The organism is Mycolicibacterium pulveris, assembly GCF_010725725.1.
In the GTDB taxonomy this organism is placed as follows: domain Bacteria; phylum Actinomycetota; class Actinomycetes; order Mycobacteriales; family Mycobacteriaceae; genus Mycobacterium; species Mycobacterium pulveris.
Map to the genome: position 1 here is coordinate 2,099,467 of NZ_AP022599.1, position 57,671 is coordinate 2,157,137.

At 68.8% G+C, this 57,671-nt stretch carries 49 protein-coding genes and 1 pseudogene (2 of these 50 only partly in view); 23 read left to right on the forward strand and 27 right to left on the reverse strand.

The window, feature by feature from the left end:
• Positions 1–437, reverse strand: partial view of a TetR/AcrR family transcriptional regulator gene (locus G6N28_RS10135; protein ID WP_163899911.1) — the 5' portion only. The gene continues 220 nt to the left of window position 1, outside the view; the window shows 437 of its 657 coding nt (coding positions 1–437); its start codon is at positions 435–437; the stop codon falls past the left edge of the window.
• A 28-nt stretch (positions 438–465) separates the two neighbouring features.
• On the reverse strand, positions 466–1,644 hold the full coding sequence (locus G6N28_RS10140) for a glycoside hydrolase family 3 N-terminal domain-containing protein (protein WP_163899913.1): 1,179 nt from the start codon (positions 1,642–1,644) through the stop codon (positions 466–468).
• A gap of 81 nt (positions 1,645–1,725) precedes the next feature.
• Between G6N28_RS10140 and G6N28_RS10145 the strand changes: the two genes are divergently transcribed.
• From G6N28_RS10145 to G6N28_RS10160, 4 genes are read left to right on the forward strand one after another with little or no spacing between them, the layout of a single operon-like run.
• Complete coding sequence (locus tag G6N28_RS10145) at positions 1,726–1,899, forward strand: DUF2613 domain-containing protein (RefSeq protein WP_064890250.1); 174 nt, start codon at positions 1,726–1,728, stop codon at positions 1,897–1,899.
• Complete coding sequence (locus G6N28_RS10150; RefSeq protein WP_179962053.1) at positions 1,877–6,157, forward strand: alpha-(1->3)-arabinofuranosyltransferase; 4,281 nt, start codon at positions 1,877–1,879, stop codon at positions 6,155–6,157. The genes G6N28_RS10145 and G6N28_RS10150 overlap by 23 nt, the downstream gene beginning before the upstream one ends.
• Before the next feature lie 37 nt (positions 6,158–6,194).
• A complete protein-coding gene (locus G6N28_RS10155; protein ID WP_163899915.1) occupies positions 6,195–7,172 on the forward strand; it encodes a phosphotriesterase family protein in 978 nt (325 codons plus the stop codon).
• A gap of 1 nt (position 7,173) precedes the next feature.
• Positions 7,174–8,646, forward strand: a complete 1,473-nt coding sequence (locus tag G6N28_RS10160) for an AMP-binding protein (protein ID WP_163899918.1) — start codon at positions 7,174–7,176, stop codon at positions 8,644–8,646.
• Positions 8,647–8,731: 85 nt separating this feature from the next.
• On the opposite strand, the gene G6N28_RS10165 is transcribed toward G6N28_RS10160, so the two are convergent.
• Positions 8,732–9,844, reverse strand: a complete 1,113-nt coding sequence (locus tag G6N28_RS10165) for an acyltransferase family protein (RefSeq protein WP_276001083.1) — start codon at positions 9,842–9,844, stop codon at positions 8,732–8,734.
• 204 nt (positions 9,845–10,048) lie between these two features.
• On the opposite strand from G6N28_RS10165, the gene G6N28_RS10170 reads away from it, so the two are divergent.
• Positions 10,049–11,251: a cell envelope lipid trafficking protein PgfA gene (locus G6N28_RS10170; RefSeq protein WP_163899923.1), complete on the forward strand. Its 1,203-nt coding sequence runs from the start codon at positions 10,049–10,051 to the stop codon at positions 11,249–11,251.
• Positions 11,252–11,283: 32 nt separating this feature from the next.
• On the forward strand, positions 11,284–12,939 hold the full coding sequence (locus tag G6N28_RS10175) for an MmpA family trehalose lipid delivery protein (RefSeq protein WP_179962184.1): 1,656 nt from the start codon (positions 11,284–11,286) through the stop codon (positions 12,937–12,939).
• Here the strand turns inward: G6N28_RS10175 and G6N28_RS10180 are convergent.
• The gene (locus G6N28_RS10180) at positions 12,923–14,083 is read right to left on the reverse strand and encodes a glycosyltransferase family 4 protein (protein ID WP_163899925.1); all 1,161 of its coding nucleotides are present in this window, start codon (positions 14,081–14,083) and stop codon (positions 12,923–12,925) included. The two genes, G6N28_RS10175 and G6N28_RS10180, sit on opposite strands and share 17 nt — an antisense overlap.
• A gap of 35 nt (positions 14,084–14,118) precedes the next feature.
• On the opposite strand from G6N28_RS10180, the gene G6N28_RS10185 reads away from it, so the two are divergent.
• Together G6N28_RS10185 and G6N28_RS10190 are read left to right on the forward strand one after the other, a co-directional pair.
• Positions 14,119–14,913, forward strand: a complete 795-nt coding sequence (locus G6N28_RS10185; protein WP_163899927.1) for a class I SAM-dependent methyltransferase — start codon at positions 14,119–14,121, stop codon at positions 14,911–14,913.
• A gap of 14 nt (positions 14,914–14,927) precedes the next feature.
• Entirely contained in the window at positions 14,928–16,430 is a 1,503-nt protein-coding gene (locus tag G6N28_RS10190; RefSeq protein ID WP_163899929.1) for an aldehyde dehydrogenase, read from the forward strand.
• 73 nt (positions 16,431–16,503) lie between these two features.
• Here G6N28_RS10190 and G6N28_RS10195 read toward each other — a convergent pair whose 3' ends face one another.
• Positions 16,504–18,291 (reverse strand): acyl-CoA dehydrogenase, encoded by a 1,788-nt coding sequence (locus G6N28_RS10195; RefSeq protein ID WP_163899931.1) that lies wholly within the window; start codon positions 18,289–18,291, stop codon positions 16,504–16,506.
• 199 nt (positions 18,292–18,490) lie between these two features.
• Between G6N28_RS10195 and G6N28_RS26730 the strand changes: the two genes are divergently transcribed.
• Both G6N28_RS26730 and G6N28_RS10200 read left to right on the forward strand, forming a co-directional pair.
• Positions 18,491–18,628 carry a hypothetical protein gene (locus G6N28_RS26730; protein ID WP_170307892.1) on the forward strand — a complete coding sequence of 46 codons (138 nt, stop codon included), beginning with the start codon at positions 18,491–18,493 and terminating at the stop codon, positions 18,626–18,628.
• A 71-nt stretch (positions 18,629–18,699) separates the two neighbouring features.
• A complete protein-coding gene (locus G6N28_RS10200) occupies positions 18,700–19,272 on the forward strand; it encodes a TetR/AcrR family transcriptional regulator (protein ID WP_163899933.1) in 573 nt (190 codons plus the stop codon).
• On the opposite strand, the gene G6N28_RS10205 is transcribed toward G6N28_RS10200, so the two are convergent.
• The 6 genes and pseudogenes from G6N28_RS10205 to G6N28_RS10230 all read right to left on the reverse strand — a co-directional run bounded on the left by G6N28_RS10205 (position 19,269) and on the right by G6N28_RS10230 (position 23,805).
• Positions 19,269–19,790: a dihydrofolate reductase family protein gene (locus G6N28_RS10205; protein ID WP_163899935.1), complete on the reverse strand. Its 522-nt coding sequence runs from the start codon at positions 19,788–19,790 to the stop codon at positions 19,269–19,271. The genes G6N28_RS10200 and G6N28_RS10205 overlap by 4 nt on opposite strands.
• Before the next feature lies 1 nt (position 19,791).
• Positions 19,792–20,709, reverse strand: a pseudogene (locus G6N28_RS10210) (helix-turn-helix domain-containing protein).
• Positions 20,710–20,843: 134 nt separating this feature from the next.
• A complete protein-coding gene (locus G6N28_RS10215) occupies positions 20,844–21,689 on the reverse strand; it encodes an arylamine N-acetyltransferase family protein (RefSeq protein ID WP_163899937.1) in 846 nt (281 codons plus the stop codon).
• A gap of 109 nt (positions 21,690–21,798) precedes the next feature.
• Positions 21,799–22,635, reverse strand: coding sequence for a crotonase/enoyl-CoA hydratase family protein (locus G6N28_RS10220; protein ID WP_163899939.1), 837 nt, complete (start codon positions 22,633–22,635; stop codon positions 21,799–21,801).
• 26 nt (positions 22,636–22,661) lie between these two features.
• The gene (locus tag G6N28_RS10225; RefSeq protein WP_064927613.1) at positions 22,662–22,985 is read right to left on the reverse strand and encodes a DUF8129 domain-containing protein; all 324 of its coding nucleotides are present in this window, start codon (positions 22,983–22,985) and stop codon (positions 22,662–22,664) included.
• A gap of 37 nt (positions 22,986–23,022) precedes the next feature.
• Entirely contained in the window at positions 23,023–23,805 is a 783-nt protein-coding gene (locus G6N28_RS10230; RefSeq protein ID WP_163899941.1) for a crotonase/enoyl-CoA hydratase family protein, read from the reverse strand.
• 97 nt (positions 23,806–23,902) lie between these two features.
• Here G6N28_RS10230 and G6N28_RS10235 point away from each other — a divergent pair, with 97 nt between their 5' ends.
• Genes G6N28_RS10235 through G6N28_RS10245 form a run of 3 tightly spaced genes read left to right on the forward strand, consistent with a single transcriptional unit; the run spans position 23,903 to position 27,606 of the window.
• Positions 23,903–24,718 carry a lysophospholipid acyltransferase family protein gene (locus G6N28_RS10235; RefSeq protein WP_163899943.1) on the forward strand — a complete coding sequence of 272 codons (816 nt, stop codon included), beginning with the start codon at positions 23,903–23,905 and terminating at the stop codon, positions 24,716–24,718.
• A 7-nt stretch (positions 24,719–24,725) separates the two neighbouring features.
• Positions 24,726–26,345 (forward strand): acyl-CoA ligase FadD12, encoded by a 1,620-nt coding sequence (fadD12, locus tag G6N28_RS10240; RefSeq protein WP_163899945.1) that lies wholly within the window; start codon positions 24,726–24,728, stop codon positions 26,343–26,345.
• Positions 26,338–27,606, forward strand: coding sequence for an alpha/beta hydrolase (locus G6N28_RS10245; protein WP_163899947.1), 1,269 nt, complete (start codon positions 26,338–26,340; stop codon positions 27,604–27,606). The genes fadD12 and G6N28_RS10245 overlap by 8 nt, the downstream gene beginning before the upstream one ends.
• Before the next feature lie 47 nt (positions 27,607–27,653).
• On the opposite strand, the gene G6N28_RS10250 is transcribed toward G6N28_RS10245, so the two are convergent.
• Together G6N28_RS10250 and G6N28_RS10255 are read right to left on the reverse strand one after the other, a co-directional pair.
• Positions 27,654–29,063, reverse strand: coding sequence for a WS/DGAT/MGAT family O-acyltransferase (locus G6N28_RS10250; protein ID WP_163899948.1), 1,410 nt, complete (start codon positions 29,061–29,063; stop codon positions 27,654–27,656).
• Positions 29,064–29,093: 30 nt separating this feature from the next.
• A complete protein-coding gene (locus G6N28_RS10255) occupies positions 29,094–30,317 on the reverse strand; it encodes an alpha/beta hydrolase (protein ID WP_163899949.1) in 1,224 nt (407 codons plus the stop codon).
• A gap of 177 nt (positions 30,318–30,494) precedes the next feature.
• On the opposite strand from G6N28_RS10255, the gene G6N28_RS10260 reads away from it, so the two are divergent.
• A complete protein-coding gene (locus G6N28_RS10260; protein ID WP_163899950.1) occupies positions 30,495–32,663 on the forward strand; it encodes an acyl-CoA dehydrogenase family protein in 2,169 nt (722 codons plus the stop codon).
• A 163-nt stretch (positions 32,664–32,826) separates the two neighbouring features.
• Positions 32,827–33,705, forward strand: coding sequence for an alpha/beta hydrolase (locus tag G6N28_RS10265; protein WP_235674534.1), 879 nt, complete (start codon positions 32,827–32,829; stop codon positions 33,703–33,705).
• On the opposite strand, the gene G6N28_RS10270 is transcribed toward G6N28_RS10265, so the two are convergent.
• From G6N28_RS10270 to G6N28_RS10295, 6 genes are read right to left on the reverse strand one after another with little or no spacing between them, the layout of a single operon-like run.
• Entirely contained in the window at positions 33,659–34,672 is a 1,014-nt protein-coding gene (locus G6N28_RS10270) for a zinc-binding dehydrogenase (RefSeq protein ID WP_163899952.1), read from the reverse strand. The two genes, G6N28_RS10265 and G6N28_RS10270, sit on opposite strands and share 47 nt — an antisense overlap.
• Entirely contained in the window at positions 34,648–36,246 is a 1,599-nt protein-coding gene (phnE, locus tag G6N28_RS10275; protein WP_163899953.1) for a phosphonate ABC transporter, permease protein PhnE, read from the reverse strand. Before phnE ends, G6N28_RS10270 begins: the two co-directional genes overlap by 25 nt.
• A complete protein-coding gene (gene phnC, locus G6N28_RS10280) occupies positions 36,243–37,067 on the reverse strand; it encodes a phosphonate ABC transporter ATP-binding protein (RefSeq protein ID WP_163899954.1) in 825 nt (274 codons plus the stop codon). Before phnC ends, phnE begins: the two co-directional genes overlap by 4 nt.
• A 2-nt stretch (positions 37,068–37,069) precedes the next feature.
• Positions 37,070–38,038, reverse strand: coding sequence for a phosphate/phosphite/phosphonate ABC transporter substrate-binding protein (locus tag G6N28_RS10285; RefSeq protein ID WP_163899955.1), 969 nt, complete (start codon positions 38,036–38,038; stop codon positions 37,070–37,072).
• A gap of 33 nt (positions 38,039–38,071) precedes the next feature.
• Positions 38,072–38,752 carry a phosphonatase-like hydrolase gene (locus G6N28_RS10290; RefSeq protein ID WP_163899956.1) on the reverse strand — a complete coding sequence of 227 codons (681 nt, stop codon included), beginning with the start codon at positions 38,750–38,752 and terminating at the stop codon, positions 38,072–38,074.
• 22 nt (positions 38,753–38,774) lie between these two features.
• A complete protein-coding gene (locus tag G6N28_RS10295; RefSeq protein WP_163906077.1) occupies positions 38,775–39,890 on the reverse strand; it encodes a TIGR03364 family FAD-dependent oxidoreductase in 1,116 nt (371 codons plus the stop codon).
• A 109-nt stretch (positions 39,891–39,999) separates the two neighbouring features.
• On the opposite strand from G6N28_RS10295, the gene G6N28_RS10300 reads away from it, so the two are divergent.
• The gene (locus G6N28_RS10300; RefSeq protein WP_163899957.1) at positions 40,000–40,527 is read left to right on the forward strand and encodes an HD domain-containing protein; all 528 of its coding nucleotides are present in this window, start codon (positions 40,000–40,002) and stop codon (positions 40,525–40,527) included.
• Positions 40,524–41,228, forward strand: coding sequence for a GntR family transcriptional regulator (locus tag G6N28_RS10305; RefSeq protein ID WP_163899958.1), 705 nt, complete (start codon positions 40,524–40,526; stop codon positions 41,226–41,228). Before G6N28_RS10300 ends, G6N28_RS10305 begins: the two co-directional genes overlap by 4 nt.
• Positions 41,229–41,235: 7 nt before the next feature.
• Here the strand turns inward: G6N28_RS10305 and G6N28_RS10310 are convergent, their stop codons facing one another.
• Genes G6N28_RS10310 through G6N28_RS10320 form a run of 3 tightly spaced genes read right to left on the reverse strand, consistent with a single transcriptional unit; the run spans position 41,236 to position 44,695 of the window.
• Positions 41,236–42,540, reverse strand: a complete 1,305-nt coding sequence (locus G6N28_RS10310; RefSeq protein ID WP_163899959.1) for an amidohydrolase family protein — start codon at positions 42,538–42,540, stop codon at positions 41,236–41,238.
• Positions 42,534–43,649 (reverse strand): CoA transferase, encoded by a 1,116-nt coding sequence (locus G6N28_RS10315; protein WP_163899960.1) that lies wholly within the window; start codon positions 43,647–43,649, stop codon positions 42,534–42,536. The genes G6N28_RS10310 and G6N28_RS10315 overlap by 7 nt, the downstream gene beginning before the upstream one ends.
• 53 nt (positions 43,650–43,702) lie before the next feature.
• The gene (locus G6N28_RS10320) at positions 43,703–44,695 is read right to left on the reverse strand and encodes a MaoC family dehydratase (RefSeq protein ID WP_179962054.1); all 993 of its coding nucleotides are present in this window, start codon (positions 44,693–44,695) and stop codon (positions 43,703–43,705) included.
• A 31-nt stretch (positions 44,696–44,726) separates the two neighbouring features.
• Here G6N28_RS10320 and G6N28_RS10325 point away from each other — a divergent pair, with 31 nt between their 5' ends.
• Complete coding sequence (locus G6N28_RS10325; RefSeq protein WP_163899962.1) at positions 44,727–45,875, forward strand: acyl-CoA dehydrogenase family protein; 1,149 nt, start codon at positions 44,727–44,729, stop codon at positions 45,873–45,875.
• Positions 45,876–46,613: a GntR family transcriptional regulator gene (locus G6N28_RS10330; RefSeq protein WP_163899963.1), complete on the forward strand. Its 738-nt coding sequence runs from the start codon at positions 45,876–45,878 to the stop codon at positions 46,611–46,613.
• Positions 46,614–46,662: 49 nt separating this feature from the next.
• On the opposite strand, the gene G6N28_RS10335 is transcribed toward G6N28_RS10330, so the two are convergent.
• Both G6N28_RS10335 and fadD4 read right to left on the reverse strand, forming a co-directional pair.
• Positions 46,663–47,547, reverse strand: a complete 885-nt coding sequence (locus G6N28_RS10335) for an enoyl-CoA hydratase/isomerase family protein (RefSeq protein ID WP_163899964.1) — start codon at positions 47,545–47,547, stop codon at positions 46,663–46,665.
• Positions 47,544–49,070 carry a fatty-acid--CoA ligase FadD4 gene (gene fadD4, locus G6N28_RS10340; protein ID WP_163899965.1) on the reverse strand — a complete coding sequence of 509 codons (1,527 nt, stop codon included), beginning with the start codon at positions 49,068–49,070 and terminating at the stop codon, positions 47,544–47,546. Before fadD4 ends, G6N28_RS10335 begins: the two co-directional genes overlap by 4 nt.
• Before the next feature lie 118 nt (positions 49,071–49,188).
• Here fadD4 and G6N28_RS10345 point away from each other — a divergent pair, with 118 nt between their 5' ends.
• Positions 49,189–50,790 (forward strand): GMC family oxidoreductase, encoded by a 1,602-nt coding sequence (locus G6N28_RS10345; RefSeq protein ID WP_163899967.1) that lies wholly within the window; start codon positions 49,189–49,191, stop codon positions 50,788–50,790.
• Positions 50,791–50,889: 99 nt separating this feature from the next.
• On the opposite strand, the gene G6N28_RS10350 is transcribed toward G6N28_RS10345, so the two are convergent.
• The 3 genes from G6N28_RS10350 to G6N28_RS10360 all read right to left on the reverse strand — a co-directional run bounded on the left by G6N28_RS10350 (position 50,890) and on the right by G6N28_RS10360 (position 55,435).
• Positions 50,890–52,716, reverse strand: a complete 1,827-nt coding sequence (locus G6N28_RS10350; protein WP_163899969.1) for a phosphoenolpyruvate carboxykinase (GTP) — start codon at positions 52,714–52,716, stop codon at positions 50,890–50,892.
• A 188-nt stretch (positions 52,717–52,904) separates the two neighbouring features.
• Positions 52,905–54,341, reverse strand: a complete 1,437-nt coding sequence (locus G6N28_RS10355) for a hypothetical protein (protein WP_163899971.1) — start codon at positions 54,339–54,341, stop codon at positions 52,905–52,907.
• A complete protein-coding gene (locus tag G6N28_RS10360; protein WP_235674535.1) occupies positions 54,338–55,435 on the reverse strand; it encodes a hypothetical protein in 1,098 nt (365 codons plus the stop codon). The genes G6N28_RS10355 and G6N28_RS10360 overlap by 4 nt, the downstream gene beginning before the upstream one ends.
• 60 nt (positions 55,436–55,495) lie before the next feature.
• Between G6N28_RS10360 and trmB the strand changes: the two genes are divergently transcribed.
• The 3 genes in view from trmB to G6N28_RS10375 are tightly spaced (at most 46 nt apart) and all read left to right on the forward strand, a layout consistent with a single transcriptional unit that may run on beyond the window.
• The gene (gene trmB / locus G6N28_RS10365; protein WP_235674536.1) at positions 55,496–56,356 is read left to right on the forward strand and encodes a tRNA (guanosine(46)-N7)-methyltransferase TrmB; all 861 of its coding nucleotides are present in this window, start codon (positions 55,496–55,498) and stop codon (positions 56,354–56,356) included.
• Positions 56,353–57,051, forward strand: a complete 699-nt coding sequence (locus G6N28_RS10370; RefSeq protein ID WP_163899973.1) for an NYN domain-containing protein — start codon at positions 56,353–56,355, stop codon at positions 57,049–57,051. Before trmB ends, G6N28_RS10370 begins: the two co-directional genes overlap by 4 nt.
• A 46-nt stretch (positions 57,052–57,097) precedes the next feature.
• Positions 57,098–57,671, forward strand: the 5' portion of a protein-coding gene (locus G6N28_RS10375) for a trehalose monomycolate exporter MmpL3 (protein WP_163899975.1). It continues 2,435 nt past the right edge of the window; only the first 574 of its 3,009 coding nucleotides appear in the window; the start codon lies at positions 57,098–57,100; the stop codon falls past the right edge of the window.

The following is a 57,671-nucleotide window of genomic DNA, read 5'->3' on the forward strand; positions in this document are numbered from 1 at the left end:
GGGTGGCGGGTTCCCGACCTCAGCAGCCGCCCGACGAGGTCGATGATGCGTTCGCGTCCCTCGCGCACGGTGTGGGCGAACGCCTGGCTGCTGGTCGCCTGGTTGTAGAGCACCATCCACGAGGCCCGGTTGGTGTCGATGTAGGTCAAAAACGCCAGCACGGCGTTGCGCAGCATGTCCTTGGGACTCTGCGTGAAGTCGATCTGGCTGCGCACCTCCTCGATGAACCGGGACAGCTCACGGTCCAGGCACGCGCCGAAAAGCTCCTCCTTGGAGCCGTAGTACAGGTACAGCATCGGTTTGGAGATCTTGGCCTCCGCGGCGATGGCGTCCATCGACGTCTCGTGGTAGCCGTTCACCGAGAAAATCTGGACGGCGGCGTCCAGCATCTGCTGCTCGCGCACTGCGCGAGGCAGACGTTTGGTGCCTCCGGCCATTAGTCAAGAGTAAGCAATGACGCGCGCGTCAGCCGCCGCAGCGTGGCGACGGGCCCTTGAACCCGGCGATCCGCAGCACCGCGGCGTCGACCCCGGACATCGACAGCTCACCGGCATCGACGGCCTTCTCCAGCCGGTCGAGCACCGAGGGCACCTCGGCGCTGGACACCCAGAGGGCCACGTCGGCGCCGGCCTGCAGGCCGCGCAGCACCGCCTCGGCCACCCCGAACTGGTTGGAGATCGCCTGCATCCCCGACAGGTCGTCGGTGAACACCGGCCCGTTGAACGGCAGGCCGCCGTAGCCGCCGGAGCGCAGCAGCCCGTAGACGGCCGGGCTCAGGCTTGCCGGGTCGCTTCCGGTCAGCCCGGGCACCTGCAGGTGGCCCACCATGACGCCGACGGGCGCCTGCCCGGCCAGGATGCGGTACGGCACCAGATCGACTTCCTGCAGCTCGGCGATCGGCGGGGACGTGACGCTGCCGGTGTGCGAGTCCCCTGAGCCGCGCCCGTGCCCGGGGAAGTGCTTGAGCACCGGCAGCACGCCCGCGTCGCGCAGGCCCCGCGCGTAGGCCCCGGCGTAGTCGGTGACGACCGCCGGGTCCGACCCGAAGGACCGGTCGCCGATCACGGTGCTGTCGGCGGCGTCGGAGACGTCGACAACCGGCGCGAAGTCCACGGTGATGCCCAGGTTGCGCATGGCCTGCCCGCGGCTACGGGCGATCTCGTACACCTGCTCGGGAGTCTGCGTCTGCGCCAGCACCCGCGCCGACGGCTGCGTGCCGATCAGCGGGGCGAGCCGGGACACCCGGCCGCCTTCCTCGTCGACGCTGACCGCCAGCGGCAGGGGGCCCGCGGACGCGGCGATGTCGGCCACCGACCCGTCGCTCAGCATCGACAGGTCGGTCCAGCTGCCGATCATGATGCCGCCGACGTGGTGATTGTTGGCGACGGCCCGGGCGTCAGCGGCGTTGGAGACCCCCACCATGAGCAGCTGCGCGAGCTTGTCGCGCGTCGACATGGCGGCCAACATCGCCTGCGCGTCACCGCACGCCGGGGGCGGCGGCGCGGCGGGAACCTCGCCCTTGTGGTGGGTGACCACACTGGACGGGGCGGCGCTCGACGGCGGGGCGGGCGGTTCGGCGGGCGAGCAGGCCAGCACCAGACCCGACATCGCCACGGCAGCGCACAACGCGCGGGACACGGCCATGGGCCTCGACAGTAGCGGACAGCGGCGGCCGAGCTCAGCAGCAGACGTGTCCGCGCTGCGTGCCGTGCTAGTTTTGGCCGCATGGATCGGTTCCTCGTGCCTGCCGGCGCCAGCATTGTCGTCGGTCTGCTGCTCGGCGCGGCAGCCGTGTTCGGGGTGACGCTGATGGTGCAGCAGGACACGAAGCCTCCGCTGCAGGCGGGCGATCCGGCGTCGTCGGTGCTCAACAGGGTTGAATACGGCGACCGAAGCTGAGGTCACGCCGCTTCCGCGGCGCTGGTTGTGGGTGGCCGCTGCGGCGGCGCTGATCCTGACGTTCGCCCAGTCCCCCGGACAGATTTCACCCGACACCAAGCTGGACCTCACCGCCAACCCGCTGCGGTTTTTGGCCCGGGCGTTCAACCTGTGGAACAGCGAGCTGCCGTTCGGGCAGGCGCAGAACCAGGCGTACGGCTACCTCTTTCCGCACGGCAGCTTCTTCTTGGCCGGCGACCTGCTCGCCGTTCCGGCCTGGGTGACCCAACGGCTGTGGTGGGCGCTGCTGCTGGTGGCCGGGTTCTGGGGGTTGCTGCGCGTCGCCGAGGCCCTCGGCATCGGCAGCCGCTCCTCGCGGGTCATCGCCGCGGTCGCGTTCGCGCTGTCGCCGCGGGTGCTCACCACGCTGGGCGCGATCTCCTCGGAGACGCTGCCGATGATGCTGGCGCCGTGGGTGTTGCTGCCGGTGATCCTGGCATTCCAGGGCGGGACCGGAGGGGTGGGAAAAGTCCAGCGGGATCCGCGGGTCCGGGTGCTGGCCGCGCGATCGGCCGTGGCGATTGCGCTGATGGGCGCCGTCAACGCGGTCGCGACGCTGACGGGCTGCCTGGCGGCGGTCATCTGGCTGGCGTGCCACCGGCCGAACAGGCTCTGGTGGCGTTTCACCGCATGGTGGGCGGTGGGCATCGCGCTGGCGGTGACGTGGTGGGCGGTGGCGCTGCTGCTGCTCGGCCGGATCAGCCCGCCGTTCCTGGACTACATCGAGTCCTCCGGTGTCACGACCCGATGGATGTCGCTGACGGAGATGCTCCGCGGTACCGACATGTGGACACCGTTCGTCGCACCGAACGCGACCGCCGGGGCGCCGTTGGTGACCGGTTCGGTCGCGGTGCTGGCGACGACGTTGGTGGCCGCGGCGGGGCTGGCCGGGTTGGCGATGCGGACGATGCCCGTGCGGGGACGGCTCATCACCATGCTGTTGGTCGGGGTGGTGCTGCTGGCCGCCGGCTACTCGGGCGGTCTGGGATCTCCTGTGGCGCAGTACGTTCAGGCGTTCCTCGACGACGCTGGGACACCGCTGCGCAACCTGCACAAGCTCGAGCCGCTGCTGCGCCTGCCGCTAGCGCTTGGCCTGGCTCACCTGCTTGGCCGTATCCCATTGCCGGGCAGCGCACCGCGGGAGCAGTGGAGGACCGCGCTGGCCCATCCCGAACGGGACAAACGGGTCGCGGTCGGCGTCGTGGTCCTGACCGCACTGGCCGCTGCCACGTCGCTGGCCTGGACCGGGCGGCTGGCTCCGCCGGGGGCCTTCGACGCGATCCCGTCGTACTGGCACGAGACCGCCGCGTGGCTCGACGAACACAACACCGAGGGCCGGGTGCTGGTCGCCCCTGGCGCCCCGTTCGCCACCCAGGTGTGGGGCAACAGCCACGACGAACCGCTGCAGGTCCTCGGCGAGAGCCCGTGGGGGGTGCGCGACTCGATTCCGTTGACCCCGCCGCAGACCATCCGCGCGCTGGATTCGGTGCAGCGCCTCTTCGCTGCCGGCCGCCCGTCCGCCGGGCTCGCCGACACCCTTGCCCGGCAGGGGATTTCGTATGTGGTGGTGCGCAACGACCTGGACCCGGAGACGTCCCGGTCGGCGCGCCCGATGTTGGTGCACCGCGCCGTCGAGGGTTCGCCGGGGCTGACGAAGGTCGCGCAGTTCGGCGATCCGGTGGGGCCGGGCATGCTGGCCGGGTTCGTCACCGACAGCGGGCTGCGCCCACGCTATCCGGCCGTGGAGATCTACCGGGTCGACGCCGCCATGCCCGTCGTGCCCTACCTGGTCGACGCCGACGCGATGGCCCGGGTGGACGGCGCCCCGGAGGCGTTGTTGCGCCTCGACGAACGCCGCCGGTTGCTCGGCCAACCGCCGCTGGGCCCGATGCTGCTGACCGCCGACGCCGAACGCGCCGGCCTGCCCGCTCCCGTCGTCACGGTCACCGACACCCCCCTGGCGCGTGAGACCGACTACGGCCGCGTCGACGACCATTCCTCGGCGATCCGCACCCGAGACGATCCGCGGCGCACCTTCAACCGCGTGATCGACTATCCCGTTCCCGGCGCCGACGTCGTCTACGGCCAGTGGACCGGCGGGCGGATTTCGGTGTCGAGTTCGGCCGCCGACTCCACCGCGCTGCCCCACGTCGCGCCCGCGACCGGACCCGCCTCCGCGATCGATGCCGACTCGTCGACGGCCTGGGTGTCCAACGCGCTGCAGTCGGCGATCGGCCAGTGGCTGCAGGTCGATTTCGACCACCCGGTGACCAACGCCACCATCACGATCACGCCGAGCGCCACGGCCGTCGGCGCCCAGATCGACCGCATCGAGGTGTCCACCGTCAACGGCACCAGCACCCTGCGGGTCGAGGAACCCGGCAAGCCGCTCACCGCGGCGCTGCCCTACGGGGAGTCGCCGTGGGTGCGGATCACCGCGGTGGGCACCGAGGACGGTTCTGCCGGCGTGCAGTTCGGCATCACCGACTTCGCCGTCACCCAGTACGACGCCAACGGTTTCGCCCACCCCATCAACCTGCGACACACCGTCGAGGTGCCCGGGCCGCCCGCGGGTTCTGCTGTGGCCCAATGGGATCTGGGTGCCGAGCTGTTGGGTAGGCCGGGCTGCGCACAGAGCCCGACCGGCGTGCGGTGTGCGGCGAGTATGTCGCTGGCCCCCGAAGAGCCGGTGAGCCTGAGCAGGACACTGACTGTGCCCGAGCCGATCTCGGTGACACCGACGGTGTGGGTGCGTGCCCGGCAGGGCCCGAACCTCGCCGACTTGATCGCCGCCCCCGCCAGCACCCGCGCGATGGGCGACGCCGACGTGCTCGACGTGCTCGGGTCAGCCTACGCTGCCACCGACGGTGACCCCGAAACCGCGTGGAGCGCACCGCAATCGGTGGTTCAGAACAAGACCCCGCCCACGTTGACGGTGAAGCTGCCGGGGCCAAGCGAGGTGGCGGCGCTTGCAGTCACGCCGAGTTCGTCCGTGCTGCCCGCGAACCCGACGCTGGTCGCCATCGACCTCGGGGACGGTCCGCAGGTGCGCCGACTGGCCGGTGACGCAGGCGCGCAGACACTCGAGCTCACGCCGCGGGTAACCGATACCGTCACGGTGTCGATCCTGGACTGGGACGACATCATCGACCGCACCGCACTGGGTTTCGATCAGCTCAAGCCTCCGGGGCTGGCCGAAGTCGTCGCACTCGACGCCGACGGCACTCCGATCGCCGCGGCCGACGCCGCAGGCAACCGCCTGCACGTCATCGAATTAGCTTGCGGCAGCGGGCCGATCATCGGTGTGGCCGGGCAGTTCGTGCAGACCTCGCTCACCACGACGGTCGGCGCACTGCTCGACGGCGAGCCGGTGGCCGCCCGGCCCTGCCAGGACGCGCCCATCGACTTGCCCGCGGGACAGCAGGAGCTGGTGATCAGCCCGGGCGAGGCGTTCGTCGTCGACGGCGTGCAGCTGGCCGGTCCACTGGCCGCCGCGGTGCGTCCGGCGGCCGCGATGCCCGCGCAGACGGGGGCGTGGAGCGCCGATCACCGCGAGGTGACCGTGGCCTCGGCGCCGCAGCCGCGGGTGCTGGTGGTTCCCGAAAGCGTCAACCCGGGCTGGACCGCGCGCAGCGCCGACGGCACCGTGCTGACGCCGGTGACCGTCAACGGCTGGCAACAGGGCTGGGTACTGCCCGCGGACACCGCCGGCGTCGTCACGCTCTCGTTCGGCTCCAACGCCTTCTACCGCGCCGGCCTGATCGGCGGCTTGGCGTTGCTGCCCGTGTTGGCGCTGCTCGCCTTCCTGCCCGCGCGTAGACGTCCGACACAGGATGAACCGCCGCGGGTATGGCAGCCCGGACGTGTGACCGCCACCGTCGCGGTGCTGGGCGTGGGCGCGGTGGTGTCGGGGGTGGCCGGGGCGATCGTGGTCGGCGCGGCGGTGCTGCTGCGCCACCTGCTACGCAATCGCGAAAAGCTTTGCGACGCCGTGACGGTCGGGATGGCCGCGGGTGGCCTGATCCTGGCGGGCGCGGTGCTCAGCCAGAACCCGTGGCGCTCGGTCGACGGGTACGTCGGCCACTCGGCGGGCGTGCAGCTTCTCGCGTTGATCTCGCTGGCGATGGTCGCGGCCTCGGCCGTCGCTCAGCACGAGGCTGCACCCGTGACGCCGAACGTTCCTTACCGCTCGAAATCCCCGCCGATTTTCGAGCGGTAAGGAACGTTCGGCAGGAAAACCACCTAGCATCGGCTTGGTGCCTCAGGTCAACACAGCCAAGGGAGCCGTCGACACCGCCGACCTCGGTGTGACGCTCATGCACGAGCACGTCTTCGTGCTGTCCCCGGACATCACCGCGAACTATCCGGAGGTCTGGGGCGACGAGGCCAAGCGCGAAGCCGACGCGATCGCCCGGCTCAACGAGCTGAAAGCCAACGGCGTCGACAGCATCGTCGACCTCACCGTGATCGGGATGGGCCGCTACATCCCCCGCATCGCGCGCATCGCCGCGGCCACCGAGGTCAACATCGTCGTCGCGACGGGCGTGTACACCTACAACGACGTCCCGATGTACTTCCACTTCACCGAGCCCGGCGGTCTGCTCGGCGACGTCGAACCGATGGTCGAGATGTTCGTCCGCGACATCGAGGTCGGCATCGCCGACACCGGCGTCAAAGCGGCGATCCTCAAGTGCGCCACCGACGAACCCGGCGTGACACCGGGAGTGGAGCGGGTGCTGCGCGCCGTGGCCAAGGCGCACCGGCGGACCGGGGTGCCGATCTCGACGCACACCCACGCCGCGACGCGTCGCGGGCTCGAACAGCAACGCATCTTCGCCGAGGAGGGCGTCGATTTGTCGCGCGTCGTCATCGGCCACTCCGGCGACACCACCGACCTGAACTACCTGGAGCAGCTGATCGGCAACGGGTCCTACATCGGCATGGACCGGTTCGGCGTCGACGTCTTCTTGCCGTTCGAGGACCGGGTGAACACCGTCGCCCAGATGTGCGAGCGCGGCCACGCCGACAAGATGGTGCTCTCCCACGACGCGTCCTGCTTCATCGACTGGCTGCCGGAAGAGGTTGTGCCCGCGGTCATGCCGAACTGGCACTATCTGCACATCCACCGCGACGTCATCCCCGCGTTGAAACAGCGCGGTGTCACCGACGAGCAGCTCACCACGATGCTGGTCGACAACCCGCGCCGGATCTTCGAGGCCACCGGGGGTTACTGAGATGGCCGACCAGATCCCACCGATCAGCACCCAGGCGTCCCTGCTGGCCCAACAGCAGCCCGACGCCCCGGCGGTCACGTGCGAAGGCCGCACGCTCACCCGGCGCGAACTGGACCTCTCGACCAACCGGCTGTCCCGCGCCTACGCCGAACTCGGTGTGCGCCAAGGTGATTACGTCACCGTCGTACTGCCCAACTCGATCGAGTGGGTCCAGGCGGTGGTGGCGACGTGGAAACTCGGCGCGGTTCCGCAACCGTTGTCCCCGCAGCTGCCCGACGCGGAGCTGGCCGGGCTGCTCGCGTTGCGGCCGCGGGCGCTGATCGTCGGCCGTGCCGACCCGACCGGGAACATCCCCAGCGTGCCCGCGGCTTTCGAGCCGAACCCGGCACTCTCGGATGCGCCGCTGCCCGAGGCGGTGTCGCCGGTACTGAAGGCCATGGCATCCGGCGGCAGCACCGGCCGACCGAAGTTGATCGAGGCGGGCGGTGACAGCCGATTTCCAGCCGCGGTCGGCTATCCGCTCGGCGCGCAGGAGGGGGACGTCAACCTGTTCTCGGTGCCGTTGAGCCACAACACCGGTTTCACCACGCTGGCCATCGGGCTCGTGCAGGGACACCACCTGGTGTTGATGCCGCGGTTCGAGCCGCACGAGTTCCTGCGCCTGGTCACCGAGCACCGCGTGACGTATCTGGCAACGGTGCCGACGATCATGCAGCGCCTGCTGCCGGTGTACCGGGCCGACCCCGGCGCCTACGAGCTGTCGTCGATCCGGCGGTTCTGGCATGTGGGTGCGCCGTGCCCGCCGGCCGTCAAGCAGGCATGGATCGATCTGCTCGGGCCCGAGGTGGTCTGGGAGCTCTACGGCGGCACCGAACTTCAGGCGTTGACGTTCATCTCCGGAGAGCAGTGGTTGACGCACCGCGGGTCGGTCGGGGTCGTCGTGGCCGGGGAGATGAAGGTGCTCGACGACGACGGCAACGAGTGCCCACCGGGCGTGGTCGGTGAGATCTACATGCGGCCCTTCCCCGGCAGCGCGCCGACCTATCGCTACATCGGCGCGACGGCCAAGAGCCGCGACGGCTGGGACTCGCTGGGCGACCTCGGTTACTTCGACGAAGACGGCTTCCTGTACCTCAACGACCGTCGGGTCGACATGTTCACCGTCGGCGGCCGCAACGTCTATCCGGCCGAGATCGAGTCGGCGTTGTCGGCGCACCCGAAGGTGTTGTCCTGCTTGGTGGTCGGCGTTCCCGACGACACCGGCGATCTCGGGCAGGTGCCGCATGCGATCGTGCAGGCCGACGGGCTCGACGAAGCCGACGTCATCGCCTTCCTCCGGGACCGCGTCGAACGCTACAAGCTGCCCCGCAGCATCGAGTTCACCGATGTCCCGCTGCGCGACGACGCGGGCAAGGCCCGCCGCTCCGCGGTGCGCGACGAGGTGATCAAGCGGCGCGCCATGCAGGCCGGCTAGCGCGCGATGGGCCGGAGCACGCTTAACGGGTTGTCTACTCGCATCAGGCGCGTGCGATCAACCCCTTAGTGCTACAGGACCGCAATCAGCGCGAAACCGGCTCCGGCACGCTGTCCACCGAGGAATCCAGCGGCGGCACCGGACGCTGCCGACGGAATTCCCAGCGCCGCAACGCCTCTCGACACGGCGACTCGACCAGTGCGTAGCTGACCGCGGCGATCGCGAAACCGAACACCAGCGTCAGTACCAGCACCACGGGCATGTGCCCGTTGAACGCGAACTCCCCGATCACCGGGAACACCATCGCCAGCGCGGCCAGGTGCCAGATGAACAGCCCGTAGGACCACCGGCCCAGGGTCACCATCGGCCCGCTGCCCAGTAGCCGGTGTGAGGTGTCGGGCCGGTCCAGCACCAACGGCGCCATCAACGCGGCGCCCACCACCGCGCCCATCGCAATCTTCACCACGAACTGCCCGACGGTGCCCGGGGTGAGCCCCTCGGGACCCGCGATCGGTGAGGCCGCCACCAGGAAGGCCGCCGAAGCGACGACGGCCATCAGCACCCGGCGCCGCGCCAGCCGGTGCGCCCACCCGATCGGTGACACGGCCAACTCGGCCAGCAGCATGCCCGCGGCGAACCACGAGAAGAACGCCGGCGGCCAGTTCAGCGGGTTGACGCCATATGGCGCGTCGAACGGGATCAACCCCCACGCCAGGCTGGCCACCGCCGCCGTCGCGATCACCGGGATGCGGGCGCGCACCGGCACCCACCGAGCCGTCAACGCCAACAGCGGCAGCACCAAGTAGAAGGCGACCTCCACCGACAGGCTCCACATCTGGGTGAGCCCGGCCGTCAGCGTCAACGGCACATAGATCTGGGTCAGGCTCAGGTTCGCGAGCCACACCGTGAGGTCGGCCTTGGCGTCGGGCAGCAGCAGCAGGATGACCACCACGGCCACCAGGTAGCCCGGCATGATGCGGACCACCCGCGACCGCAGGTAGTGCCCGGTCGGCGGGGTCGGCCGCAGCCCGCGTGCCGCCGCGGCGTGCCCGCGCCACAGCAGGAAGCCCGAGATGGCGAAGAACACCGCCACCGCGAGGTCGAACCGGCCGAACAACCGCCCGGCGATCCCGCCGGTGTGGCCGGTCTGGAAGGCGACGTGGGTGACCACCACACCCATGGCCGCGCAGGCCCGCATGCCCTCGACCGCGGGCAGAAAGCTGCGGGTTCCGCCGACCCCGGAGGATTCCGTCACGGCGACCAGTGTGCCGTGCGGGCGGGAATTGGTCGAAAATGAGGCGTCACCAGTGGCCGTCGGATGCGGTCGTAGTAAGCGACGACCTTGAACCGGGCTGTTAATGTCGAACGGGTTTGCGGGTTGCCGCAGTGAAGGAGGCACGGTTTGAACCGCGCAGTGGCGCTGCGAATCGCGGCATGCGGGATCATGGGGCTCGGCGCTGCCCTGTTGATCGCCGCGCTGTTGCTGTCGACCTACACCGAGGGCAAGATCGCAAAGATCCCGCTGGATCTGGAAGCCACGCTGGTCAGCGACGGTACCGGGACCGCATTCGACCCGGCCTCCCTCAACGAGCCCACGTTTCGCGTCGACCGTGACGTGCCGCTGGTGCAGCAACAGCAGATGACCGTGGAGTCCCCGTCCAACGCCGACGTCGTCACCCTGCAGGTCGGCACCACGCTGCGCCGCACCGACAAACAACAAGACACCGGCCTGCTGCTGGCGATGGTCGACACGGTCACCGTCAACCGGCACACCGCCGAGGCCGTGTCCAGCGAGAGCAACCCCGGCGGCGCCCTGCAGAAGCCGCGCGCCATCGAGGACGAGCAGCCGCCGACCAATATCGCGCTGCCCCACGAGGGGCTGGCCTACCGGTTCCCGTTCAGCACCGAGAAGAAGACCTACCCCGTCTTTGATCCGATCGCCCAGAAGGCCTTCGACGCCAACTACGACGGCGAGGAAGACGTCAACGGCCTGACCACCTACCGCTTCAGCCAGAACGTCGGCTACGACGCCAACGGCAAGCTCGTCGAACCGGTCCGGTACGCGTCGCTGTTCGACGACGAGGCCGACGCCGAGGTCACCGCCACCGCGGCGATGTGGGGAGTCCCCGGCGAGCCCGACGAATCGATCACGATGTCGCGCTTCTACGCCGCCCAGCGCACCTTCTGGGTGGATCCGGTGTCGGGGACCATCGTCAAGCGCGAAGAGCACGGCTACCAGTACTACGCGCGCGAGCCGCTCAAGCCCGAGGTGACGTACGTGGACTATGAGGTCACCTTCAACGAGGAGACGGTCGAATCCCAGGTCGCCAGCGCGCGGGATGAACGCGACCGGGTGGCGCTGTGGGGCCGCATCCTGCCGATCACGTTCACCGCGATGGGGTTGGTGTTCCTCGTCGGCGGCGCGCTGCTGGGCTCGTTCAGCCTGCGTGCCGAGTCCGTGCTGATCGACCCCGGTCTCGACGGGTCCGACCGCTTCTTCGGAACGCGCGACGCCTCCGGTGAGCCCGTTCCCGGCGCCGAAGCCCAGACCGAGAAGCTGCCCGCGCCCCGCCCGACCGACCTACCTCCGGACAGATCGGTCTGACCCCGCGTTTCGGTGCGCCCGCGCGGGCGCTGCTGGTCCCGGCATATGCGCTGGCGCTGTCCGTCGCGCTGACCGCACCGCTGTTGGCGCCGGGCTATCTGCTGCTGCGCGACGCGGTGTCGACGCCGCGTTCCTATCTGTCGGATTTCGCGCTCGGCCTCGGCGAGGCAGCGCCCCGCGCGCTGCCGCAGGATTTCTTCGTCGCGATTGCCTCGTCGGTGTTCGACGGCGGCGCGGTCGTCAAGGTGCTGTTGGTGGCCGGGCTGTGGCTCGCGGGGTGGGGCGCGGCCCGGTTGGCGGCTGATGTGCTCGGTTCGCGATCTTCGGGCCAGTGCGTCGCGGTGACGGTGGCGGTGTGGAATCCGTATGTCGCCGAACGTCTTCTGCAGGGGCACTGGAGTCTGCTCGTCGGGTACGGCTGCCTGCCGTGGGTGGCGACGACGATGCTGCGGCTGCGCTCGTCGCCGTCCCGAGGCGCGGTGTGGGCGCTGTTGTTCTGGATGGCGCTGGCGGGGCTGACGCCGACAGGGCTGCTGCTGGCGGCGACGGTCGCGCTGGCGTGCGTGTTCGCACCAGGTGCGGGACGGCCGCGGTGGCTGTGCGCGGCGATCAGCGTGGGCTTTGCGGTTCTGGTCGCACTGCCGTGGCTGGTGGCGGCGGCGGTCGCCGGTTCGTTGTCGTCGTCGCAGGCCGCGGGCGCCGAGGCGTTCGCGGTGCGCGCCGAACCCGGGCTGGGGACGTTGCTCAGCCTCGCCGGGCTCGGTGGCATCTGGAACGGGCAGGCCGTACCCGACTCGCGCACAACGGCTTTCGCGGCGGTGGCGACGGCGGTGCTGCTGTTGATCGTGGCGCTGGGCCTTCCGGTGCTGATCCGGCGTCCGGTCGCGGTGCCGCTGCTGGTGCTGGCCGCCGTCGCGATCGTGGTGCCCGCGCTGATGGCGACCGGGCCCGGGCTGGCGGCGGTCGAGGCGACGATCCGGGCGCTGCCAGGCCTCGGGGTGGTGCGCGACGCGCAGAAGTGGGTGGCGTTGGCGATGCCCGCCTACGTGCTCGCCGGGGCGGCAGCGGTCACCACGTTGCGGCGGTGGCTGCCCGCGGCGGCGACGGCGGTGGTGTGCTGCGCGGCCTTGATCGCGACCCAGCCGGATCTGGCGTGGGGTGTCGGCGGCAAGGTGGTCGCGGTGCAGTACCCACCGGGCTGGGCCACCGTCGCGGCGATCATCAACGCCGATCCCCGTCCGGTCGCGGTGCTGCCCGTCGACAGCATGCGACAGTTCGACTGGGCCGGTGAGGCGCCGGTGCTGGACCCTCTGCCGCGCTGGGTGCGCGCTGACGTGTTGTCGACTGGGGACCTGAACATCGGCGGCCAGACCGTTCCCGGAGAGGGCCGACGCGCCCGGCAGGTGCAGGACATGCTGCTACGCGACGCATCCCGCGACGAGTTGGCACGGGCCGGCGTCGGCTGGGTCGTCGTCGAATCCGGCTCTGCGCCGGCGTCATTGGACCTTCCCGTCGTGCACCAAGACGATGACCTCACGCTCTACCGGGTCGGCGGCGACCACCAGAAGGCACCGGGCCGAGGGTGGGCGCTGGCCGCGCATCTCGGCTGGCTTGCGGCGCTGCTGGCGGGGTTGGCGGGTATGACGGTGACCCGCTTACGTTCTCGCCGGGTCAGACCACGCCGCTGACGAACTCGCGGGCGTGCACGGACTCCAGCACGGTGCGCATGGCGTCCGCGCTTTGCCGCCAGGAGAACTCGCCGCTGCGGGTCTGGGCCTTGGCGCCCAATTGTTCGCGCAACACCTGGTCCGACAACAGCTGCTCGAGACCGTCAACCAGTTCATCGTGGTCATCGACCAGCAGCCCGGTGACGCCGTCGATGATCGAATCGGTCAGGCCGCCCGAGGACCGGTAGCCGATGGTGGGCACCGCGTGCTGGCCCGCTTCGGTGACCGCCAGCGCCCAACCCTCCTTGCGCGACGGCAGCACGTGCACCCAACACCTTTGCAGCACACGGTGTTTGGTGTCGTCGTCGACGTGACCGTGGAACGTCACCGCATCGGAGATGCCCAGCAGTGCGGCGTGGTCGACGAGGCGCTGCTTCCACCAGCCGCCGCCGAGGATGTCCATGTGCACGTCCGGTATCCGCCTGCGCAGTTCGGCGATCGCGTCCAGCGCGTCCTCGATCTGCTTGTGCGGCACCAGCCGTGACAGCACCGCGATGCGAGGCGCCTCGGCGCGCGGCACGTTCAACGTATGCGGCGGTGCCTCGTCCAAACCGTTGCGCACCACCGCGATCCGGTCGGGGTCCACCCCGAGGCGGGTCAGGTCCCGCGCCGAGGGCAGCGAGACGGTGACGTACTGGTTGCGGCGGTGCATCCGCGGGGAAAGCTTCGATTCGACGAACCAGCCGACCCGCCCCATCACCGGGCCCGCAACCGGCCACTGCTCACGGTGGCAGTGGTGCACAAGCACCGCGACGCGCCGACCGTAAGCCAGCCGCGCCAGGAACGGGATGCCGTTCTGGGTGTCGATCACCACGTCGGGCCTGGCCCTGCGCAGCGGTCCGAGCCCGATGCGGGCCAGCACCATCGCCAGTCCCGCCCAGATGTACACGGTGTAGCGGCCACCGCCGCGGCTGACCCGCACGCCGTCGAGGGTCTCGCGCCGCGGTGCACCGGGATAGCGCGCGGTCCGCAGCGTCACCGCCACACCCGACTCGGCCAGCTGGGCCCCGATGCGCTGCAGATAGGCCTCGCTGCCGCCGCCTTGCGGATGACCGGTGTCACGCCAACACAGCAGCAACACGGAGCGAACGCGACGGTCGGACATCCGTGCCAGCGTAGCGGCTGGATATCGTCGGTCGGATGGCCGTCACGGATGTTTGGGCCCGGCGGGCGACGCTGGCACGGTCGATCAGGCTGCTCAGCGAGTTCCGGTTCGAGCAGCGCGATCCCGCTCGGTTCTACGGGGCGCTGGCCCGCGACACCGCCGTCATGGTCGCCGACCTGTGGCGCGGTGTGCACGGCACGGCACCGGCGGGCCGCACGCTCGTCGACGTCGGCGGTGGGCCCGGCTACTTCGCGGCCGCCTTCGCCGCCGCCGGGATGCACTACATCGGGGTGGAGCCCGACCCCGCCGAAATGCACGCCGGCCCCGCGACCGACCGCGGCGCCGCGACGTATCTTCGCGCCTCCGGCACGGCTCTGCCGTTCGCCGACGCCAGCGTGGACATCTGCCTGTCGTCCAACGTCGCCGAGCATGTGCGCGACCCGTGGCGGCTGGGCGCCGAGATGTTGCGCGTCACCCGGCCGGGCGGCCTGGTGGTGCTGTCCTACACGGTGTGGCTGGGTCCGTTCGGCGGACATGAGACCGGGCTGTGGCACTACCTGGGCGGGGCCCGCGCGGCCGCGCGCTACACCCGCAAGCACGGGCATGCGCCGAAGAACAACTACGGCTCGTCGTTGTTCGCGGTGTCGGCGGCCGACGGTTTGCGATGGGCCGAAGGCACCGGTGCGCTGCTAACCGCATTCCCTCGTTACCACCCGCGATGGGGCTGGTGGATGACGCGGGTCCCGGTGCTGCGCGAATTCCTGGTCAGCAACCTGGTGCTCGTTCTCACGAGGCCGACTGGAACAGGTTCTACTTTCCCCGCCGGGTAGGTAGTGTGACGAGCATGACGCAGACCGTGGCATCCAAGACATCTGCCGGCGAGCCGGCGCATCGAACCCAGTGGGACAAACTCTTCATCGGCGGCAAGTGGGTCGAGCCGGCGTCTGACGAGGTCATCGAGGTGCGCTCGCCGGCAACCGGTGAGCTGGTCGGCAAGGTCCCGCTGGCCGTCGAGGCCGACGTCAACGCGGCCTGCGCGGCCGCCCGTAAGGCGTTCGACGAGGGGCCGTGGCCGCACAAGTCGCCGCAGGAGCGGGCCGCGGTGCTGGGCGCCGCCGTCAAGCTGATGGAGCAGCGCGCCGACGAGCTGAAGTACCTGCTGGCCGCCGAGACCGGGCAGCCACAGACGATCGTCGACATGATGCAGTACGGCGCCGCGATCTCGGCGTTTCAGTACTACGCGGGCGCGGCCGACAAGTTCCACTGGAAAGAGATTCGCGACGGCATCTACGGCCAGACGATGGTGGTGCGCGAGCCGATCGGCGTCGTCGGCGCCGTCACCGCGTGGAACGTGCCGTTCTTCCTGGCCGCCAACAAGCTAGGGCCCGCGCTGCTGGCCGGCTGCACCGTGGTCCTCAAGCCCGCCGCCGAGACTCCGCTGTCGGTGTTCGCGATGGCCGAGATGTTCGCCGAGGCCGGCCTGCCCGAAGGGGTGCTGTCGATCGTGCCGGGCGGCCCGGAGACCGGGCGCGCGCTGACGGCCAACCCGGAGCTGGACAAGTACACGTTCACGGGCAGCTCCGCGGTCGGCAGGGAGATCGCCAAGATCGCCGCCGAGAAGCTCAAGCCGTGCACGCTGGAGCTGGGCGGCAAGTCCGCCGCGATCATCCTCGAGGACGCCGACCTCGACGCGACGCTGCCGATGCTCGGGTTCTCGGGCGTGATGAACAGCGGGCAGGCGTGCGTCGCGCAGACCCGCATCCTGGCGCCGCGGTCGCGGTACGACGAGGTCGTCGAGAAGGTCGCCAACTTCGTCTCCGCGATGCCGGTCGGGCTGCCCGACGACCCGAACGCCGCGATCGGGCCGCTGATCTCGGAGAAACAGCGCGATCGCGTGGAGAGCTACATCAAGAAGGGCGTCGAGGAAGGGGCGCGACTCGTCACCGGCGGCGGCCGTCCCGAGGGCCTGGACAAGGGCTGGTTCGTCGAGCCCACCGTGTTCGCCGACGTCGACAACTCGATGACGATCGCCCAGGAGGAGATCTTCGGCCCGGTGCTGGCGATCATCCCCTACGAGACCGAGGAGGACGCGATCCGCATCGCCAACGACTCGGTGTACGGGCTGGCGGGCAGCGTGTGGACCACCGACAACAAGAAGGCCCTCGAGATCGCGTCGAAGATCCGCACCGGCACCTACGCGGTGAACATGTATGCCTTCGATCCCGGCGCCCCGTTCGGCGGATACAAGAACTCCGGTATCGGCCGCGAGAACGGGCCGGAGGGCATCGAGGCCTATGTCGAGCCCAAGAGCGTGCTGCTGCCGTTCGGCTACACCCCGGAGGACTGACCTCTTGCCGCGAGCAGACGTGAAAACCCCTCTTTTGCACTGAAATTAGGGGATTTCGCGTCTGCTCGCTGAGTTAGAAGGCGTCTTCCCGCAGGCTCATCACTGCGAGGTCGATGCCCTCGATGACTCGGCGTTCCGCGGACAGCCGCGGTAGCACGTTCTTGGCGAAAAAGACTGCCGCGGCGACCTTTCCTCGGTAGAACGCGCGGTCGTCGTCGCCTGGATCGCGGTCGAGGGCGATCAGCGCGATCTCGGCCTGGCGAAGCAGCAACCAGCCGACCAACAGGTCGCCCAAGGCCAGCAGGAACGGTACCGAGCCCAGCCCGACACGGTAGGCCTCGCGCGGTTCGTCGTGTGACTTCGCGAAGTATGCCGTCAGTGTTGCGACCATAGCCTGCACGTCGGCGAGAGCCGTCGCGAGCAGTCGGCGGCTCTGCGTGAGCTCCGGCCGGGCGCAGGGGTTTTCGAGGAAGCCGGTGATCTGGGCGCAGAGGTGCTCCAGTGCCCCGCCCTGGTCGCGGATGATCTTGCGGAAGAACAGATCCTGCGCCTGGATGGCGGTGGTGCCCTCATAGAGCGAGTCGATCTTGGCGTCGCGGATGTACTGCTCGATCGGCTGGTCCTGCAGATATCCTGCGGTGCCGAGGATTTGCAGCGACTCGGACAGACACGCGTAGGACCGCTCCGATCCCATCCCCTTCACGATGGGCAGCAACAAGTCGTTGACGCGTTGCGCCATGGTCGCGTCGGCGCCGGAAACCACTGCGGCCGAGGCGGCGTCCTGGTGCGCACCGGTGTACAGATACAGCGCGCGCATTCCCTCCGCGTAGGACTTCTGGGTCATCAGCGACCTGCGGACCTCAGCGTCCTCGAGACCACCCGGTTTCGTCTTCGCGTACGCCAACGCGTTCAGGTAGCCGGTGGACAGCGTGGCAATCGCTTTGGCGCCCACTGCCATTCGGGCAAATTCCATGATCTTGAACATCTGTGCGATGCCGTTGTGCACGTCACCGACCAACCAGCCGACCGCAGGCGTGCCGTGCTGGCCGAACGTCAGCTCGCACGTCGCCGACGCGGTCAGGCCCATCTTGTGCTCCAAACCCGTCGCGAACACCCCGTTCCTCGGCCCCGGCGCCGCGGACTCGGGATCGGGCAGGTATTTCGGCACGAAGAACAGGCTCAGCCCCTTGCTCCCCGGCCCCCCGCCCTCCGGACGGGCCAGCACCAGATGGGCGATGTTCTCGAACAGGTCGTCGCAGTCACCCGAGGTGATGAACCGCTTGACGCCTTCGAGATGCCAGGTGCCGTCGGGCTGGGGCACGGCCTTGGTGCGTCCGGCGCCGACATCCGAACCCGCATCGGGTTCGGTGAGCACCATCGTCGCCGCCCAATTGCGGTCGACGGCGAGCTTCGCCCAACGCCGTTGCTGCTCATTGCCTTCGCTGTGCAGTACCGACATCATCGACGGGCCGCCCAGGTAGAAGAAGGCGGCGGGCTGACCGCCGACGAGGAACTCGTTGATGGCCCACCGCACGTTCGCCGGTGCACGGATGCCGCCGATGGCCTCTGGCAGTCCGAGGCGCAGCCACGGTCCCCGTTGCCACGCCCGGACGGATTCCTTGAACGACGCCGGGAGCGCGACGGAGTGGGTGGCGGGATCAAACGTCGGGGGGTGGCGGTCACCGTCGGCGAACGCGTCTGCCAGCGGCCCTTCCGCCTCCCGAGCCGCGTCGCGCAACAAGGCGCGGACGTCGTCGGGGCTCAGCCCACCGAGCTCGCGGCTGGCCAGCGCTTTCTCGAGTTCGAGGACCTCGAAGAGGTTGAACTCGATGTCGCGGACATTGCTCATGTAGTGGCCCATGACCAGTGCCTTTCCCCGTAGGCCTTAGCTGAGCGTAGCCCCAAAACGGAATTATGATTGTTCCCATAATTACGTCGTGGGCGATATATGCACACATGCTCGATCTGCGCTTTCATCGAATCCAACGCTGAGGGAAGGCCAGAATTGCGATTACACGTTGGCCGTTCTATGCTCTTTGTCATAGAAATGGAGGCGCCCGATGTGGATCATTGAGGTCAACTTCGCCGGCCGTCGGTTCACGCATCGTGTGCCTGATCGCCGTCGGGCGATCTATCGCCTCGCCACCCGCGGCTTCGGCTGGCGTCCGTCGCCGATGCGGCAGACGCCGGCGGCCTGACCGCCTGGAGGTATCTGCTGTCTGCCACCTCGACCAAAGGCCGCAAGACGCGCGGTTCGACCCGGACGAACATGCTCGTCAGCGCCGCCGCGGTGCTGCGTGAGCGCGGGGTCGCGGGCGTCACGATCGACGAGGTGCTCGCCCGCAGCGGAGCACCGCGCGGATCGGTCTACTACCACTTTCCCGGGGGCCGCAACCAGATCCTGACCGAAGCGCTGCAGTACGCCGGTGACGCGATCACCGAGGTGATGGACGATGCCGCGGCCAAGGGCGGGATGTATCTCGTGCGGCAGTTCGTCGAGTTCTGGGAACAGCTGCTCGTCAAGAGTGACTTCGCCGCAGGCTGTCCGGTTGCCGCGGCAGCGGTCGGATCTGTCGATGACGAGCCGCAGTTGACCTCGATCGCCGGCGGAATCTTCACCCATTGGCGCCACGCGCTCACCCGCGCGTTCGTTTCGGACGGGTTCGACGAGGCCGAGTCAGCTTCGTTGGCGATCATGTGCATCGCCTCGCTGGAGGGCGCTGTGGTGCTGTGCCGCTCCACGCGCAGCGTCGACTCGCTGGATGATGTCGCGCGGCAGGTCGAATTCCTGATCAAGTCAAGGGAATTCATCCGTCGCCACGGGGTTCCGGAGCACCGCTAGGCCTTGCGCCACCGCGCGCAGACGAAGTCCCTGTTGACGGCGGACTCAGCCAGCACCCACTCCGACGGGATGGGCAGAACCCGCGAGCCGCCGCCGAGCGAGCACGGGGCGTAACTGACGATCATCTCGTCGACCAGGCCCTCGGCGACGAACTGCGCGGCGACGTTGCCGCCGCCGACCACCCACACGTCCTTTCCGTCGGCGGCGGACACCAGCGTCGGGTGCATCTCGGTGACGTCGCCGTCGAACGTCTGCACCGGATGTCCCTTGGCAACGATCTGTGGGCGGCTTGTCAACACCCAGCTGGGCTGCTCGTACATCCATTGGCCTGGTTGGTTTTTCACGATCCACTCGTAGGTAGCCGCGCCCATCACGATTGCGCCGATCGACTCGATGAAGGTGTCGTAGTTGAACGGCCCGGCCTGGTCGATGTCACGCGAGGTCAACCAGTCCAGGCTGTCGGCCTCATCGACGATGTAGCCGTCGAGGCTGGAAGCGGTGTAGTACACGGTCGCCATGTCAGTTGCTCCTCATCCATTCGAGCGGATCGCCGCGTTCGGTGCTGACACCGTGGTGTGCCAGCATCCGACGCGCCAGTTCACGTCGGTGCGCGGAATAGGTGAGCACATGGGCGACGATGCCGTACAGCTGGAAGGATTCCGGCGGATCGCACAGCGCGTCGATGATGGTGTCGCCCAGCCTGCCCTCGGCGGTGTACTCCGACACCATTGCGGTCTAACGATTGCCGATCTCCTCATGGTGGGCCGCTAGTTCCTCCGGTGTGGTCGAGTCCGGTTGTGTCGGTGTGCGATCCGGGAAGTCACGGCCCTCGATCGTGGCCAGCCAGACCTGCTTGGTCCACACGATGGCGCCGAGGACAGCACCTGCGCTGGGTTCAGGGCCGTCCCAGCCGAGGACGACCTGTCCCGGCGAAATCGGTGCTCTCCATTGAGAGTTCGACAGCTGGGCGGCCCGATCGATGAGATACGTGGTGTCGGCGACGTCGTGCGCCACCATCAGTTGAGAAATGTCGGGCTCCTTGGTGTTTCCGTCGCTGTCCAGCCACAGTGAGTGGGGCGGATGGAAGTGCAGGCCGTTGGGCGCGGGGACGCGGAATGGTAGTTCGGCGGCCCGCGACGGCGGCACACCGAAAGTGCGGCGGAAGGCGCGCGAGAACACCTCCGCCGATGACCACCCTTCGTCGGCGGCCACAGCCGAGACGGCTTCGCCGCGGCGCAACCGCCACGCCGCCCGCTCGAGCATGACGCGACGCCGCAGCGCAGCGGGCGACTCCCCCGTCAGCCGGCGTACCTCTCGGGAGAAGTGAAATTCGGACGAGTAGCTGCTGCGCGCCATGTCGCCGACCTCGGTGTTGTCGGCCTCGATGACCGCGTCCAGCAGTTCGCGCAGCCGGTCCCGGCGTGATCCGTCGCCCACGTTCACCGAGTATGGTCGTGTGCCCGTCGCGAGGGCATGACAATTCCTGCTGTCTGCGCTCCCGCCAAAATCGACAAAATGGCGGACGTTACTCGCACAAATCCGCCGAAATGTCCCTTTGGGCGCGGTAGTGGTCAGGTGTCGAGGACTTCGGTGATGCGTGCCTCGATGTCGGTGCTGTCGCCGAGGTTCGTCAGATCGATGCCGAAGCGCTCGGTCAACGCGGTCATCACGGCGGCCGCATCCTCGAAGCGGACTCGTTCGGTTCCGTCGGCGCTGTGGATCGCGAGGTGTCGGCCGCGCAGGTTGCAGCGGGCATCGTCGGTGACGAGCGCGGCGGTCAGGCCTTGAACAAAGCCGGAGTCGGGATGCGTTGACACATACCAACTTGCGACTTCGCGGTCGATCAGCGGTTGGGGTCGGATGCCGAACATGTAGAGCGGGCGCCACTCGTCGCGGATCTGCGACTCGAGCATGTAGCCGTCGGCGTGCTCACGCAGCCGGTAGGGCTCGTGGCGGGTCTGCTGTACAAGCCCGGCTTCCAGCAAGATCGGCGAAGACAGCGTCTGACCACCCAAGCCGACGTCGACCAGCCAGCGCCCGTCGTCCCCGGGAACCGTGACCGACAGCGTCTCGTGCGTCTGCGCGGGCAACTCGTCGGAGTCGCGCATCCACACCACGCGGCCACCGAGGCGCTCGACTCCGTACCCAAGCTCCGTGAGCACGTACCCCATCACGCCGTTCTGTTCGAAGCAGTACCCGCCGCGGCGGCGTTGCACGAGCTTGGCGCTGAGGGCTGCTGCGCTCAGATCGGCAACCGGTATGCCCATCAGCGGATCGAGGTTTTCAAACGGGATAGAGCGGAGGTGCGCGGAGACCAGCGCGCTCAGCGTGTCGACGGTCGCCGCGGTCGGGCCCGTGTACCCGATCCGGTCGAGGTAGGCAGCCAGATCGAGCCCGGGGCTCACGTCGGTCGTCATGACCACATCCTGAAACCGCAACGGCTGTTGAGGTCAAGCTTGCGTTCCACGGTGCCATATTGTCGGTGGGCGAACACCGGATGCCTCTGCCGCCTGCAAGATCGGATTGTCACATTTTGGCGCCATGTCGGCCCGCTCCGTCGGCGAACCGCTGCGCACCTGACTGCAAGTCGGATGCTGAACGCGACAGACTGGCGAACTCGAAGTCCATGGCCTCGGCCTCGCTCCGACCCCACTGGTAGAGCGTTGAGAGGCGGTCGGAACGCAAAGCCCCTTGCGGTAATGCCGCGAGTTCGGCGGCAAGCTCCTCGGCGGCCTCACGGGCGGTGCCAGTCGGCACGACGCGATTCGCCAACCCGATAGCCAGCGCCTCGTTTGCGCCGACCGGGCGCCCCGTGAGGATCAGATCCATCGCCCGACTGTGCCCGATCAGCCGGGGTAGTCGGACGGTACCGCCATCGATCAGAGGCAATCCCCAGCGGCGGCAGAACACCCCGAAGATCGCATCCTCCTCGACTACTCGTAGATCGCACCAAACCGCGAGCTCTAGGCCGCCGGCTACGGCATAGCCACTGATGGCGGCGATCACCGGTTTGGACAGGGTCATCCGGCTGGGACCCATAGGGCCCGGACCTGTCGGCTCTACACGGTTGAAGTCACCTGTTTCGGCCGCTTTCAGATCCGCCCCGGAACAGAAATTGCCGTGATCGCCCCACAACACGGCCACCGACGCGGTGTCGTCACCGTCGAACTCCTCGAACGCGGCGAGGAGTGCGGCGGCAGCGGATCCGTTGACCGCGTTACGGGCCTCCGGCCGATTCATGATGACAGTGGTCACGGGTCCGTTCTTCTCGACCCGTACACCGCCTGTGCTCTTGGGTTCAGTTGTCGTACCCACGACCGCGACGTTAGCCGCAACGCCCGGTCCAGCCGGACAACTACCCATGTGCCCGCTGCACGCCGACCTCGGCCCTACGGCCGTCCTCGAGTCGGGGTCTGCGAAGCAACTCCGTGCCGCAACGGCGTTCCGGGCTCGGCCGCGGTCGACTCCTGGACGGGTGAACCGCCCGCAGTGCCGCTGACACCGGGCGCGTTGCCCGGATCGCCGCCGGACGGCTCGGCGCCGTGGGTCAGTTCCCGGAGCCGAGCGTTCAGCAGCTCGAGCACCGGAATGCGATTGCCGTGCGCGGTTTCATGATCGAACAACAGGCGCAGCTGTGGTTCGTCCAGCGCGCGGATGCGGTGGCGCAGTTCGGTGAGGGGTAATTGGTCGTAGTCCGTCAGCGGAAGTTCCATGCCCCTCGGTTGCCCGCCGCGGCGCAACGGAAAACCGTCAGGAGCCGGTCCACTTCGGCGGCCGCTTCTCGGCGAACGCGATCGCGCCCTCCTTGGCGTCGTTCGACGCGAAGACGGGTCCGAGGATCTCCATCTGCTTGCGCCACATCTCGTCGGGGCTCCAGCTGCGCGACTCCACGATGATCCGCTTGGTCGCCGCGACCGCCAACGGCCCGTTGGCGGTGATCTTCTCGGCGAGCGCGATCGCCGCCTCCAGCGCCTGCCCGGGTTCGGCGAGCACGTTCACCAAACCGAGTTCGTGTGCGCGCGCCGCGGGCAGGTTGTCCCCCGTCAGCGCGAGCTCCATCGCGATCGCGTACGGAATGCGCTGCGGCAACCGCAACAGCCCACCTCCGCCGGCCACCAACCCGCGCTTGACCTCCGGAATGCCGAACGCCGACTCCTTCGATGCCACGATGAGGTCGGTGGCCAAGGCCAGCTCGGTGCCGCCTGCCAGCGCGTAGCCCTCCACCGCGGCGATCAGCGGCTTGACCGGCGGTCGTTCGGTGAAGCCCATGCCTCGGCCCTGCACCACCACGTTCTCGCCGCGGGCGAAGGCCTTGAGGTCCATCCCGGCGCTGAACGAGCCGCCTGCACCCGTCAGCACTCCCACCGACAAGCCTTTGTCGTCGTCGAGCCGGTCCATCGCGGCGGCCAGGCCCCGGCTGACCTCCGCGTTCACCGCGTTCTTCGCCTCGGGCCGGTTGATCGTGATAATCAGGATCCGGTCACGCTGCTCGACCAGTACTGCTTCTTTGGTTCCACTTGTTTCGTCGCTCACGCGGTGATCGTAACGACCGCCGAACTCGTCATTTCGGCACACCGGACACGCCAGGCTAAACTAGAACACGTTTCAGTTTTCCATCGAAGGGGGCCCCATGGCCGCGACCGAGACCAAGACCAGGCCGTCGGAGCTTGCCAAGTGGGACCCCGGCCTGACCGAACGGGTCATGAGCCTCGCCCGCCCGTTCCTCAAGCGCTACTTCCGCTCGGAGGTGCGCGGCCTCGACAACATCCCCAGGGGTGGCGCGCTGGTGGTCAGCAACCACTCCGGCGGCTTGTTCCCGATGGACGTGCCGATCCTGGCGGCCGATTTCTACGACCGACACGGCTACCACCGGCCGCTGTACACGTTGAGCCACGACATGTTGATGACCGGGCCGACCGGCGACTTCTTCCGGCGCATCGGCTACATCACCGCCAACCGTGAAAACGCCGACGCCGCACTGCGTTCGGGCGGACTCGTTGTGGTCTTCCCCGGTGGTGACTACGACGTGTACCGACCGACGTTCTCGGAGAACGTGATCGACTTCGGCGGCCGCACCGGCTACGTGAAAGCGGCGCTCAACGCCGGCGTGCCGATCGTGCCGACGGTGGGCATCGGCGGCCAGCAGACCCAGATCTTCCTCTCCCGCGGCACGTGGCTGGCCGAGCGCCTCGGACCGATTGCGCGCCTGGCCCGCACCAAGATCGTGCCGATCTCGTTCGGCTTCCCGTTCGGGCTGTCCCTGGTGATCCCGCCCAACATCCCACTGCCGTCCAAGATCGTCATGCAGGTGCTGTCTCCGATCGACATCGAGGCCGAGTTCGGGGCAGACCCCGATATCGACGAGGTCGACGCCCACGTGCGCCGGGTGATGCAGCGCGCGCTGGACGAACTGGCCGCAGAACGCCGACTTCCTGTGCTGGGCTGAGACGACCGTGGCCATCGTCGAGCGACTCTCCGACACGCTGGGCCTGATTGCGACCATGCGCCGGGCCCGGCTGATCGCCCCGTTACGCCCCGACAAGTATTTGCGCATCGCTGCCGCGATGCAGCGCGAAAACATGAGCATCACTTCGGGATTCGCCAGTGCAGCACAGCGCTGCCCGGACCGTCCCGGCCTCGTCGACGAACTCGGCACCCTGACGTGGCGGGAAATCGACGAGCGCGCCGACGCCCTTGCCGCCGGATTGCAGGCCGAGGCGAATCCGAAGGTCATCGGCATCATGGCGCGAAACCACCGCGGTTTCGTCGAGTCGTTGATCGCGGTGAACCGCATCAGCGCCGACGTACTGCTACTCAACACGTCGTTCGCCGGACCCGCGCTGGCCGAGGTGGTAGAACGCGAACAAGTCGACGTGATCATCTACGACGAGGAGTTCACCGCCACCGTCGACCGGGCTCTCACCGGCAGACCCGACACGACACGCATCGTCGCGTGGTCCGACAACCCCGTCGAAGGCCTCACCGTCGAGGGCATCGTCAACACCCACGCCGGGCGTCATCCAGAACGACGGGGCACCAAGAGCAAAGTCATTCTGCTCACCTCGGGCACCACCGGAACACCCAAGGGTGCCAAGCATTCCGGCGGCGGCCCCGAAGTTCTCAAGGCGATCCTGGACCGCACACCGTGGCGCGCCGAGGAACCCGTCGTCATCGTGGCACCGATGTTCCACGCCTGGGGCTTCTCCCAGTTGGCATTCGCCGCGTCGATGGCATGCACGATCATTACGCGGCGCAAGTTCGACCCCGAGGCCACGCTCGAGCTGATCGACGGGCACCGGGCCACGGGGCTGTGTGTGGTTCCGGTGATGTTCGACCGAATCATGGAACTGCCCGACGACGTCCGGGCCCGCTACAGCGGACGCTCACTGCGGTTCGCCGCCGCGTCGGGTTCCCGGATGCGACCCGACGTCGTGATCGCCTTCATGGATCAGTTCGGTGACGTCATCTACAACAACTACAACGCCACCGAGGCCGGGATGATCGCCACCGCGACGCCGCAGGACCTGCGTGCCGCGCCCGACACCGCGGGTCGGCCCGCCGAGGGCACCGAGATCCGCATCCTCGACGGCGAGCTGCGTGAGGTTCCCGCCGGCGAGGTCGGCAGCATCTACGTGCGAAACTCGACCCAGTTCGACGGCTACACGTCGGGCACCACGAAGGACTTCCACGACGGCTTCATGTCGTCGGGCGACGTCGGCTACCTCGACGACGCGGGCCGGCTGTTCGTCGTCGGCCGTGACGACGAGATGATCGTCTCCGGCGGTGAGAACGTCTACCCGAGCGAGGTGGAGAAGACGCTCAGCGCGCATCCCGACGTGGCGGAAGCCGCGGTGCTCGGCGTGGACGACGAGCAGTTCGGTCAGCGGCTGGTCGCGTTCGTGGTTTTGAATCAGCGCGCTACGGCTACTCCCGACTCACTGAAGCAGCACGTCCGGGATAGCCTGGCGAATTACAAAGTGCCCCGAGAGATTACGATTTTGACCGAACTTCCCCGCAACAGTACCGGCAAGATTGCGCGCCGCGACCTGCAAGCTCTCGTCGACCGTGGCTAGGCGACGCTTCCCGCTGCTGCGCGCGGTCGCCGAGCTCGTCAACGCCGCCAACGGCGTGCGCCCGCTGGGCCGCGTGGGATACATCACGCTGCCGGTGTTCGCGTTCGGCTGGCCGACCACCGAGGCGGCACCGCTGTATCTGGCCGGCTCGATCGTGGACGCGGTCCGACGCGGAATCCGCGGTGACTTCCGCGGCGCCCGGGGCCGGATCGCGTTGGCGCTCACGGCGTTCGCCTGGGGACTGCTCGGCCTGATCATGTACCGCAACGCGACATCGCGGCCCTACTTCGAGGAACCGTTGCGCGAGACCCTTGGCGAGGACTACGAGGCGATAGCGGCGCAGTCACAGCCGGCGCGGCGACCGCGTGCGCTCGTCGGGGTACCGCCGAACGAGTTGATCCGCCGGCGCTACGTCGAGAGGGCAGGCACGGTGCAGTACGGCCCGCACGCCAAGGTGAACCGCGCCGACATCTGGCGGCGCGCCGACCTGCCGCGCGACGGCAAGGCGCCGGTGCTGCTGCAGGTGCCCGGCGGCGCATGGGCGATCGGCATGCGCCGCCCGCAGGCGTACCCGCTGCTGAGCCACCTCGCCGACCGCGGGTGGGTGTGCGTGTCGATCGACTACCGCGTGAGCCCGCGCCACACCTGGCCGGACCACATTGTCGACGTCAAGCGCGCACTGGCCTGGATCAAGGAGAACATCGCCGACTACGGCGGCGACCCGGACTTCGTGGCGATCACCGGCGGTTCGGCGGGCGGGCACCTGTCGTCGTTGGCGGCGCTCACCTTCGATGACCCGCAGTGGCAGCCGGGTTTCGAGCACGTCGACACTTCGGTCGTGGCGGCGGTGCCGATCTACGGCCGCTACGACTGGGTGTCCGCGCGCGGCCCGGGACGACGCGAGTTCATCGCGTTCCTGCAGAAGTTCGTGGTGAAGAAACGCATCACCGAGCACAAGCAGGTCTACGTCGACGCGTCGTCGATTCGGCGGGTGCGTCCCGATGCCCCACCGTTTTTCATCCTGCACGGCCAGGACGACTCGATCATCCCGGTGCAGGAGGGACGCGATTTCGCCGACGTGCTGCGCAGCGTCTCGACCTCCACCGTTGCCTACGCCGAGATCCCCCACGCCCAACACGCGTTCGACTTCTACGGGTCGCCACGGGCGCACTACACCGCGCAGGCGGTCGAGACGTTCCTGTCCTGGGTGCACGCCAAACACACGGCATCCTTACGCCGAGCAGACGCGAAAACCCCCTGAACCCCCGTATTTTAGGGGTGTTGGCGTCTGCTCGCGGAAGGTGGTGATCAGGCCATCGCGGATTCGACGACGGTCAGCTCTTCGGGAAGCCCAGCCGCGCGGCGGATCTCGACGAAGGCCTCGACCATCGCGTCGGTGAGCTCATGCGCGTCGGACAGCGTGGCTCCGTCGGACAGCACCGAGATGTTGAGCTGGTCGACGTAACTCCACACCGTGATGTTCAGACCGCTGCCGGTCGTCAACGGCCCGACGGAGTAGATCTCGGTCACCAGCGCGCCGCCGACCCGACCATGCTCACGCGGACCGGGCACGTTCGAGATCGGGATGTTGAGAACCTTGTTCTGCCCGTCCTTTTCGGCCAGCCAGTGAAACAGCCGCTCGGCGGGCGCGGGTGGGAAATAGGCCGACCATCTGCTGACGAGCTCGGGGCCGAGCAGGTAGTGAGTCTCCTTGGCGCTCACCGCGGCGTCGTGCACGGCCTGAACCCGCTCGAGCGGGTCGGCGAGCTGGATCGGCACCGTCATCATCACGCCGGTGAACCGGTTACCCGAGATGCGCTCGGGTGAGAAGTCGAAACTGACTGGCACCGAGGCCAACAGCGGATGATCGGCGTGCCCGTCGTACTTCAGCGAGAGCCGGCGCAGCCCGCCCGCCGAGATGGCCAGCACCATGTCGTTGATCGTGACGCCGAGGTGCTTGCTGGTCTCCTTGACATCCGCCAGCGACAGCGTGGCGGTCGCAAACCTCCGCTGCGCGTCGACGCGATGGTTCATGAACGACGGCGGCGGAGTGAAGGGCCGGGTCAGCTCCGGCGACAACTTGTAGGTGCTCTTGCGCACTCGCCGCAAACCCTGTGCGGTGTAGCGCATCACCCCGGGCAGCCGCCCGATCTGGCGCAGGTGGTCGCCGAACGCGGTGCGCACCAGTTCCGCGCGCGACGGCGCCGGGTCGGTCGCATACGAATCCCGGTCCGGCCCGGCCTGCAGGTCCATCCCCCGCGCCAGCAGGTTGGCCGACGCGACGCCGTCGGCCAGCGCGTGGTGGATCTTGCCGAGGATCGCGATCCGGCCGTTGGCCAGCCCTTCGATGAAATACATCTCCCACAGCGGTTTACTGCGGTCCAGCGGTGTGCTGGCGATCTCGCCGACGGCGTCGTCGAGTTCGCGTCGGCCGCCGGGGCTGGCCACCCGGTAGGGGCGCACGTGGTATTCGAGGTCGACCTCGCAGTTCTCCCGCCACATCGGGTGGTGGAACTTGAACGGAATGTCGACGAGCTCGTAGCGGAACGGGTCGAGCTTGTAGAGCCGGCCGTGGATGACCTTGCGGAAGTCCTCGATCCCGAACGCACGGCCCCTGAGTTCGGAAAGGTCGATGACGGCCAGCTTCAGGGTGTGCATATGCACCGCAGGCGTCTCGCTGTACAGCAGTACCGCGTCCCAGCCGCTCAGCCTCTTCAAGAGCCACCCCCTTTCCGGAGCAGCAGCACGCTAGATGACTTGTTTCGCACCGATCAGCGACCGGTTCCGGTGAATATGGTTGAGGAACAACGAGATTGCAGTGGCCATCGAACCGGTCCTCGCACCGTCGGTCAGGTCGAACCCGTGACCCGCGCCGGGCAGTTCCAGATAACTCACCGGCGACCGTGACACGGCGCGCATCCGCTCGACGAACACCCGGGCCTGCGCGACGGGGATCACCGTGTCGCCGGTCCCGTGGATCACCAGGAACGGCGGTGCGTCGGGATGCACCCGCGCGATCGGTGACGCCTTGCGGAAGATGTCGGGATGTTTGGTGATCTTGCGCTTGACGACGACACGCTCCAAGAAGTCGACGAACCGCGCCCGTTCCGCCGTCGAACGGTCCTCCCAGTCGTACCGGCCGTAGATGCCGACCACCGCGTCCACCGACGTGTCCGAGCCCTCGGGCAGCTCGTCTTGCAGCTCGGGATCGTTGGCGGTCAGGCCGGCGAGCGCCGACAGATGCCCGCCCGCCGAGGTTCCGGCGATGATCACGAAGTTGCGGTCGCCGCCGAACTTGTCGACGTTCGCGCGCGCCCACGCGATCGCCGTCTTCACGTCGACGATGTGCGCCGGCCAGCGGTGGTGGGGCGCCACCCGGTAGTCGATGGACAAGCACACCCAGCCCTTCTCGGCCAGATGTGACATCAACGCATAGCCCTGCAGCATCCGGCTGCCATGCACCCACGCACCGCCCGGCACGAAGATCATCACCGGCGCGGGCTCGGTCGGCAGCTCCTTGGGCCGCCACACGTCGAGCAACTGCGACGGCCTCGGCCCGTACCGCACCGAGGTGCGGTAGACGCTGCGCCGATGCTCGAGCAGGTTCCACAACGGCGGCACCCGCTGCGGCGCCGGCCAGTCGATGTCGAGGTCGGAGGCGTTGATGACGTCGCGCAACGCGGCCACGGCGACCGCTGTCGTGCTCTCGCGCTCCGAGCGCCGCAGCTCCGCGTTGCCGCGGCCAAGCCACGACTTGGCCGTCGCACCGAGAAAGTCGGGCAGGTGACGCGACCCCCACACCCCCATCGCGGTGGCAGCCCCAAGCGGCTCAAGCTGTTTCCCGATCAGGGGCAGTGACGCCGACGCGACGCTCATCGCGAGCAGGTAGTCCGACGGCCCGGCGTTCAGCATCCACCTGGCACGTGTCCACATCGTCGCTCCCGGATACCGGGTCCCCGGCCGTACCGCCATTGCGGAACTGTACCCCGCAGCCCAGCCCGTAAACGACGACATGACGAAGATCGGACCTGCTCATTCCCGTCACAATTCGATGTAATCCGCATTGGGCACACGCTGAGCTGGGCAATGGCGTTAGCGTTACTCGACGAGCGTCGAATGTAAACCGCGAGCTGAACGAGGACGTCCACCGTGAGTAGATCAGCCCTTGCCATCACCGAGGAACACACCGACCTGGCCGATTCGGCGTTTGGGCAGCTCAACCGCCTGAACAGCCGGGCCACCGCGCGCGCGACGCTGGAGGACGGCCCGTCGCACCCGGCCGACGTCTGGTCGGCGGCGGCCGAGATCGGCTGGCTCGGCCTGGCGATCGCCGAGGAGCACGGCGGCTCGGGATTCGGTCTGGCCGAGTTGGCCGTCGTGCTGGAGGCCCAGGGGCATGGGCTGTGCCCGGGGCCGTTCCTGCCGAGCGCGGCGGCGGCGGTGGTGATCGACCGGTGCGCGCCAGATTCTGTTCGCGCTGAAGTCCTTCCGGGCCTGGTCGACGGCTCACGGGTGGGCGCCCTTGCCGTGTCGGGGACGGTGGCGGTCGGTGCCGATCGTGCGGTGACCGGCGAATGTCGGGCGGTGCTGGGCGCTCCCGACGCGGATCTGCTGGTGGTGATCGTGGGCGAGGACGTTGCCGTGATCGACGCGACCGCCGACGGGGTCACCGTCACCGCGCTGGAGTCGTTGGACACCACTCGCAGTATCGGCTCCGTCGCTCTGCACGACGTGACGGTGGCCGAGGACCGGGTGCTGCGCGGTGCGGCGCGCAAGGCGCGCACCGTGTTTCGCACCCTGGCTTCGGCCGAGGCGGTCGGGGTCAGCTGGGCCAGCCTGAACATGGCGGTGGAGTACGCCAAGGTGCGTGAACAGTTCGGCCGCACCATCGGCACCTTCCAGGCCGTCAAACATCACGCTGCCGACATGCTGGTGAACGCAGAGGTGACCACCGCGGCCACTTGGGATGCGGCGCGTGCCGAGGACCTCGACGGTGCCTGGTTCGCCGCCGCGGTGGCTGCCTCCCACGCCATCCGCACCCAGATCTTCAACGCGCAGAACAATATTCAGCTGCACGGCGGTATCGGTTTCACCTGGGAGCACGACGCCCATCTCTACCTGCGCAGGGCCCGCACCCTGGCGGCGCTGATGGCCGAGGCCGGCGACCCGCTTCTCGACGTCGTCGACGCCCAACGCAGCGGTCACGCCCAGGGCGCGTCGTTCACCCTTCCCGCCGAGGCGGAGCAGTACCGCGAGCAGGCCCGCGAAGCCGTCCAAACCCTGCAGTCGCTACCCGCCGAGCAGCAGCGCGACTTCCTCGTCGACTCCGGATACCTTGTGCCCCACTGGCCGAAGCCATGGGGTCGCGGGGCGGATGTACTCGAACAGCTGGTCATCGAAGAGGAATTCCGCGGGGTGGAACGCCCGGACCTGGGCATCACCGGATGGGTGACGCTGACCATCGCTCAGGCCGGCACCGACGAGCAGCGGGAGCGCTGGGTGGAACCGGTGCTGCGCGGCCAGGTGATGTGGTGCCAGCTGTTCTCCGAACCGAATGCCGGCTCGGACGCGGCCGCGGTGAAAACCTCGGCCAAGAAGGTCGACGGCGGCTGGCGTGTCACCGGACAGAAGGTCTGGACCAGCCTGGCGCACATGTGCCAATGGGGCTTGGCCACCGTGCGCACCGATCCCGACGCGCCCAAGCACGCGGGGGTGACGATGATGGCGATCGACATGAACGCCCCTGGCGTGACGGTCAACCCGCTACAGGGCCTGACCGGGCACGCCCACTTCAACGAGGTCTTCTTCGACGACGTCTTCGTTCCGGACTCCGACGTGGTCGGCGACGTCAACAAGGGCTGGCTGGTGGCCCGCGCCACGCTGGGCAACGAGCGGATATCGATCGGTGGAGGCTCAGGCGGCTCAACGGGTTTCGCCACCGAGGATCTCGTCAAGCTGCTCGATGGCATACCGGCCGACACCGCAGCGCACTATCTGCACCGGGCGGGAGAGGTCATCGCGGAGACCCACACGCTGCGGTTGCTCAACCTGCGCCGGATCACCCGCGCGATCGCGGGCTCCGAACCCGGCCCGGAGGGCAACGTCACCAAGCTGCTGGTCGCCGAATCCGGTCAGCGGATGACGGAACTGGCCATGGAACTGGCGGGCACCGCACCGGTCGTCGGGCAGGCACCGACGCTGACCCTGGCATACCTCGGAAACCGGGCGATGACGATCGCCGGTGGCACCTCCGAGATCACCCGCAACACCATCGCCGAACGCATTCTCGGCCTGCCGCGCGACCCGCTGCTGAAGTAGCCTGATGGCACGCGATTTTGGTCGATCCTCGACCGGAGCGCCAGCGCGAAGCTTTACTGATCTGGTGTCGCGTAACCGATCTTCCCGTCCTCGTCCGGAATTTCATCCCGAGTTGCGCCGCGCCGCGCGGCTCGCTCCCAAACATCTCATCAGCCCGATCACGATGCCCATGATTCGGATGGCGACGCGGGCGATGTGGCGCCGGGTTCCGCGCGACATCGAGGCACTGACCCTGCCATCCGGGGTCGGGGTGCGGCTGTTCCGGGCCGCCGGCGGGTCCGCGACGGGGCCGGCGTTGTTGTGGATCCACGGCGGTGGATACGTCATCGGTCATCCGGCCCAGGATGACGTGTTGTGCCGGCGATTCGCCCGCGAGCTGGGCGCCACCGTCGCCTCGGTGGACTACCGGCTGGCGCCCGAGCACCCGTACCCCGCCGCGCTACAGGACTGCTATTCGGCGTTGACCTGGTTGGCGGCCCTGCCGGCGGTGGACCCGGCGCGGGTGGCCATCGGTGGGGCCAGCGCCGGCGGCGGGTTGGCCGCGGCGCTGGCCCTGCTGGCCCGCGACCGCGGCGAGGTGGCGTTGGCGGCGCAGTTGCTGGTGTATCCGATGCTCGACGACCGCACCGCCGAGCGCCACGATCTGGACCACCCCGGCCATCGGTTGTGGAACCAGTCGAGCAACAGGTTCGGCTGGGCCGCCTACCTGGGCGACGCGGATCCCGACGTGGCGGTGCCCGCGCGCCGCGAGGACCTCAGCGGGTTGCCGCCCGCCTGGATCGGCGTCGGGTCCCTGGACCTCTTTCACGACGAAGACCTGGCCTATGCCGAGCGGTTGACGGCCGCCGGGGTGCCGTGCGAGGTCGAGGTCGTCGACGGCGCCTTTCACGGCTTTGACGGCATCGCGCCCAAAGCCGCGGTGTCCCAGGCATTTTTCAACAGCCAATGTGCGATGCTGCGCCAAGCGCTCGCGCCTGCGGCCGCTCAGCGCACGTTCATGGGGCGACCGACGCGCGTAGCTTGCCGGCCGGGGCGGATGTGAGCGCGTCGGCGACAGCGTCGAACGGAATCGGGTCTGCCACCACCGAAGCCCACGGATAGGTGTGGCGTGTGCGGTTCAGGAAGTCGATCGCGGCGTGAAGGTGGCGCGGTTCATAGTTGTGCACCCCGGTGACCGTCAGCCAGCGGCGCACAACGGTTTCCGGGTCCACCGGGACCGGAGGCGACGGCATCACCGAGCCGGCCAGGACCAGGATCCCGCCGACATCCAGGCGCGCCAGCGCGTCGCCGACCGCCGCCGACGAGCCGGAGAAGTCGACGGCCACGTCGACCGGGCCGCCGTGGTCGGGCGCACCCCCGAAACAGCGCGCCAACTCCACGCGCCGGGCGTCGACATCGGTGATCGACACCGCTGCTCCGGCGTCGGCGCAGGCGGCCGCGGCGGTGACCCCGAGCATGCCTGCCCCGCAGACCAGCACGCGACGACCGGCGAGGTCCCCGGCAGGCTCCAGTGCCGCCATCACCGTGGCGGTGGCGCACGCGGCGGGCGCCGCCACGGCGTCGGGAAGCCCCGCGGGCACCGCGACGACACAGCCACCCGCCGGTAGCACGACGTGTTCGGCGTAGGCACCGGACAACGGCCAGTCACCGTCGAACGGTTCGTGCCCGATCTTGCGCACCGACAGGCACTTGGCGGTCCGTCCGGACCGGCACCGCGGGCAGTCGCCGCAGCCGACCGTCACCGACCAGACGACGCGTTGCCCCACGGCCACCGGTGCGTGAGGACCCGCTGCGAGGACGTCGCCCACGGCCTCGTGTCCCAGCACCGACGGGCAGGGCGCGGTACGCCGCCCACGCACCGTGTGCAGGTCGCTGCCGCACACGGTGGCCAACCGGACCCGCACGAGCGTTTCGCCCTCGCGCAGTTCAGGTATCGCCACACTCCTGATGTCGACCCCGGTGCCGGTCCACACCGCGGCCCGAGTCACACGAGGCGAGAGCGGATCCAACCCGACAACCTCTCGATCGCGTAGACGACGACGAAGATCACGATCACGATCGCGCCCGCCACGTCGAAGTTCAATGTGCGGATGGACTCGAACAACAGAAAGCCGATGCCGCCCGCGCCGACGATGCCCAAAATCGTTGAGGTGCGGATGTTCACGTCGAACATGTACAGGCTCGAACCGACCATCGCGGGCATGGCCTGAGGGATGACGGCCGAGAACAGCGTCTTCCACCAGCCGCCACCGACCGAGTGGACCGCCTCGATGGGCCCGGGATCGATCTCTTCGATGGAATCGGCGACGAGCTTGGCCAGAAAGCCGATCGATCCGATGGCCAAGGCGCATGTTCCCGCGACCGGTCCCAGGCCGAGTGCGGCGACGAAGATCACCGCCAGAATCAGCTCGGGCACCGCGCGCACGAGCAGGATCCACCCGCGTGCGGCCCAGTACATGGCCGCGTTCGGGGTGATGTTGCGCGCGGCCAGAATGCCGACCGGGATGGACAGCACGATCCCGATCGCCGTGGCCACCACGCCGATCGCGACGGTCTGGACGGTCGCTTCGAACAGCGCGCCTCCGAGCGTCGCGAAGTTCGGCGGGATCATCCGGGCGAAGACGTCGATCGACGGTCCCACCCAGGTCAGCAGGGACAGCGGGTTGATCTTCAAGACCAGCAGCGCCGCGACGGTCAGGCCGATGAGTAGCCCGCAGAACCCGAACCGCATGGCGCGGTCGCGGCGCGGGTTGGAAACCGCCGGCGTGAGCAGCATGCGCCGCACCGCGATCGCGACCAGTTCCATCGCCGCGATGACGGCGAGGATGACGAGCACGATTCCCAGTGCCCGGGGATAGATCAGGCCGCGCAGCGCGTCCTGCAGCGCGAAGCCGATACCGCCTGCGCCGACGAACCCGAGGACCACCGACATCCGCAGGTTGATGTCGACGCGATAGATGAAGGTGCCGATCCACGACGGAATGGCCTGCGGCACCACGGCGTTGACCATCTCCCGCAGGTACCCGACCCCGGTGCTGCGCACCGCTTCACGCGGTCCAGGGTCGGTCTGCTCGATCGCGTCGGCAAACAACTTGCCGAGCATCCCGATGGAATGCAGTGCCAGCGCGAGGATCCCGGGCAGCACCCCGATCCCCAACGCGCGGACAAACAGCACCGCGAACAGTAGATCGGGCATGGCCCGGCAGAACGTGATGATCGCCCTTGCGACCGCATACACCGCCGGGTGCGGGGTGGTGTTTCGCGCCGCCAGGAACGCCAACGGCACCGAAGCGATCGCGGCGAGCACGGTGCCGAGCACCGCCATCAACAGCGTCTCGACCGCCAGCACCCCGATCCGGCCCGGGTCGTCGAGCCGGGGCGGCAGCATCCGGTCCAGCAGCGCCCAGATTTCGTCGAGCCCGTTGAGCAGGGTGGCGGGCGCGAAGTCGATCGACCAGGCCGATAGCACGGTGCAACCCAGGGCGGCCGCGGCGAGCAGCGGCAGCAGCCCCGGCCGCGGCGGGCCGGCCGGTCGACCTCCGGTGTGCGAGGCGACCGGGCGGTCCTTTACGGTGCTGCTCAAGGCCAACCCGAAGCCCTGGCCGGCGCGGTGACGTCCGGTTGCACGCGCCGATAGACCTCCATCACGTCGTCGTGCGTCATGCCCACGGCGGGCCGGTCGAGGATCTTATGGCCGTCGCGCAGGCCGATCAGCCGGTGCGCCCAGCCCAGCGCGAGGTCGACCTGATGCAGGGTGCACACCACGGTGAGCTTTTCCTCGATGCACACCCGGAACAGCAGATCCATGACGACGCCCGCGTTTTCGGGGTCCAGCGACGCGACCGGTTCGTCGGCGAGCAGCAGACCCGGGCGTTGCATCAGCGTGCGGGCGATGGCGACCCGCTGTTGCTGCCCACCCGACAGCGTGTCGGTACGGCGCTGCGCGAAGTCGGCCAACCCGACCCTGTCGAGGTGGGTCATCGCGTCCCGCCGCATGGCCCTGGGGAAGGTCAAGGCGCCGTATCGCGGAAACGTGAGCCTGCCGAGCCCGCCGATGAGCACGTTCTCCAGGCAGCTCAGCCGCCCGACGAGGTTGAAGTGCTGGAACACGAACCCGACGTTGCGTCGCAGCTTTCGGACTTGGGCTCGGGAGGCTTGATCGACGCGCACCCCACCCACCTCGACGCTGCCGCTGGTGACCTCGTGCAGTCCGTTGAGGCAACGCAGCAGGGTCGATTTGCCGGATCCGGAAAGCCCCAGTAGCACAACCATTTCACTGCGACGCACATCGAGGGAGACGGCGTCGAGCGCGGTGGTGTCACCGAACTTCTTGGTGAGGTCGCGGACCGAGACGACGAGGTCGTCACCCGCGACCGCGGGGTGCTGCAGATCCGGGGCAGCCATCGTCAGCCCTTGCACTTGTCCGAGCCGGTGACCTCACAGACCTTGCGCACGCCGTCATAGTCGGAGTCGGCGGCCTCGACCACCCCCCAGACCCGTTCGTCGGTGATCAGGCAGGCGTCGCCTTCGCAGAACCCCTCGGCCTCGAGCACGTCGGCGTTGGCCTTCTCGGTGAACAGCGCCTTGAGCTTGTCGACGGTCTCGGTGCCGAGCGCCTCGTTGGCGACGAAGACCGAACCGGCGATCATCTCCGATTTCCACACCGTCTTGAGCTGGCCCGGTTGCAGATCGCCCTTCTCGATCATGGTCTTGTCCACCATGGTGTCGAAAGCGAACCCCGCGTCACAGTCACCGGAGGCGATGGCCAACGCCGAGGCGTCGTGACTTCCGGCGTAGACGGGTGTCACCGCCGCCGAGATGTCGGCCTCGGAGCCGGACTTGACCACACCGGCTTCGATCAGCCCGGCCGAGGGATACAGGAAGCCCGACGTCGAGCTCGGGTCGACGAAGCACACCGTCTTGCCTGCGAAGTCTTCGAGCCCGTTGACGGCCGCATCGTCGGCTCGGGCCAGTCCGTAGGACTGGTAACCGGGCTCCTCGCCCTTTTCGCCGACCACCGCGCCCAACGGGGTGATCTTGGCGCCGTTGATCATGGCGACCACGTAGGAGAACGGGCCGAAGAACGCCAGGTCGACGTTGTCGGCGATCATCCCCTCGACGACCCCCGCGTAGTCGGAGGCCTGCACGAACTCGACCGTGGCTCCGGTTTCCTTCTCGAGCAGCTGGATCAGCGGGTCGTAGCTGGCCTTGAGATCGGCCGAGTTCTCGGCCGGAACCGCGGCCAGCGTCAAGGTTGCGGGGAAGCCCTGCTCGGTGGTGGCATCAGATCCCGAGCCCGAGCTCGAACATCCGGATGCGACGAGCGCAAGGCCGGCGGCGGCCGCCGCGATGGTTCGCACATTACGAAAGCTCATGACGCATAGTCCTTTTCGTATCAATCAGTACAGTCAGCTGGACAGGATGAGTTCGGGAAGTTCGGTGACGGAGTGCAGCACGTGCGTCGCGCCGGCGGCCCGCAGGTCCTTCTCCGCGTGCGCCCCGGTGAGCACGCCTGCCACGACGGCGGCGCCGGCGCGACGCCCCGCGAGGATGTCGCTGGTGGTGTCACCGACCACCGCGACCTTCGCGACGTCGTCGATGCCGGTACGCAGCACCGCGGTCAGGACGAGATCGGGAAACGGGCGTCCGCGCCCGGCGTCGGCGGGGCACAGCGACAGATCGGCGATGTCGTTCCACCCGAGCACCTCGAGGATCTGGTCCTGGGTCGACCGGCTGAATCCGGTGGTCAGCACCACCTTGACGCCTTCCTCGCGCAGCTTGGAAATGGCCTCGGCGGCACCGGGAATGGGCAATACACCGTCGGCGACGTAACGCGCGTAGGCTTCCTCGAACGCGTGGTTGGCGGTTTGCGCCCGTTGTTCCGCTCCGAACAGCGTCCTGAACACGTCGATCTTGGATTGCCCCATCGTGTCGAGGACGTAGGTGCGCGCCTGCTCGCGTTCGGGGCCGTCCTCAGGAACTCCGGCGGCGGTGGCTGCGACATCGAACGCGCGAAGCACCAACCCGTCGTCGGCCACCGTGGTTCCGGCCATGTCGAGTACGGCCAATTGAATGCTTCGGTGTTGCATGGCGTTTCCTTTCTCGGAGATCTCAGAGACCGATGAGGTCGGCGGTCTGCTCGGCGAACGCCGGCGCCATCGTCATGCCGCGCCCGCCCGCGCCCGTGACGATCCAGGTGTTCTTCTCCGGCGAGGTGCGGCAGATCAGCTGGTCCGGATCCACACACTGGCTGTAGACCCCGGCCCACCGCCGGTGGATCGGCGGTAACGGGCGACCGAGGAACTGCTCGACGAGGTCGACAAGGTACTCGTAGGGCGCCTCGGTCACGTCGAACCCGAACGGCTCGTCGTACTCGTGGGTGTCGCCGATGGTCAGGCCGCCGTGCAACCGCTGCGCGCACAGCAGCTGCATGCGGTGTTCGGATGCCACGTGGTCCTGGGATTCACTGTGCTGCAGCGTGTTCAGCGCCGCGCCGGCGTATCCGGGGTAGTACCGGAAGCTGTCGCCGTCGGCGATGGCCGTGGTCAGCTCCTCGCCCAGGGGGGCGGTCTGCATCATCTGCAGTCGGACCCGACGGACGGGCAGCTCACCGGCGACCTCCCGAACCAGGCCGCCGTGCACGGCCCCGGCACAGATCAGGATCAGGTCGCCGTCATGACGGGTTCCGTCATCGTCGCGGATGCCTGTGCCGTCCAGCGAGCGCGCCTCGGTTCCGGGAAGAAACCGGTACCGGCCGGTGGCCGCCAGGTGTTCGCGTATCGCGGGCAGCGCCTGCCTCGACTCGACGACGCCGTCGCGCGAACAGTGCAGGCCCGCCAGGTATTTCCCCCGCAGCGCCGGGTTCAGCGCGCGTACCCGATCCGGATCCAGGAGGGCGAAGCCCCGATCGACCGCGTCACCGCGGGCCACCACTTCCTCTGCCACCGCGACTTCACCGGGGGTGCGCAGCAAGGTCAACGATCCGGCTGGGCGAAAACCGATGCCGGGGATGTCGGCGGCCAACTCCTCCCACAGTTGCCGGGACCGCAGCGCGGTGCTGAGTTCGCCTCGGGCGCGTCCGGACACCCAGATCAGGCCGAAGTTGCGGACGGTCGCGCCACGGGCCTCGACCTCGCGTTCCAACTGCACCACGTCGTGACCGCGGCGGATCGCCTCGAGAGCGTGCGTGGTACCGACGATGCCGCCCCCGACGATGATCACCCGCATTGCGCCGACCATTCCGACTCCGGGGAACCCGGGTCCGACGGCGAGGTGTTGCCTTACAGAACAACAGGTTAAGAATTGGTATAGACCAATTTCGGGTACGGTTCTGGGCGTGACTGTTCTCGACGAGGTGGACGAACTGCTGCGTTCCCTGCGTGGGGTGTGGGACGAGGAGGCGGTCGACGAACTCGACCACGCGCTGCAGTCGGCGACGCGGGCGTTGGCCGACGGCGCCGATGACGAGCTGGTGCTCGCGGCGGCGCTGCACGACCTGGCGCACAGCCCCCTGTGCGGCGCCGTGGACACCGCACATCATGACCGCATCGCCCGGGACTGGCTGTCGCCGAGGTTCGGTGTCCGCGTCGGCTGGCTGGCAGGCGCGCACGTCGCGGCGAAGCGGTATCTGGCCGCCACGGTGCCCGGCTACGCGGCCACGCTGTCGCAGGTTTCGGTGGACACCCTGCAGCACCAGGGCGGAGCCGGTGTCGACCCGGCTTTCGTCGACCATCCCTGGTGGGCCGACGCGTTGCGGCTGCGGGGCTACGACGACGCGGCCAAAGACCCCCATGGTCAGGCCGTGTCGGTCCGGGAGGTGATCCGTGTCGCGGAACGGGTCCTGGCGCAACGCTCTTCGCGGTGAGCGCCCCTCAGCGGCTGCCGAAGCCGTACTTGGTCCGCACCGGCATCGATGCCATCCTCGCCGAACTCGCCGAGGGCGATGCCGTGCCGTCCGAGCGTGAACTCGCCGTGCGATTCGGGGTGTCCCGGGAGACCGTTCGCCAGGCGCTGCACGAGCTGTTGGTGGAAGGGCGCATCGAACGCCGCGGTCGCGGCACGGTGGTGGCGCAGCCCAAACTCGTTCAGCCCCTTTCGTTGCGGTCCTACACCGAAGGGGCCGCCGAACGTGGACGCACACCCGGCAGGCTGCTGGTGACGTGGGAGGACGTCGCTGCGACTCCGGAGATGGCGGGCGCGCTGGGGATTTCGACCGGCACCGCGGTGATGCACCTGGAACGGGTGCTGCTGGCCGACGGAAAGCCGATCGGCCTGGAAAGCACCTGTCTGCCGAAGAGTCGGTTCGCGGCGCTGGCCGACACCTTCGACCCCGGCACCTCGCTGTATGCCGCCATCAACGCCACCGGTGTGGTTTTCGGCTCGGCGGTCGAGCGCATCGAGACGGTTCTGCCGTCGCCGCGCGAGGCCGCGCTACTCGAAACGACGACCGCCATGCCGATGCTGCTGTTGAACCGTCGATCTGTCGACACCGGCGGTGCCCCGATCGAGTTGGTGCGCGCCCTGTTCCGCGGGGATCGGGTGGCCTTCGAAGCCGTTCTGACCTGACGGCGGCTCAGCCGCGCTCGAACACGAGCTCGCCGGCGATCAGCGTCGCCGCCACCAGGTCGGCGTCGAGTTCGCCGCGCACCTCGGCAGGCGGCGCGGACAACACCACCAGGTCCGCGGGCCGGCCCACATCGACGGTCCTGGGCACGGTCGGCCGCTCCGGCGTGCCGAAGAACATGCTCAGCGCGGTGTCGGCGGAAATGCGTTCGTCGGCGCCGAGCACCGCCCCGCTGCCCGTGGTGCGGCGTACCGCGGCGCGCATCGTCTGCCACGGGTCGCCGTCCCCAAACGGCATGTCGGTGGACAGCGCCACAGGCACCCCGGCGTCGATCAGCGAGCGCACCCGCCACAGCTCGCAATGCTCGGCGGCAGGCACGTCCTCGAGGTACTGGTCGCCGCGCTCGACGACGAAGTTCGGCTGCGTGACGACCGTGACGCCGCATTCGGCGAGCTGCGCCAGGGTGTCGTCGGGCACCACCGCCGCGTGCTCGATGCGGTCCCGCGGGTGCGTGCCCGCCGCCTGTAGCGCCGAGAGGGTGACCACCAACTGCGCGGCGGTCACGCAGTGCACCGCGACCGCGACGTCGTCGGCGTGCCGCGCGGCGATCCAAGCCGTGAGCGCCTCGAGGTCGAGTTCGGTGTCGTGCAGGATCCGCTTGCCGGGGGCCAGCCAGTGCACCCGCTGGCGTAGCTCGCCGCGGCGGTGCGCGAGCGTCAGCTTCACGACGTCCTCGGCGTCGAGATCCGGGGTGGCGTCGGTGACCCCCGTGACGCCGCGCGCGCACAGCGTCGCGCTGACCTCGGCCAGCCCGGTTTCGTTGCGCTGCAATGTGTCTGACCAGGCCGAATCGGAGCTTCGCAGCCTGCCGTCGGGGTGGTCGGGCTGCCCTACCCGGGCGAGGCCTGCCGAGTTCAGCGTCCACAGCACCCCGCTGCGGTGTTGCACGCGGACCGGCACCGCGGGCGACAGCTCGTCGAGCACCGTGCGGTCCAGCGGCCCCGCGACCGCCTCGTGGTAGCCAACGGCCCGGATCCAGCCGTCGGCGCCGACGTCGGCGGCGGCCAGCACCCGGGCCAGGTCCGCGCGGCCGTGCACGTCGCCTGGGCCCACGCGGACCGACGTCAGCGCCGCGGCCGCCGACCGAAGGTGCACGTGATGATCGTGCAGACCCGGAATGACGGTCGCGCCCGCGGCGTCATAGACCTGCTCGCCCGGGCGGGGATCCAATCGCTGGTCGAGGGCCACGATGCGGTCGGTGACGCGGACGTCGACGACTACTCCGGTCAGCAGACAGGCCTGGCGGATCAGCACGAGCCGAGCCCCCGGTCGGTCAGCATCTGCTCGACGGCGGCGTTGTCCGCACCGAGCGGCGCCGCACGCCCGGCCAGCTGGGGCATTGCCGCGCAGTCGGTTTCGCCCTCATCGGGCAGTTCGGCGTAGTCGGCGGCGACGGCGGCCATGGACATCTCGATCAGCTCACCGCCGCCGTCGCGCAGCGATTCGGCGAGGGCCAGCGCGGCCTGCAGCCCGGTCAGTGGGTCGGCGATGGCATCACCGCAGAACACCGGGTCCGCAGGCGTTCCCCCGATCAGGCATCCCGACACCGCGGCGTCGTCGCCGAACGCGACCCAGTTCGCCCGGTCACCGTCGGTGCCGTGACCGGTGACCCGCAGCCAGACCCGGCCGTCGCGCGGTTGCACGTCGGTGGGCCCGAGCCCGCGGCGGGCCAACGCGGCCGGGCGCGACGACTCGATCACGATGTCGGCGGCCGACAGCAACGACTTCAAGGTGGCCGGTTGGTCGAAATCGGCGACGTAGGAGAGCTTTCCGTGGTTCATCCAGTCGAAGAAGGCGGGCGGGCCGGACCGGGCGCCGTCGGGCCGGGCGGCGCTTTCGACCTTGACGACGGTGGCGCCTGCCCGCGCCAGCAACTGCCCGCACAGCGGGCCCGCCCACATCGACGACAGATCGGCGACCAGCAGGCCTGCCGGGCCGCGGGGCGTCGTGGCCGCGCCGAACGGAAAGCGTCGCGGCGGCCCGGCCGGTGTCTCGCCGAGCGCGGCGACCGGCAGGCCGAGCAGCCGCGCCCGGTCGGTGACGTCGACGGCGTCGTTGGCCGCGACCCAGCGGTGCACGGCCGGCCACGGGTCCTCGTCGACGGTGTCGCGCTGCAGCAGGGCGGGCACGGCGTCGATGTCGTCGGCGCGCGCCAGGGTCAGCGCGCACCAGCCGTCGCGGCTGGGCATCAGATGCGTCGCACCGCCCGCGGAGACCCGGCCCTTCGGGGACAGCCCGAGCATCGTGGCCCGCCCGGCGACAAGCTCGCCGGCATCGACTTCGACACCGGTGAGCTCACCGAGCGCGTCGGCCGCCTGCCGTGCGCGGGACAGCACGGCGAGCGGGACGACCAGAGAGGCCATAGGCCCATTGTGGTTCCGGCTCATCGGCCGTCCACCCGGGGGGCGGATTCGCGCTAAAACTGCAGCGCAGTGAACCGCCAGTCCAGCACCTGGCGTTCGGGCTCACCGGCGGCGTAGACGAGCGACCGAAGTTTCAGCACCCCGCCGCGACCGTCGGGCAATGGTTCCGCGGCATCGATGTGCAGCTCGCTGTAGAGGGTGTCGCCCTCATGCACCGGCCCGGTGTGATCGCACGACTCCCAGCCCAGCACCGTCACGAGGTTGGGTAGCAGCCGGGTGGTCTGGGCCAGCGCAAGGCCGATGGTGTGCCCGCCGTACACCAGCCGGTCACCCGCCACTCGCGAATCGTGGTGGGTGGCCGCGATGTTCAACGTCAACCGGGCGAGTTCGGGTGCGCTGCTGACCACGTCGGCCGAGCTGTGCAACACCGTGCCCGCGATACCGGGATCGAAGTGGGCGCCGGGCACCTTTGCGCGGTAGGCGTCGGCGTCCCAGTCGGCCGTGGGGTCGGGCAGTTGCGGTTCGACGGAGCCGATCGTCGAAAGGTCGTCGGCGTGACCGGTGTCGGGCGCGCCGTCGCGCAGCGGGAGCATCGCGCAGCGGTAGAAGTCGAGCACCAGGCGCCCGACGTGGTCGACAGTGGTCATCCGCAGCGCCGCCAGGCCCGTTGGCGCGCGGCCGGGCTTCACCGAGTTCTGTTTCAGCCCAACGACTTCGGTGCGGGTGAACAACGTGTCGCCGATTACTGGGAATCGGTGAAACGTCAGGCCGCGATAAAAGAGGTTGGCCTTCACCCGCTGGGTGACCAGCGTCGTCTGGCCGATCGCCACGTCACAGACCAGCGCCGGGTGGGCCAGCGGGGCAGACGCGCCGGTGACGGCCGTCGCCAGGTCGGCGTCCAGGGCCAGCCGCAGCCGGTCTCCGACGATCGACTGGTGTACGGCCGCCGCACCCGGCGTCAACGTCATCGACGGCGCGGTGTCGAAGACCTGGCCGACGTGCAGGTCGTCAAAGAAAGGGCCGCTCACGGCTGCACATGTTGGCATTGGGCCGCACAAAGTGTCAATATGGCCGTACATGAACGCCGAAGAAACGATGCTGGTCGAGACCGTGCGGACATTCATCGACCGTGACGTCAAACCCCAGGTCCGCGAGGTCGAGCACGCCAACGCCTATCCGGAGGCGTGGATCGAACAGATGAAGCGCATCGGCATCTACGGGCTGGCGATCCCCGAGTCCTACGGCGGTTCGCCGGTGTCGATGCCGTGCTACGTCGAGGTCACACAGGAGCTGTCCCGCGGCTGGATGAGCCTGGCCGGCGCGATGGGCGGACACACCGTGGTGGCCAAACTGCTCACGCTGTTCGGCACCGAGGAGCAGAAGCAGCGCTACCTGCCCCCGATGGCCACCGGTGAACTGCGGGCGACGATGGCGCTGACCGAACCCGGCGGCGGCTCGGACCTGCAGAACATGAAGACCACGGCGCTACCCTCACCCGGCGAAGGGTTGGCGATCAACGGGTCCAAGACATGGATCAGCAACGCCCGCCGGTCCGGGTTGATCGCGCTGCTGTGCAAGACCGATCCCGCGGCAACGCCCAAACACAAGGGCATCTCGGTCGTGCTCGTCGAATCGGGAACGACCGGCCTGATCGTCTCGCGGGATCTGCCGAAGCTCGGCTACAAGGGAGTGGAGTCATGCGAGCTGACGTTCGAGGACTGCCGGGTGCCCGCGTCGGCCATCCTCGGTGGCGAGCCGGGCAAGGGCTTCGCCCAGATGATGAAAGGCCTTGAGACGGGCCGGATTCAGGTGGCATCACGCGCGCTCGGGGTGGCGACGGCGGCGCTGGAGGACGCGTTGCGCTACGCGCAGGAACGGGAGAGTTTCGGTCAACCGATCTGGAAGCACCAGGCCATCGGTCACTATCTGGCCGACATGGCGACCAAGCTCACCGCCGCGCGTCAGCTCACCCGCTATGCCGCCGAACGGTACGACAGCGGCGATCGCTGCGACATGGAGGCCGGCATGGCCAAGCTGTTCGCCTCCGAGGTGGCCATGGAGATCGCCCTGAACGCGGTGCGGATCCACGGCGGCTACGGCTATTCCACCGAGTTCGACGTCGAGCGGTACTTCCGCGACGCGCCGCTGATGATCGTCGGTGAAGGCACCAACGAGATCCAGCGCAACGTGATCGCCGGGCAGCTCATCGCTCGGGGTGGGATATAGGTGAAGCCGCTCCCGGCGTATCAGACGCTGCGCGAGAAGTTGCGCGACGAGATCGCCGCGGGCCGCTACCGAGACGGCGCCCGTCTGCCGACAGAGTCGGAACTGGTTGCTGCGCACGGCTTGTCGCGACAGACGGTGCGACGGGCGTTTCAGGACCTGGTCGCCGAGGGGATGGTGTACCGGGTGCCCGGGAAGGGCACGTACGCCAGCGAGCCCGGTGGCCGCTACCTGCGCCAGCTCGGATCGATCGAAGACCTGATGAGCCTGTCCGACGACACCACCATGGAGGTGCTGTCCGGGCTGCGCAGGCGGGTTGACGTCGACGCCGCCAGCCGGTTGCGGCTCGACGACGACGTGGTGTTCTCGGTGGTGTTCCGGCGGTTGCACGGGGCCGATCCCGCGGTGCCGTTCGTGTCGACGACCGTGCACCTGGTGCCGTCGGCCGCGGCCGCGTTGACGGGGGCACCCGAGCTGGCCGACGGCGCGGTGGGCACCCAGACCGTGATCGGCCTGCTGGAGCCGCATCTCGCCGAGCCGATTACCGAAGCCGCGCAATGGATCACCGTCGCACCCGCCGATGACGCGGTCGCCGCCGCGGTGGATTGCGCGCCGGGGCATCCGATGCTGCGGGTCGATCGGCTGTACTCCGATGCCGGCGGCAGACCCGTGGAGCTGTCGGTCAGCCACTTCCTGCCCGAGCAGTACACCTACCGCGTCACGCTGCGCCGTTCCGGTTGAGTGATTTCGGCGCGTTTCGTCACGCTCAGCATGACGAAGTACGCCGAAATCACACGATGGCGTCGATGAGGCCCCACCGCAGGGCGGTCGGCGGGTCGATGCGACGACCCGACAACACCAGGTACGCGGTGCGCCACCGACCGATACGACGGGTGACGCTCACGGTGCCGCCCGCGCCGGGGATCAGGCCGAGCCCGAGCTCTGGCAGCCCGAAAGCGGCGTCGCCGCGACACCGCACCTCCCCGCAGAACGCGGCCATCTCCAGCCCGCTGCCGAGCACTTGACCGTGCACCTCGGCGCGGCACCGCTTGCCGAGACGCGCCGTCAGTTCGGCCAGCACCAGTGCCGGGCTGTGACGGGTCCGCGCCAGATGCGCGCTGGCGGGGTCATCGAAGGTGCCGAACTCGGCGAGGTCGCCTCCGCTGCAGAACGACGGGCCGTTGCCCGAGAGCACCACCTCGCGCACCGACGGGTCGAGCCGGGCGACCTCGAGTGCCTCCAGCAGCGCGGCTCGGGCATCGGTGGAGAAGGCGTTGTGCCGTTGCGGGCGGTTGAACCGCACGTACAGGATGTCGTCGACGCGCTCGGCCTGGACGGGTTCGGGGATGTCCACCGGTGCGGCGGGTCCGCGTTCGGCGAGCCATCGCGCGAACTCCCGACCCGACTGCAGCGTCGAGTAGGCCAGCGACTCGGTGATGACGCTGCCGTACACGGGCGCGGACGGGTCGAGGGCGCGCAGCACGTCGACGCACACGGCGGCGGCCTGCGGCCACCGCGCACACCGGTCCCGCAGCTCGTCGAGCGCCGCGGACACCGACGGCACGGTGATCACCCGGCGGTCATCACCGTCTTCCTCAGACAGGGTGAGAGTCGCGTCGTCACAGGGTGATCCGACCGCGACGACGACACCGTCAGCGAGCTCGATGGGGGTCACAAGTACTTTTCGGCCAGCTCCCGCTTGAGCATCTTGCCGGTCTCGGTGCGCGGCAGCTGCGCCTCGAACGAGATGGACCGTGGGCATTTGTAGTGCGCCAGGCGATCTCGTAGCCAGGCGAGCAGTTCTTCGCCGAACTCCTCGGTGGCGTCGGCCGGGTCGACGGTCTGCACCACCGCCTTGACGGCCTGGCCCATCTCCTCGTCGGGAATGCCGAACACCGCGGCATCCAACACCTTCGGGTGGGTCACCAGGAGGTTCTCCGCCTCCTGAGGGTAGATGTTCACCCCGCCGGAGATGATCATGTGGTGCTTGCGGTCGGTGAGGAACATGTACCCGTCCTCGTCGACATAGCCGACGTCGCCGACGGTGACCCAGCCGTGCCGGTCACGGGACTCGGCCGTCTTCTCCGGATCCTTGTGGTAGACGAACTCCATGCCGTTCATGGCGAAATAGATCTGGCCCTCCTGGCCTGGCGGCAGCTCGTCGCCGTTCTCATCGAGCACATGGGCCTCGCCGAGCAGCGGCCTGCCGACCGAACCCGGCCGCTTGAGCCACTCCTCCGCGGTGATGAACGTGATGCCCGCACCTTCGGACGACGAGTAGTACTCGTCGATGACGGGGCCCCACCAGTCGATCATCTGCATCTTGATGTCCACCGGGCACGGGGCCGCCGCGTGCACCACCCGCTTGATGCTGGACACATCGTACGAATTGCGGACCGACTCGGGCAGTTTGAGCATCCGGACGAACATCGCCGGGACGAACTGTCCGCTCGTGACCCGGTACTTCTCGATGGCCTGCAGTGCCGACTCGGGATCGAATTTCGACATCACGACGGTGGTCACACCCATCGCCTGTGCGGCCATGGTCCACAGGCACGGCGCGGTGTGGTACAGCGGCGCCGGGCTCAGATACACCGAGTCGCTGTCCATTTGAATCGCCATCAAGAGCGCGGAGAGCATGTTCGGCGCCTCCGACGGATGGACGTGGGGCAGCTCGCGCCGGATTCCCTTGGGCCGGCCCGTGGTTCCCGACGAGTACTGAAGGAGGTCACCCTCGATCTCGTCGTCGATCGGCGCGGTGGGATGCTCGACCACGCATTCGGGATAGCGCTGCCAGCCCTCGAGATCACCGTCGGCGATCATCAACAGCCCGGGCAGTCCCGCCGGCAGGTGCGGCGCCAAACCCTCGCACAGCGTTCGCAGTGCCTGCGAGCCGACGATCGCCTTGGCGCCGCTGTTGTCGATGATGTAGGCCGCCTCGGCCGGGGTGAGGTGCGTGTTGATCACCGCGTAGTACAGCCCGCAGCGGCGGGCCGCCCACATCACGGCGTGGAGGTGCTCGTTGTTCTCCATCAGCACCGCGACGGTGTCGCCCTCCACCAGCCCCGCTTGCCGGAAATGGTGCGCCAACCGGTTCGCGCGTGCCTCCAGCTCACCGAACGTCACCACGGTTCCTGCCGGGTGCATGATGACGGCGGGCTTGTCTGGCGTGGCCTCAGCATGTTCGCGGATCTGCATGTACTGACCTTACGACGAACGATTTTGACAGGTGTCAAGAGGTCTCGGCCGCCCGCCCCGGAGCGCTGCCGTAACCTGTTTGCTGGCGCGGAGCAAACGAGGAGAGGACAGCCCACCCATGGCCGAGTACGACTACGTGATCCTGGGGGCAGGCGCGGCAGGCTGTGTGCTGGCGAACCGGCTGTCGGCGGATCCCAACAACGAGGTGCTGCTAGTCGAAGCCGGTGGGCGCGACCGCAATCCCTACATCCACGTGCCGATGATCAGCGCCGCGCTGTTCGGCAACGACAAGTACTCGTGGAGCTACCAGCTGCAGCCGTTCGGGCCCGAGGGCCGCACCGAGACCTGGCCGCGGGGCAAAGTCCTCGGCGGCTCCACCGCGATCAACGGCCTGGTCTACAACCGCGGCGACCGCGAGGACTACGACGAGCTGGTGCGCCGCGGCAACACCGGTTGGGGCTGGGACGACATCCTGCCCGTCTACAAGGCCTTCGAGGACAACCAATTCGGGGCCTCGCCGACGCGCGGCGCCGGCGGCGAACTGCCGATCACCACCCCTCGCGATCCCGACGAGTTGGTGTTCGACCTGATCGACGCGGGCGTGAAACGCGGGCTGCGCAGCGTGCAGGACTACAACGAGTTCGACGACGAGCGTGTCGGGCCCGCCATGGCGACGATCTCCCGGGGCGCCCGTGTCACCGCCGCCAGGGCGTTTCTGCGGCCCGCGCTCAAGCGGCCCAACCTGCACCTGGCGCTCAACACCAAGGCCCTTCGGCTGGTTTTCGAGAACGGCCGCGCAGCGGGCGTGGAGGTGCGCACCGACGGCAACACCAGCCAGCTGCGGCCGCGCCGCGAGCTGATCATGGCGCTGGGCGCGTTGGAGTCGCCGAAGTTGTTGCAGCTCTCCGGCGTTGGCCCGCGCGAGGTGCTCGACGCCGCAGGCGTCCCGGTGTACCTCGAACGTGACAACGTCGGCCGCCGCATGCTCGAGCATTTCTGCGTCATCAACACCTACCGGCTGACCGAAGACATCGGCTACAACCGGTTGCTGCGCAACACCGCCGCCAAGGGCCTGACCGCGCTGCAGTATCTGGCCAACCGCAAGGGCCCGCTGGCCACCCCGACCGGCGACGTGATGGCGATCTTCAAGACCACCCCCGACGCGGACCGTGTGGACGCCCAGGTGCTGGTGCGGATGATGTCGGTGGGCTCGGTCCGGCCCGACGCCCCGGCGGGCGTCGAAGACGTCGGCGGGGTGTCGTGCATGGGTGAGGTGCTGCGGTCGACGTCGGAGGGCAGCGTGTGGATCACCTCGCCTGACCCGGACGCCCCGTTGACCGTCGACGCGAATTACCTTGCCACCGAATACGATCGCAAGACCAGCGTCGCGCTGCTGCGCTGGATGCGGCAGTGGTTCGAGCAGTCACCCATCGCCGAGAAGGTCACGACCGAGAGCAGACCCGGCCCGGACCTGCAGTCCGACGACGACATCCTGGCAGGCATCACCGCGACCGGCGCGACCGGCAGCCACGCCGTCGCCACCTGCGCGATGGGGCCCGACGACGACGACATCGTCGACGACCGCTGCCGCGTGCGCGGGATCGAAGGCCTGCGCATCGTCGACTGCGCCAGCCAGCCGACCATGATCTCCGGCAACCTGATGGGCCCCACGATGGCGTGGGCGGGCCGCGCCGCCGAGTTCATCCTCGACGGGAGCTAGCCCGCGGAAAAGACGCGAAAACCCCCAAATCACCAAGGATTTGGAGGTTTCGCGTTTCCCTACCTGCGGTGTGGGCCCAGCTCGGCAGCAGAGGGTGAGCTACTCCCCTTCGGAGAGCCGCTGCTTGAGGGCCTCGAACTCGTCCTTGATGCCCGTGGGCAGTTTCTCGCCGACGAACTCGAACCACTCCTCGATCAGCGGGATCTCTTCGCGCCACTCGTCGACGTTGATCGCCAGCGCGGCGTCGACGTCGGCCGGGTCGACGTCCAGACCCGTCAGGTCCAGGTCCGTGGCGCTGGGCACGATGCCGATCGGCGTGGTGCGGCCGTCCGCGCGGCCCTCGATACGGTCGATGGCCCACTTCAGCACGCGGCTGTTCTCGCCGAAGCCCGGCCACAGGAAGCCGCCGTCGGCGTCCCTGCGGAACCAGTTGACGAAGAAGATCTTCGGCAGCTTCGACTCGTCGGACTGCTTGCCGATGTCGATCCAGTGGGCGAAGTAGTCGCCGACGTTGTAGCCGAGGAACGGCAGCATCGCCATCGGGTCACGCCGCACGGTGCCGACCTTGCCCTCCGCGGCGGCGGTCTGCTCGGAGCCCATCGTCGCGCCGATGAACACGCCGTGCTTCCAGTCGCGGGCCTGCGTCACCAGCGGCACCGTCGTCTTGCGCCGGGCGCCGAACAGGATCGCCGAGATCGGCACGCCTTGCGGGTCGTCCCACTCGGGCGCCAGGATCGGGCACTGCGACATCGGCGTGCAGTAGCGCGAGTTCGGGTGGGCGGCGTTCTCCTCGGAGTCGGGCGTCCAGTCGCGGCCCTTCCAGTCGATGAGGTGTTGCGGGTCGCCCTCCAGGCCTTCCCACCACACGTCGCCGTCGTCGGTGAGCGCAACGTTGGTGAACACGGTGTTGCCGGCCTCGATGGTCTTCATCGCGTTCGGGTTGGTCTTCCAGTTGGTGCCGGGCGCCACACCGAAGAAACCGGCCTCCGGGTTGACCGCGTACAGCCGGCCGTCCTTGCCGAACCGCATCCAGGCGATGTCGTCGCCGAGGGTTTCCGCGCGCCAGCCCGGGATCGTCGGCTGGATCATCGCGAGGTTGGTCTTGCCGCACGCCGACGGGAACGCCGCCGCGATGTAGTACGCCTTGTCCTCCGGGCTGATCAGCTTGAGGATCAGCATGTGCTCGGCGAGCCAGCCCTCGTCGTGGGCGATCGCCGAGGCGATCCGCAGCGCGTAGCACTTCTTGCCCAGCAGCGCGTTGCCGCCGTAACCCGAGCCGTAGCTCCAGATCTCGCGGGTCTCGGGGAAGTGGGTGATGTACTTGGTGTCGTTGCAGGGCCACGGCACGTCCTTCTGGCCGGGCTCGAGCGGGGCGCCCACGGAGTGCAGCGCCTTGACGAAGAAGCCGTCGTCGCCGATCTTCTCCAGCGCGGCCGCGCCCATCCGGGTCATCGTGCGCATGGAGACCACGACGTATTCGGAGTCGGTGATCTCAACGCCCAACTTGGGGTCCTCGGCGCCGAGCGGGCCCATGCAGAAAGGCACCACATACATGGTGCGGCCCCGCATGCAGCCCCGGTACAGGTCGGTCATGATGCGGCGCATCTCGGCGGGGTCCATCCAGTTGTTGGTCGGACCGGCGTCGATTTCGCGCTCGGTACAGATGAAGGTGCGCGACTCCACGCGCGCCACATCGGAGGGGTCTGACAACGCGAGGTAGGAGTTGGGTTTCTTCTCCTCGTCGAGGCGCGTGAAGGTGCCCGCCTCCACGAGTTGCTGGCACAGCCGCGCGTTCTCCTCTTCGGAGCCGTCGGTGAAGACGACCCGATCGGGCTGCGTCAACTCCGCGACCTCCTGGACCCAGGCGAGCAGCCCCTTATGCTTCGTCGGTGCGGTATCCAGACCCGGAATAGTCGCTGCGGTCATCAAAATCTCCTGTGTACGGTTTCTGCGAGGACCCAGGCACCGAGAGCGCCGGCCAACAGGAAAGGGCCGGGAAATCGGTTGTCCCTCTATATGAGGTTATCGCTCGTGACGTAACCGTGGTAAATCGGGACTATGTCCGTTCACTCACAGGAACGATTCAGAAAGGCTTGTTCGGCGCTTTCACCGAGTCACTCGGCCCGCTTTTGCCGGTTGTCCATCGCCAATTCGGCGCGCACGGCATCGATGGCGTCCTGCAGCGTCGGCAACCGCTGGTCCCGCAGCGCGGCCGCGCGGGCGGTCTGCATCGCGTGCTCGCGCAGCTCGGCGTTGATCTCGGCGATCCGATCCTCAGCGGCGGCGCTCTCGGCTTGTTCGCGGGCGCTGAGCTCTGACGTCAATGCGGTTTCGGCCGCCAGCACGCGGCTGCCGACCCGTTGCTCGACCGCTGAACGCAGCGTGTTGGTGGCATCGGTGACCCAGCGGTCCAGCACGGCGCGGTCCTGCAGCAGCCCGCGAATCCCCACCACCCACACCGTCACCGCCAGCCCCACCAGGCCGCCGACTACCAGCCCGGCGACCGTCAGGCCCGGCGCCAGCCCGGCGAACAGGCGGGTCACCATCAGCGCCACGCCCAGCCCGAAACCGGCTCCGAGGACCGTCATCAGCTGCGTCTCGGACCGCCGCGACTTCAGCGGCGCTCCCGGGAGGTCGGGGGGCGACGGCGGACCCGGCGGCGGCGGCGCGGGCAGGTTCAGCCCGGCGGCCATGTCGCCCAGGTGGGCCGTGATCCCCTCGTCGACCTCGGTGACGACGTCGTCGGCCCGTCTGCGCACGTAGGACTGGAACTCGCCGAGCCGGCGCCTGCCGGTCTGCGCCGCGTCCTCGGCCAGTTCGGCGCGCACCGATGTGCATCGGTTGCGGGCGAAGTAGCCGAGTTGCAGGCGGGCCTGCTGCAGCTGGCTGCGCAGCGCGATGGTGTGTTCGGACTTGGCCAGCCGCCGAGCGCGCACGACCTCGTCTCGTTGGGTGCGCAGCGCCTCGACGTGGGCCTGGCGGTCCAGCCCGTCGCCGTCGGCCCGGTAGCGGTCGATTTCGGCCTGCAACCGGGCCTCCCACGCGCGCAACCGGTTTCGGCGCCCGAGATCGGGGTGGGACAGCTGTTGACGAAGCAGGTCCACCAGCTCGTCGACGCGTGGCTCGCCGAGCCCGGGTGCGGCGGCCGCGCCGACCCACGGCACGTCGGCGTAGCGCGGTGCCCGCTCGGCGAGCGCGGCGCGGTCGGCGGCCACAATGTCACGCCAATTGCGGTGCGCGTCGATCTTGGACACCACGCCCACCACCAGATCGGTGTTGCGGGTCGCCAGCTCGAGCAGCGCGCAGTCGGACTCGGTCAGTGGCGCCACCGCCGAGACCACGAACACCACCGCGGCGGGGGCCTGGCCCGGCCCCAACTCGTCGGCCTCGACGAACGTGTGATCGGGCAGACGGTCGCGCAGCGCCGCGACCAGGCTGGTGGTGCCCGCCAGCCACGGACCGGTCACCGCCACCACGTCGCGGCGCCGCACCGCGGGCGGGCTCAGCCCGGGTTCGATCTCGGCAACCACGGCGTCGGGCGACCGGCTCACCGCGACCGCTCCAGCAGACGCAGCGAGCCGCGGCTGATGTCGGAGGCGCAGTCGCGGTGCAGCGCAGCGACCGGCCCGCGACCGTACCGGCGCCAGTGCACGGCGCGGCGCAGATGCGCGCCCGCATCGTCTGCCCTGTCGACGGGCACGCCTGCGGCCTCGACCACGTCGACCGCGGCCGCCATCGCGCCGACGACCGCGTCGTCACCGGCCAGAAACGCGGTCAACCTCGCGTCGCCGGACTGGGCCGCCAGCGCACGCAACTCGATGATCGCCGACCGGATGCGGTGGTACCGAAGCGGGGCGCAGGCCGCGTCGATGTGCGCGACGACGCGCTCGACCAGGCTGTGCCTGCGCAGCAGGCCGGGCAGCGCGACGGGTGCGGCGCCGCCGGCGAGCGCCAGCACCGCATGCGCGATACCGAACCGGTCCAGCGCGGCGAGCAGCCGTCGTCGCACCGCCGCCGGCACCGGGTGCGCGCACTGCACGAACGCATCGGTCGAGGTCAGATCGGCCGGCTCAGCCACGAGGGCCGTCAGCGCGGCGAGCAGCTCGTCGTCGAGCCTGACGGCGGCCAGCAGCGCCACCATCGGAACGGTCGGCACCCCGCTCAGCGCCCGGTAGGCGGCGGCGCGGCGATGGGCGATCGGCAGCGGTCCACCCGCGCCGAACCCGGACAGGTCGGCTTTGTTGAGGATCACCACGGTCGGCCGCTGCGAGGCGCCGATCAGCGCGGTGTCCTCGGGCTTGAGCGTCTCGGCGATCACCACGGCGTCGAGGTCGGCGGTCGACGGGTCGGGGGCGACGGCGACGCCCGCCGCCGTCAGCGCCGCAGCCACCGTCGTGCAGCCGGCCCCGGCGCGGCCCCGCACCGCGACTTTCGGCGCCCTGGTGAGCTGCCTCAAGATCGACCGCAGCCGCGGATTGCGGCTGTCTTCGGCGAGCTCTGCCAGCGCGTCGACGAAAATCTGGCGGCCTTCCCTGTTGCGGTCGGCGGGCGCCGCTGCGGCGCGGCCCTCTCCACTGACGATCGTGACACTGCCACGGGCAGCGGGTGAGCGGCAGTTACCACGGCTGGGGATTGCCGGGCCCATACCAGCCGAAGGCAACTGTTGGGTATCAATCTGTACCACGATGCGGGTACTCGGGTGCACATGAGCGACCATGGACGGATGCATCTGCCCGATGTCGCCGACGGGTCGGCTCCGGCGCCCGACGTCGCCCCCGGGTCGGCTCCGGCGCCCGACGTCGCCCCCGGGTCAGCTCCGGCGCCCGACGTCGCCCCCGGGTCAGCTCCGGCGCCCGACGTCGCCGACATGCCGCAGCATCGCTATCCCCGGGTCACGAGCTTCCGGACCCGGCGCACGACGCTTTCCCCAGCTCAGCAGGCGACCTGGGAGCGGCTCTGGCCGGAACTCGGCACCCACGCGCGCGACGCGGACGGGCCCGCCCCGCGCCTGGACACCGAGGCCTGGTTCAAACGCCGAGCACCGGTGGTGGTGGAGATCGGCTGCGGCGCGGGCACCTCGACGCTGGCGATGGCCAAGACGGAGCCCGACCTGGACGTGGTGGCCGTCGAGGTCTACCGGCGCGGGCTGGCGCAGTTGCTGTCGGCGATCGACCGGGAGGGGGTGACCAACATCCGGCTCGTGCGCGGCGACGGCGTCGACGTCCTGAAGCACATGTTCGGCCCCGATTCCCTGACCGGGATACGCGTGTTCTTTCCCGATCCCTGGCCCAAGGCGCGTCACCACAAGCGGCGACTGCTGCAACCGGCCACCGTCGCGCTGATCGCCGACCGGCTGCGGCCCGGCGGGGTGCTGCACGTCGCCACCGACCACGCGGGCTACGCCGAGCACATCGCCGAGGTGGGCGACGCCGAACCGAGGCTGCGCCGAGTCACCGACACCCGCGCCCTGCCCATCTCCGTCGAGCGCCCGGTCACGAAGTACGAGAACAAGGCGCAGCACGCGGGAAGCGATGTGGCCGAACTGATCTGGGAGAAGAGGTCATGAGCCTCACCGACGACCTCCGGCAGATCCAAGCCGCCGCTCCGCCCGACGCGACCCAGCCGGCGCCGGGCACCGTGCGGGTCCTGCTGGTCTGGGATGCCCCCAACCTGGACATGGGGCTGGGCTCCATCCTCGGCGGCAGGCCGACCGCCGCACACCGGCCTCGGTTCGACGCGCTCGGACGGTGGCTGCTGGCGCAGACGGCCGAGCTCTCGGCAGGCCGCCCCGAGGTCTCGCTGGAACCGGAAGCCACCGTGTTCACCAACATCGCCCCTGGTAGCGCCGACGTCGTTCGACCGTGGGTGGAGGCGTTGCGTAACGTTGGCTTCGCGGTCTTCGCCAAACCGAAGATCGACGAGGACAGCGACGTCGACTCGGACATGCTCAGCCACATCGCGCTGCGCCGCAGCGAGGGTCTGGCCGGTGTTCTGGTGGCCTCCGCCGACGGTCAGGCGTTCAAACAGCCGTTGGAGGAGATCGCGCGCGACGGCATACCGGTGACGGTGCTCGGATTTCGCGAACATGCCAGCTGGGCGCTAGCGTCGGATACCTTGGAGTTCGTCGACCTGGAGGACATACCTGGTGTGTTCCGGGAGCCGCTACCGCGAATCGGCCTTGATTCGTTGCCCGAGCAGGGGGCTTGGCTGCAGCCTTTCCGGCCGCTGTCCTCGTTATTGACCTCGCGCGTAAACAACTGAAATGCGCGGCGTCGTCTACCAGAACTTGTCAATGTAAGGAGCTCACGTGTTCGCCTGGTGGGGTCGAACGGTGTACCGATACCGATACATCGTCATCGGCGTCATGGTCACGCTGTGTCTCGGTGGCGGTCTGTTCGGCATCAGCCTGGGCAACCACGTCACGCAGAGCGGCTTCTACGACGACGGCAGCGAGTCGGTGCACGCGTCGGTGGTCGGCGACGAGGTCTATGGCCGCGACCGCACCAGCCACGTGGTGGCGATCCTCACCCCGCCCGACGGGGAGAAGGTCGACAACCCGGAGTGGCAGCGCGACGTGACCGGTGAACTCGACAGTTTCGTCGAGGACCACTCGGATCAGGTGGTGGGCTGGGTCGGCTGGCTGAAAGCGCCCGACGCCGCCAGCGAGACCGTCCAGCAGATGAAGACCAGCGATCTGTCCAAGACGTTCATCAGCATCCCGCTCAAGGGCGAGACCGACGACGAGATCCTGAAGAACTATCAGGTCGTGGAACCCGACCTGCAGCAGGTCAACGACGGCCGCATCAAGCTGGCCGGGCTCAACCCGCTGGCCAGCGAGCTGACCGGCAGCATCGGCAAGGACCAGCGCCGCGCGGAGATCG

What these genes read in the sequence shown, in the direction of transcription:
- G6N28_RS10315 (WP_163899960.1), bottom strand. Translation starts at nt 43,649, where the DNA reads ATGGCCTCTCTGGTCGTCCCGCTCGCCGTGCTGTCCCGCGCACGGCAG.
- G6N28_RS10320 (WP_179962054.1), bottom strand. Translation starts at nt 44,695, where the DNA reads ATGCCAACATGTGCAGCCGTGAGCGGCCCTTTCTTTGACGACCTGCAC.
- phnC (WP_163899954.1), bottom strand. Translation starts at nt 37,067, where the DNA reads ATGGCTGCCCCGGATCTGCAGCACCCCGCGGTCGCGGGTGACGACCTC.
- G6N28_RS10285 (WP_163899955.1), bottom strand. Translation starts at nt 38,038, where the DNA reads ATGAGCTTTCGTAATGTGCGAACCATCGCGGCGGCCGCCGCCGGCCTT.
- G6N28_RS10225 (WP_064927613.1), bottom strand. Translation starts at nt 22,985, where the DNA reads ATGGAACTTCCGCTGACGGACTACGACCAATTACCCCTCACCGAACTG.
- G6N28_RS10160 (WP_163899918.1), top strand. Translation starts at nt 7,174, where the DNA reads ATGGCCGACCAGATCCCACCGATCAGCACCCAGGCGTCCCTGCTGGCC.
- trmB (WP_235674536.1), top strand. Translation starts at nt 55,496, where the DNA reads ATGAGCGACCATGGACGGATGCATCTGCCCGATGTCGCCGACGGGTCG.
- G6N28_RS10295 (WP_163906077.1), bottom strand. Translation starts at nt 39,890, where the DNA reads ATGCGGGTGATCATCGTCGGGGGCGGCATCGTCGGTACCACGCACGCT.
- G6N28_RS10185 (WP_163899927.1), top strand. Translation starts at nt 14,119, where the DNA reads ATGGCCGTCACGGATGTTTGGGCCCGGCGGGCGACGCTGGCACGGTCG.
- G6N28_RS10165 (WP_276001083.1), bottom strand. Translation starts at nt 9,844, where the DNA reads ATGCGGGCCTGCGCGGCCATGGGTGTGGTGGTCACCCACGTCGCCTTC.
- G6N28_RS10370 (WP_163899973.1), top strand. Translation starts at nt 56,353, where the DNA reads ATGAGCCTCACCGACGACCTCCGGCAGATCCAAGCCGCCGCTCCGCCC.
- G6N28_RS10140 (WP_163899913.1), bottom strand. Translation starts at nt 1,644, where the DNA reads ATGGCCGTGTCCCGCGCGTTGTGCGCTGCCGTGGCGATGTCGGGTCTG.
- G6N28_RS10290 (WP_163899956.1), bottom strand. Translation starts at nt 38,752, where the DNA reads ATGCAACACCGAAGCATTCAATTGGCCGTACTCGACATGGCCGGAACC.
- G6N28_RS10145 (WP_064890250.1), top strand. Translation starts at nt 1,726, where the DNA reads ATGGATCGGTTCCTCGTGCCTGCCGGCGCCAGCATTGTCGTCGGTCTG.
- G6N28_RS10235 (WP_163899943.1), top strand. Translation starts at nt 23,903, where the DNA reads ATGGCCGCGACCGAGACCAAGACCAGGCCGTCGGAGCTTGCCAAGTGG.
- G6N28_RS10205 (WP_163899935.1), bottom strand. Translation starts at nt 19,790, where the DNA reads ATGGCGACCGTGTACTACACCGCTTCCAGCCTCGACGGCTACATCGTC.
- G6N28_RS10200 (WP_163899933.1), top strand. Translation starts at nt 18,700, where the DNA reads ATGCTCGTCAGCGCCGCCGCGGTGCTGCGTGAGCGCGGGGTCGCGGGC.
- G6N28_RS10215 (WP_163899937.1), bottom strand. Translation starts at nt 21,689, where the DNA reads ATGACGACCGACGTGAGCCCCGGGCTCGATCTGGCTGCCTACCTCGAC.
- G6N28_RS10325 (WP_163899962.1), top strand. Translation starts at nt 44,727, where the DNA reads ATGAACGCCGAAGAAACGATGCTGGTCGAGACCGTGCGGACATTCATC.
- G6N28_RS10350 (WP_163899969.1), bottom strand. Translation starts at nt 52,716, where the DNA reads ATGACCGCAGCGACTATTCCGGGTCTGGATACCGCACCGACGAAGCAT.
- G6N28_RS10265 (WP_235674534.1), top strand. Translation starts at nt 32,827, where the DNA reads ATGCCCATGATTCGGATGGCGACGCGGGCGATGTGGCGCCGGGTTCCG.
- G6N28_RS10195 (WP_163899931.1), bottom strand. Translation starts at nt 18,291, where the DNA reads ATGGGCCACTACATGAGCAATGTCCGCGACATCGAGTTCAACCTCTTC.
- G6N28_RS10180 (WP_163899925.1), bottom strand. Translation starts at nt 14,083, where the DNA reads ATGTCCGACCGTCGCGTTCGCTCCGTGTTGCTGCTGTGTTGGCGTGAC.
- fadD4 (WP_163899965.1), bottom strand. Translation starts at nt 49,070, where the DNA reads ATGCAGATCCGCGAACATGCTGAGGCCACGCCAGACAAGCCCGCCGTC.
- G6N28_RS10345 (WP_163899967.1), top strand. Translation starts at nt 49,189, where the DNA reads ATGGCCGAGTACGACTACGTGATCCTGGGGGCAGGCGCGGCAGGCTGT.
- G6N28_RS10255 (WP_163899949.1), bottom strand. Translation starts at nt 30,317, where the DNA reads ATGGCGGTACGGCCGGGGACCCGGTATCCGGGAGCGACGATGTGGACA.
- G6N28_RS10220 (WP_163899939.1), bottom strand. Translation starts at nt 22,635, where the DNA reads ATGGGTAGTTGTCCGGCTGGACCGGGCGTTGCGGCTAACGTCGCGGTC.
- G6N28_RS10190 (WP_163899929.1), top strand. Translation starts at nt 14,928, where the DNA reads ATGACGCAGACCGTGGCATCCAAGACATCTGCCGGCGAGCCGGCGCAT.
- G6N28_RS10360 (WP_235674535.1), bottom strand. Translation starts at nt 55,435, where the DNA reads ATGGGCCCGGCAATCCCCAGCCGTGGTAACTGCCGCTCACCCGCTGCC.
- G6N28_RS26730 (WP_170307892.1), top strand. Translation starts at nt 18,491, where the DNA reads ATGTGGATCATTGAGGTCAACTTCGCCGGCCGTCGGTTCACGCATCGT.